At 61.5% G+C, this 44,161-nt stretch carries 37 protein-coding genes, 3 tRNA genes and 2 pseudogenes; 10 read left to right on the top strand and 32 right to left on the bottom strand.

Annotated elements, in window-relative coordinates; genetic code table 11:
• The 3 genes and pseudogenes from I8N66_RS13130 to rpmG all read left to right on the top strand — a co-directional run.
• Window positions 1–407, top strand: a pseudogene (locus tag I8N66_RS13130) (hydrolase); the annotation flags it as partial.
• Between the two features lie 13 nt (window positions 408–420).
• The gene (locus I8N66_RS13125; protein ID WP_223726985.1) at window positions 421–1,605 is read left to right on the top strand and encodes an MFS transporter; all 1,185 of its coding nucleotides are present in this window, start codon (window positions 421–423) and stop codon (window positions 1,603–1,605) included.
• Between the two features lie 93 nt (window positions 1,606–1,698).
• Window positions 1,699–1,866 carry a 50S ribosomal protein L33 gene (rpmG, locus tag I8N66_RS13120; RefSeq protein ID WP_034795357.1) on the top strand — a complete coding sequence of 56 codons (168 nt, stop codon included), beginning with the start codon at window positions 1,699–1,701 and terminating at the stop codon, window positions 1,864–1,866.
• A 580-nt stretch (window positions 1,867–2,446) separates the two neighbouring features.
• On the opposite strand, the gene I8N66_RS13115 is transcribed toward rpmG, so the two are convergent.
• Both I8N66_RS13115 and I8N66_RS13110 read right to left on the bottom strand, forming a co-directional pair.
• Complete coding sequence (locus I8N66_RS13115) at window positions 2,447–3,814, bottom strand: PleD family two-component system response regulator (RefSeq protein ID WP_113537779.1); 1,368 nt, start codon at window positions 3,812–3,814, stop codon at window positions 2,447–2,449.
• A gap of 17 nt (window positions 3,815–3,831) precedes the next feature.
• Window positions 3,832–4,203: a response regulator gene (locus I8N66_RS13110; protein WP_003537642.1), complete on the bottom strand. Its 372-nt coding sequence runs from the start codon at window positions 4,201–4,203 to the stop codon at window positions 3,832–3,834.
• Window positions 4,204–4,359: 156 nt separating this feature from the next.
• On the opposite strand from I8N66_RS13110, the gene I8N66_RS13105 reads away from it, so the two are divergent.
• The 4 genes from I8N66_RS13105 (at window position 4,360) to I8N66_RS13090 (ending at window position 8,080) form a co-directional block, all read left to right on the top strand.
• Window positions 4,360–4,629, top strand: a complete 270-nt coding sequence (locus I8N66_RS13105; RefSeq protein WP_093232266.1) for a DUF3572 domain-containing protein — start codon at window positions 4,360–4,362, stop codon at window positions 4,627–4,629.
• 2 nt (window positions 4,630–4,631) lie between these two features.
• Window positions 4,632–5,273 carry a hypothetical protein gene (locus I8N66_RS13100; protein ID WP_113537778.1) on the top strand — a complete coding sequence of 214 codons (642 nt, stop codon included), beginning with the start codon at window positions 4,632–4,634 and terminating at the stop codon, window positions 5,271–5,273.
• Between the two features lie 168 nt (window positions 5,274–5,441).
• Window positions 5,442–6,740: a DNA polymerase IV gene (locus tag I8N66_RS13095; protein WP_113537777.1), complete on the top strand. Its 1,299-nt coding sequence runs from the start codon at window positions 5,442–5,444 to the stop codon at window positions 6,738–6,740.
• 107 nt (window positions 6,741–6,847) lie between these two features.
• A complete protein-coding gene (locus tag I8N66_RS13090) occupies window positions 6,848–8,080 on the top strand; it encodes a L,D-transpeptidase family protein (protein WP_113537776.1) in 1,233 nt (410 codons plus the stop codon).
• A gap of 107 nt (window positions 8,081–8,187) precedes the next feature.
• Here the strand turns inward: I8N66_RS13090 and dnaE are convergent, their stop codons facing one another.
• Entirely contained in the window at window positions 8,188–11,685 is a 3,498-nt protein-coding gene (gene dnaE / locus I8N66_RS13085; protein WP_113537775.1) for a DNA polymerase III subunit alpha, read from the bottom strand.
• 414 nt (window positions 11,686–12,099) lie between these two features.
• Here dnaE and I8N66_RS13080 point away from each other — a divergent pair, with 414 nt between their 5' ends.
• Together I8N66_RS13080 and I8N66_RS13075 are read left to right on the top strand one after the other, a co-directional pair.
• On the top strand, window positions 12,100–12,672 hold the full coding sequence (locus I8N66_RS13080) for a hypothetical protein (RefSeq protein ID WP_291154247.1): 573 nt from the start codon (window positions 12,100–12,102) through the stop codon (window positions 12,670–12,672).
• Between the two features lie 80 nt (window positions 12,673–12,752).
• Window positions 12,753–13,220 (top strand): DUF5680 domain-containing protein, encoded by a 468-nt coding sequence (locus tag I8N66_RS13075; RefSeq protein ID WP_113537774.1) that lies wholly within the window; start codon window positions 12,753–12,755, stop codon window positions 13,218–13,220.
• A gap of 192 nt (window positions 13,221–13,412) precedes the next feature.
• On the opposite strand, the gene I8N66_RS13070 is transcribed toward I8N66_RS13075, so the two are convergent.
• From I8N66_RS13070 to I8N66_RS12945, 26 genes are all read right to left on the bottom strand, one after another.
• Complete coding sequence (locus I8N66_RS13070; RefSeq protein WP_291154245.1) at window positions 13,413–14,723, bottom strand: lipoprotein-releasing ABC transporter permease subunit; 1,311 nt, start codon at window positions 14,721–14,723, stop codon at window positions 13,413–13,415.
• Window positions 14,724–14,873: 150 nt separating this feature from the next.
• Window positions 14,874–15,560, bottom strand: coding sequence for an ABC transporter ATP-binding protein (locus tag I8N66_RS13065; RefSeq protein ID WP_113541559.1), 687 nt, complete (start codon window positions 15,558–15,560; stop codon window positions 14,874–14,876).
• 16 nt (window positions 15,561–15,576) lie between these two features.
• On the bottom strand, window positions 15,577–16,887 hold the full coding sequence (locus tag I8N66_RS13060) for a lipoprotein-releasing ABC transporter permease subunit (protein WP_291154243.1): 1,311 nt from the start codon (window positions 16,885–16,887) through the stop codon (window positions 15,577–15,579).
• A gap of 19 nt (window positions 16,888–16,906) precedes the next feature.
• On the bottom strand, window positions 16,907–18,235 hold the full coding sequence (gene proS, locus I8N66_RS13055; RefSeq protein WP_113536958.1) for a proline--tRNA ligase: 1,329 nt from the start codon (window positions 18,233–18,235) through the stop codon (window positions 16,907–16,909).
• A 751-nt stretch (window positions 18,236–18,986) separates the two neighbouring features.
• Window positions 18,987–19,256: a DUF1467 family protein gene (locus I8N66_RS13050; RefSeq protein ID WP_057252306.1), complete on the bottom strand. Its 270-nt coding sequence runs from the start codon at window positions 19,254–19,256 to the stop codon at window positions 18,987–18,989.
• Between the two features lie 127 nt (window positions 19,257–19,383).
• Window positions 19,384–19,788 carry a methylmalonyl-CoA epimerase gene (gene mce, locus I8N66_RS13045; protein WP_113536957.1) on the bottom strand — a complete coding sequence of 135 codons (405 nt, stop codon included), beginning with the start codon at window positions 19,786–19,788 and terminating at the stop codon, window positions 19,384–19,386.
• 60 nt (window positions 19,789–19,848) lie between these two features.
• Window positions 19,849–21,516 carry a ribonuclease J gene (locus I8N66_RS13040; RefSeq protein WP_291154241.1) on the bottom strand — a complete coding sequence of 556 codons (1,668 nt, stop codon included), beginning with the start codon at window positions 21,514–21,516 and terminating at the stop codon, window positions 19,849–19,851.
• Window positions 21,517–21,542: 26 nt separating this feature from the next.
• A complete protein-coding gene (locus I8N66_RS13035) occupies window positions 21,543–22,310 on the bottom strand; it encodes a biotin--[acetyl-CoA-carboxylase] ligase (protein ID WP_291154240.1) in 768 nt (255 codons plus the stop codon).
• A complete protein-coding gene (gene nuoN, locus I8N66_RS13030) occupies window positions 22,307–23,749 on the bottom strand; it encodes an NADH-quinone oxidoreductase subunit NuoN (RefSeq protein WP_113536954.1) in 1,443 nt (480 codons plus the stop codon). The genes I8N66_RS13035 and nuoN overlap by 4 nt, the downstream gene beginning before the upstream one ends.
• Window positions 23,750–23,768: 19 nt before the next feature.
• Entirely contained in the window at window positions 23,769–25,280 is a 1,512-nt protein-coding gene (locus I8N66_RS13025) for an NADH-quinone oxidoreductase subunit M (protein WP_113536953.1), read from the bottom strand.
• The gene (gene nuoL / locus I8N66_RS13020; RefSeq protein ID WP_113536952.1) at window positions 25,280–27,271 is read right to left on the bottom strand and encodes an NADH-quinone oxidoreductase subunit L; all 1,992 of its coding nucleotides are present in this window, start codon (window positions 27,269–27,271) and stop codon (window positions 25,280–25,282) included. The genes I8N66_RS13025 and nuoL overlap by 1 nt, the downstream gene beginning before the upstream one ends.
• A gap of 7 nt (window positions 27,272–27,278) precedes the next feature.
• Window positions 27,279–27,587: an NADH-quinone oxidoreductase subunit NuoK gene (gene nuoK, locus I8N66_RS13015; protein WP_034803568.1), complete on the bottom strand. Its 309-nt coding sequence runs from the start codon at window positions 27,585–27,587 to the stop codon at window positions 27,279–27,281.
• Between the two features lie 27 nt (window positions 27,588–27,614).
• On the bottom strand, window positions 27,615–28,229 hold the full coding sequence (locus I8N66_RS13010; protein WP_113536951.1) for an NADH-quinone oxidoreductase subunit J: 615 nt from the start codon (window positions 28,227–28,229) through the stop codon (window positions 27,615–27,617).
• A gap of 138 nt (window positions 28,230–28,367) precedes the next feature.
• Window positions 28,368–28,859, bottom strand: a complete 492-nt coding sequence (gene nuoI / locus I8N66_RS13005) for an NADH-quinone oxidoreductase subunit NuoI (RefSeq protein ID WP_025426590.1) — start codon at window positions 28,857–28,859, stop codon at window positions 28,368–28,370.
• 64 nt (window positions 28,860–28,923) lie between these two features.
• Complete coding sequence (gene nuoH / locus I8N66_RS13000) at window positions 28,924–29,967, bottom strand: NADH-quinone oxidoreductase subunit NuoH (RefSeq protein WP_104665712.1); 1,044 nt, start codon at window positions 29,965–29,967, stop codon at window positions 28,924–28,926.
• 20 nt (window positions 29,968–29,987) lie between these two features.
• A complete protein-coding gene (gene nuoG / locus I8N66_RS12995; protein ID WP_291154230.1) occupies window positions 29,988–32,069 on the bottom strand; it encodes an NADH-quinone oxidoreductase subunit NuoG in 2,082 nt (693 codons plus the stop codon).
• 111 nt (window positions 32,070–32,180) lie between these two features.
• Window positions 32,181–32,816 (bottom strand): NADH:ubiquinone oxidoreductase, encoded by a 636-nt coding sequence (locus tag I8N66_RS12990; protein WP_291154228.1) that lies wholly within the window; start codon window positions 32,814–32,816, stop codon window positions 32,181–32,183.
• A 5-nt stretch (window positions 32,817–32,821) separates the two neighbouring features.
• A complete protein-coding gene (gene nuoF, locus I8N66_RS12985; RefSeq protein WP_291154226.1) occupies window positions 32,822–34,126 on the bottom strand; it encodes an NADH-quinone oxidoreductase subunit NuoF in 1,305 nt (434 codons plus the stop codon).
• Window positions 34,127–34,137: 11 nt separating this feature from the next.
• Window positions 34,138–35,262, bottom strand: coding sequence for an NADH-quinone oxidoreductase subunit E (locus I8N66_RS12980; protein ID WP_113536947.1), 1,125 nt, complete (start codon window positions 35,260–35,262; stop codon window positions 34,138–34,140).
• Window positions 35,263–35,278: 16 nt separating this feature from the next.
• Window positions 35,279–35,536, bottom strand: coding sequence for a hypothetical protein (locus I8N66_RS12975; protein WP_113536946.1), 258 nt, complete (start codon window positions 35,534–35,536; stop codon window positions 35,279–35,281).
• A complete protein-coding gene (locus I8N66_RS12970; RefSeq protein ID WP_291154223.1) occupies window positions 35,536–36,726 on the bottom strand; it encodes an NADH-quinone oxidoreductase subunit D in 1,191 nt (396 codons plus the stop codon). Before I8N66_RS12970 ends, I8N66_RS12975 begins: the two co-directional genes overlap by 1 nt.
• A gap of 57 nt (window positions 36,727–36,783) precedes the next feature.
• A complete protein-coding gene (locus I8N66_RS12965; protein WP_113536944.1) occupies window positions 36,784–37,389 on the bottom strand; it encodes an NADH-quinone oxidoreductase subunit C in 606 nt (201 codons plus the stop codon).
• A gap of 18 nt (window positions 37,390–37,407) precedes the next feature.
• Window positions 37,408–37,986 carry an NADH-quinone oxidoreductase subunit B gene (locus I8N66_RS12960; RefSeq protein ID WP_025426581.1) on the bottom strand — a complete coding sequence of 193 codons (579 nt, stop codon included), beginning with the start codon at window positions 37,984–37,986 and terminating at the stop codon, window positions 37,408–37,410.
• Window positions 37,977–38,342 carry an NADH-quinone oxidoreductase subunit A gene (locus I8N66_RS12955; protein ID WP_034803593.1) on the bottom strand — a complete coding sequence of 122 codons (366 nt, stop codon included), beginning with the start codon at window positions 38,340–38,342 and terminating at the stop codon, window positions 37,977–37,979. The genes I8N66_RS12960 and I8N66_RS12955 overlap by 10 nt, the downstream gene beginning before the upstream one ends.
• Window positions 38,343–38,641: 299 nt before the next feature.
• Window positions 38,642–38,718: transfer RNA gene (locus I8N66_RS12950), tRNA-Asp, on the bottom strand.
• Between the two features lie 76 nt (window positions 38,719–38,794).
• Window positions 38,795–38,871 (bottom strand) — tRNA-Asp (locus I8N66_RS12945).
• 470 nt (window positions 38,872–39,341) lie between these two features.
• On the opposite strand from I8N66_RS12945, the gene I8N66_RS12940 reads away from it, so the two are divergent.
• Window positions 39,342–39,417, top strand: a tRNA-Val gene (locus tag I8N66_RS12940).
• A gap of 252 nt (window positions 39,418–39,669) precedes the next feature.
• Here I8N66_RS12940 and I8N66_RS12935 read toward each other — a convergent pair.
• The 3 genes and pseudogenes from I8N66_RS12935 to I8N66_RS12925 all read right to left on the bottom strand — a co-directional run.
• The gene (locus I8N66_RS12935; protein ID WP_113536943.1) at window positions 39,670–40,068 is read right to left on the bottom strand and encodes a cupin domain-containing protein; all 399 of its coding nucleotides are present in this window, start codon (window positions 40,066–40,068) and stop codon (window positions 39,670–39,672) included.
• Between the two features lie 84 nt (window positions 40,069–40,152).
• A complete protein-coding gene (locus I8N66_RS12930) occupies window positions 40,153–43,611 on the bottom strand; it encodes an AAA family ATPase (protein WP_291154211.1) in 3,459 nt (1,152 codons plus the stop codon).
• Window positions 43,611–44,161: pseudogene (locus I8N66_RS12925) on the bottom strand (DNA repair exonuclease); the annotation flags it as partial. The pseudogene I8N66_RS12925 and the gene I8N66_RS12930, both read right to left, overlap by 1 nt.

Below are 44,161 nucleotides of genomic sequence, written 5' to 3'. Positions count from 1 at the left end.
CCCTTGCCGGACTGCGCGAGCTTTACGAAGAGGCCGGCATCGCCGTCGGTCAACCAGCGCCGTCGGCCACCGCATCGGTGCCGTTCCTTCCCGACCTGGCAAAGTTGCGCTATATGGCTCGGGCCATCACCCCTCCGGGCCACGCAAGGCGGTTCGATACACGCTTCTTCGCTCTATTTGCGGACGAGGCCCAAATCGATCCGACGCGCTTCCTGGACAGTCGGGAGCTTCAGGATTTGCAGTGGATCGATGTGAACGATTCTCCGTCCCTACGGATACCTGACATCACCGCCATCATTCTCGCGGACCTCAGAAGCAGTCTCGACACCGATCCGTCGCTCTCCTGTGAACGAACGGTGCCATTTTATGCCGCGCGCCGTGGGCGCCTCGTCCGCACGTTGCTCTAAGGATCCTCGTCGCATGTCACAGCCGTCGCCCGGTACAGCCGCACCGGTTGAGGAAATTCACTGGCGGTCCCTGATCGCCGCCGTTGCCGCGATCAGCGCGGTTGGCATCGCCATCGGCCTCGGCCTGCCGCTGCTCTCGATCATCATGGAGAAGCGTGGGATATCCTCGACGCTCATCGGGCTCAATTCGGCCATGGCCGGGCTCGCCTCGATGGCCGCTGCGCCGCTCACGACCAAATTCGCCCATCGCCACGGCGTCGCGCCGACGATGCTGTGGGCCGTTCTGGTCGCCGCCATCAGCTCCTTCGGCTTCTATTACATTACCAACTTCTGGCTCTGGTTTCCGCTGCGCGTGGTCTTCCACGGCGCGATCACCGTGCTCTTCATCCTCTCGGAGTTCTGGATCAACGCGACAGCACCACCGAGCAAGCGCGGGTTCGTGCTTGGCATCTACGGCACGGTGCTCTCGCTCGGCTTCGCAACAGGCCCCCTGCTCTTCTCCATCCTCGGCAGCGAAGGCATCCTGCCCTTCGTCGTCGGCGCAGGCGTGATCCTGCTTGCGGCCGTGCCGATCTTCCTGGCGCGCGACGAGAGCCCTGTCATCGACGAGAAGCCCGAGCGGCATTTCCTGCGCTACGTCTACCTCGTGCCGACAGCGACGGCCGCAGTCTTCATCTTCGGCGCCGTCGAATCGGGCGGTCTTTCCCTGTTCCCCGTGTTTGGTACCCGGTCCGGCTTCACCGAATCACAGGCAGCGCTGTTGCTGACAGTGATGGGAATCGGCAACTTCATCTTCCAGATTCCGCTCGGCATGCTGTCCGACCGGGTAAAGGACCGGCGCGCGCTGCTTTCAGCGATGACGGTGGTCGGCCTCATCGGCGCGCTCTGCCTGCCGATGCTGGCCGAAAGCTGGTTCCTGATGGCGGTCGTGCTCCTCTTCTGGGGCGGTTGCGTTTCCGGGCTCTACACCGTGGGCCTCAGTCACCTGGGTTCCCGCCTGCAGGGCGCGGATCTTGCGGCCGCGAACGCCGCCTTCGTGTTCTCCTACGCAGTTGGTACGGTCGCCGGGCCGCAGGTCATCGGGGCAGCGATGGACGTCACCGGCAACAACGGATTCGCTTGGGCAATCGCCGGCTTTTTCGGGCTCTATGTCGCGCTTTCGGTGGTCAGGATCGTTTTGAATCCAAAACGGTCTTGACTTTTCGGCCGCGATTTGTAGTTTCGCGCCAACCTTGCCCGTGGCCCGCAACCGGTTGTCCACGGCTTTCATTGTTACAAAGGCAGGACGACCATGGCAAAAGCCACCACCATCAAGATCAAGCTGCTTTCGACAGCCGACACGGGTTTCTTCTACGTCACGACCAAGAACAGCCGTACGATGACGGAAAAGATGACCAAGACCAAGTACGACCCGGTCGTCAAGAAGCACGTCGAATTCAAGGAAACCAAGATCAAGTAAGATCGACCGTTTCTCGGGGATTGAAGGGCGCCGACCGCAAGGTCCGGCGCCCTTTCCTTTTGGATGCTTGAGTTTCGCAACGGGGCCTTCGGTGGTCTCGGCGGCAGTGAAAGGGTGTCTGGACGGCGCGCCATCTGGCGCCCCCTCGCCCGATCGCCACAAAAGCAAAACGCCGCCCCAGGATGGGACGGCGCTTACAAAAAGGGGGTCGGCTGGCCTCTGACTGCGGCACGAGGATTCCGCAGAGGTCAAAAGCCAACCGACCGACCCCACGACCCAGGAGATGCGGCGGACCTGAGCATCATGGGGTAAGCAAATTGTTAGGAGGCGATGCCTACTTGTTCATCAGCATCACCTGAAAATGGAAAAAAATCAACGAATTCTTAATGCGCGAAGCGGTGCCGCTAAGCGCATGGTTAATTCTGTATCAGTCTGAGACAGGCACACACATGGGCGCCGAGGCCACCCAAACTCCCCGGTAGCATCGGCTGCGGCGAGAATACAACTTTAAATGCAACCCGCAAGAGGTGACCCACGAAAATCACGGGGCACGGAACGGCGGGATTGGACCGCCAAATGCTCAGGCGGCAGCCGCCACCACACGGTTGCGGCCTTCATGCTTAGCTTGGTAGAGCGCCGTGTCCGCGCGCTTCAACAAAGCCTCGGCGCTATCAGTATCCGGCCTCAGCGTCGCTATTCCCATCGACGCCGTAACCTTCAGAACGCCATCGGCCTGCGGGACCGGGAACGGCAGGCTTTCGATAATGATGCGCAAACGCTCGGCGACGCCCGCTGCCATTTCAGCCGACGTGTCCGGCATCACGACGACGAATTCCTCGCCGCCGAAGCGGCAGGCAAGGTCAGCCCCGCGCACTGTCGTGCGAATGCGGTTGGCGAACTCACGCAGCACTTCGTCGCCGGCATCATGGCCGTAGGTATCGTTGACCTGCTTGAAGCGATCGATATCCGTCATGCAGATGGACAGCGGCCGTCCGCGCGCCGCGGCCCGGTCCATCAGCAGTTTCAGGTGCGTGTCGAAGTAGCGGCGGTTGTGGAGGCCGGTCAGGCCATCTGTCACGGCAAGCTCGATGGTCTGCTGCACGCTCGCGCGCAGCCTGTCATTGCAATGCTTGCGGCGGATCTGGGTCATCGAGCGGGCTATCAGCTCGTTCGGATCAACCGGACGCATCAGATAATCGGTCACGCCGAGATCAAGCGCACGCACCACCATCTCGTCGCTGCCCTGCTCCGCAATCAGCAGGATCGGGATAAAGCGTGTCCGCTCCAGCGAGCGCAGCTGCGAGCACAGCCGCAATGGATCGTAGTCGTCGAAATTCGCGTTGACGATGACCAGGTCGAAGTTGTTTTCAGCCGCTTCGAAGAGCGCCGCCTGCGGATCGGAAATTACAGAGACATCGGCGATCGGCTTGAGCGCACGCTGCAACCGTTCCTGCGACGAGCCACGGCCGTCGACCAGCAGGACATTGCCCGGCTCGTCCGGACGGTCCGCGCGACCGGCATCTTCCAGGCCGATGGTCTGTGCCGTCTGGGCACGCAGGCGCAATTCATCGCTGACATTCTTCAACCGAACCAGGCTCTTCACGCGCGACATCAATTGCAGATCGTTGACGGGCTTGGTCAGAAAGTCGTCGGCGCCCGCCTTCAGCCCGCGCACGCGATCCGACGGCTGGTCGAGCGCCGTCACCATGACAACAGGAATATGCGCCGTGCGCGGATTCGCCTTCAGCCGTTCGCAGACCTCGAAGCCATCGAGACCCGGCATCATGATGTCGAGAAGAACGAGATCGATGGGCGTCTTCTCGCAAAGCGCCAGCGCCGAGTAGCCGTCATTGGCTGTCAGCACATCGAAATACTCGGCGAGCAACCGGGCTTCGAGCAACTTCACATTGGCAGGAACATCATCAACGATAAGAATACGCGCAGTCATATCAATTTTCCCGCCGCTCAGGCATCGCCCAGGTAGGTTTTGATCGTTTCAATGAACTTCGGTACAGAAATCGGTTTGGAAACATAGGCTTCGCATCCGCCTTGGCGAATCCGCTCCTCATCTCCCTTCATTGCAAATGCCGTGACGGCGATGACCGGGATGACGTGCAATTCATCGTCTTCCTTCAGCCATTTCGTCACTTCAAGGCCGGATACTTCCGGTAGCTGAATATCCATCAGGATGAGATCCGGCCGATGCTTGCGCGCGAGCTCAAGCGCCTCCATGCCGTTGCGCGTCTGGATCGTCGCATAGCCGGAAGCCTCAATCAGGTCGCGGAACAGCTTCATGTTCAGCTCGTTGTCCTCAACAATCATTACCTGTTTGGGCATGTCGATCCCTTGCTGTCCATCGTCACCTTGCAAGTCGCCTCAGGACATTTAACTTGCAGAGTCGACGACTCGACCCATTTCCTCAACTTCAGAGATAGGCCGATTTGGTTGAAAAATAGGTAACTTCGGACGTAAAAACCATACGGGAACGAAGCATTGAAGAGCGCTGACGAAATCGCCATCGACATCCTTGCCTGGCTCGCCGGCGAGCCGGAGCTTCTGTCTCGTTTCCTGGCGCTGACAGGCACCGACCCTACCGCCTTGCGCAATGCCATCGCCGAACCCGGCTTCATGGGTGGCCTCATCGCTTTTCTCATGGACCACGAGCCGACGCTGATGGCATTCTGCCAGGCGACCGGCACGGCGCCGGAGGATGTCGTGCGCGCCCATGCGGCGCTGTCGGGCCATTCGGGTTTTGAGGATTGAGCGTGCCAGGCGCCGCCACAGACGAGCGCATCCGGCTTCAAGAGCGCCCGCTGATCGTCAGCGACGTCGATGAAGTCGTGCTCGAATTCATCAATCCGTTCAAAGCTTTCCTCCAAAGCTGCGGCCACGCTTTGCTGCCCCGGTCCTTTCGCCTGACCGGAAACATCGTCGATCTTGCAAACGAACAACCGTTGGCCGAGGCCGAGGTCAAGGCGCTGCTCGATTCGTTCTACGGGTCGCAGGATCGCTGGCAGACACCAGCTGAACGGGTCGCCGACACGTTGGCCGCTCTGTCGCAGGACGCGGATATCGTTTTCCTGACCGCCATGCCACCGCACCATGCCGCGGTCCGCCGTGCCCTGCTCGACCGACTTGGCCTTCCCTACCCGCTGCTTGCGTCGGAGGAACCCAAGGGACCGATCGTCCAAAAGTTGCACGGTGGTCGCACGGTTCCGCTGGTCTTCATAGATGACATTCTTCGCAACCTGCAGTCGGTCCAGCACCACGCGCCATCCTGCCTGCTGATCAACCTGATGGTTAACGCGGAGTTTCGCGCGCTCGCCCCAAAGCCGGACGCCAGCATCCGCGCCGTGGCCGACTGGCCAGAAGCGGCGGCCGCCATTCGCGCACATCTTGGAGGCTAGCCGGCGGCGATCGATCGTCGCGCAAAAGCCAGTCGCGCCGGCACGGCTCGAAGCCCACCCGGCGATTTCTGCCAACGCCAATAATTGCGGTGTGTTTTCCAACCGGGCCTCCCTTGAGACTCGCTAGCGTAGAGCGTAAGGTCGCGATGTTCAATATTTGTTCCCGATATGCCCGACAGCGCTGCTCAATCTCCAGGCTTCTGCCGCGACTGCCTCAAGGAACAGGCTGCTAGCGTACGGCGCTGCACGGCCTGCGGCAGCCCGCGCCTGCTGCGCCACAGCGAACTTTACGATCTGACCTTGGCGCATATCGATTGTGACGCCTTCTATGCTTCGATCGAGAAACGCGACGATCCGGAACTGGCCGACAAGCCGGTGATCATCGGCGGCGGCAAACGCGGCGTGGTGTCCACCGCCTGCTACATTGCCCGCATTCACGGCGTGCGCTCGGCAATGCCGATGTTCAAGGCGCTGGAAGCCTGCCCGCAAGCCGTGGTCATCAAGCCGAACATGGAGAAATATGCACGCGTCGGCCGCGAAGTGCGGACGCTGATGCAGGAGTTGACGCCGCTGGTGCAGCCGCTGTCGATCGACGAGGCCTTTCTTGAGCTCAAGGGCACCGAGCGCCTGCATCACGATCCTCCGGCACGCACGCTCGCGCGCTTCGCCCGACGCGTCGAGCAGGAGATCGGCATCACCGTGTCCGTTGGCCTCTCCTATTGCAAGTTCCTCGCCAAGGTCGCCTCCGACCTACAGAAGCCACGCGGCTTTTCCGTCATCGGTCAGGCCGAGGCACTCGAGTTCCTGAAGGAGAAACCGGTCACCATGATCTGGGGCGTCGGCAAAGCCTTTGCCGCCACGCTGGAGCGCGACGGCGTGCGCACGATCGGGCAATTGCAAACCATGGAGGAAGCCGACCTCATGCGGCGCTACGGCACCATGGGGCAGCGGCTCTTTCGCCTGTCGCGCGGGCTCGACGAGCGGGCTGTGGAAATCGACGGCGAGGCCAAGAGCGTTTCAGCAGAGACGACCTTCAACGACGACATTGCGCGCTATGACGACCTTGTCGTGCATCTCAGGCGTCTCAGCGAGCAAGTGGCCCATCGGCTGCGAAAGTCGGATCTTGCCGGCCAGACCGTCGTCTTGAAACTGAAGACGGCCGACTTCAAGATCCGTACCCGCAACCGGCGCCTGGACAGCCCCACCCGGCTCGCCGACCGCATTTTCCGCACGGGACTGCAGCTCCTGGAGAAAGAGGCTGACGGCACGAAGTATCGGCTGATCGGCATCGGCGTCAGCGATCTCTCGGCCCCCGACCTTGCAGACCCGCCCGATCTCGTCGATCCGGCCGCAACCCGCCGGGCGGCGGCCGAAGACGCCATGAACAGGCTGCGCGACAAGTTCGGAAAGGCCACAGTCGAGACCGGCTATACCTTCGGCAACCGGAAACGTGACCCCTCGACATAGACACACCGCGATCACGCAACCTTGATCTGGCCCACACGCGGTCTGGATGAATTCCTTAAAGATTGCCCGATAGGCTCGTTCGCCAAGTCACGTGTCGGGTTGAGTGTATGGTATCGCGTTTCGCTCTCACCGCCAGCGTCGTTGCTCTGCTTTTGTCACCGGCCACCGGGTTTGCAGGCAGTCGCGGGCCGCTACAGATCATCGTCTCGAAAGACCAGCAATCGCTCGTCGTCTATGACGGCGACGCCGTGATTGCGACATCACCCGTGTCGACCGGGAAGGCCGGCCACGCGACCCCGACCGGTATCTTCTCGATCCTGGAGAAGCGGCGTCACCATAAATCGAACATCTATTCGAATGCGCCGATGCCCTTCATGCAGCGTCTCACCTGGTCGGGTATCGCGCTGCACGGCTCCAACCACGTACCCGATTACCCCGCGTCGCACGGCTGCGTGCGTCTGCCGAGCGCCTTTGCCGCCTCTCTCTACAAGATGACCGAGCGCGGCGTGCATGTGTTGATCTCGGATCGGCAGATCACGCCCACGGAGGTCAAAAGCGCGCTCCTCTTTCGACCGGCCCCGATCGATCTCCAGCCGCCGCTCTCCGATGTGCCGCTCAGACCGGCGATCAGCCAGGCCGGCGATGCGCCGGTCGAAGTTGCCATGACCGAGCCGACGGGCGGAGCGGCCGCGACTACCAAATCCATGGCGGAACCGATCCGTATCCTGATCACGCGCAGCGACACGCGAGATACGATGCGCGAGATCCAGATGTCGCTGGAGTTCCTCGGATACGCGCCGGGCACGATCGACGGTCATGCAGGTCCGGCAACGATCGCAGCGCTCCGCGCCTTCCAGACGAGCGAAGGTCTCGAGAGCGACGGCAAACTGACGCCAGAGTTGACCGACAAGCTCCTGCATAAGGCCGGGCGCACGCCCCCGCAAAACGGCAAGATCCTCGTGCGGCAAGGGTTCAAGCCGCTCTTCGAAGCAGGTCTTACGATCGACAAGCCGGAAGAGGCTCTTGGGACACATTTCCTGCAGTTTCGCCACAACGAAGAACAGGGCGCCGAAGGCAAATGGTTCGGCGTTTCGCTTGAAAACCATCTGCCCAACTCGATGAAGAAGCGCCTCGGCATTTCCATGGAGGCCGATCCGTTCGCCTATAACGGCATACAGCGCACGCTCGCGCGGATGACGATATCCAACGATGTTCGCAATCGGGTGGAGGAACTGTTGGCCGAGGGATCGTCGCTTTCGATCGCCGACACGGAAAGCGGGCTGGAAACCGGACAGGGCACCGATTTCATCACCGTCACGCGATCGCGCCCCGGCGACTGAACAGGAGCGACAGCAGGAAAGCGCGGCGCGGTTTCAGCTCCCCGGCCGGCTTCCAGGGAACGCAGGCATCGTTTCTGCGCTTCGATCGAGCGGAGATTAACGCCGGATCAAACCAGTTCGACGTCGACCACACCCGGGGCCGAGCGCAGCGCTGCGGCGATCTCTGGCGAGATCCGGAACTTCTCGCTCAGTTCCACCTCGATCTCGCGCTGACCATTATCCTTGATGACGACGAAGGAGACGAGACCATCGCCCCTGGTGTTAAGGTGCGATGCGATCGATTTCAGCGGGCCGGAATCGCGCACATAGACGCGCAGCGCCTTCTGCAGTTGCAGCGATTCTTCCTCCAGCGAGCGCAGCGTCTGGATGCGCAGACCGATACCCTCCGGCCGCTCCTCTGCGGCAACGGTCATCACAAGCGATTTGCCCGGCTCCAGGAGGTCACGATACTGGTGCAGCATTTCGGAGAACAGCACCGCCTCGAACTGACCGGAGGAATCCGAGAAGGCGATGATGCCCATCTTGTTGCCGGTACGCGTCTTGCGCTCCTGCTTCGAGGTCACGGTGCCGGCGAGCCTACCGGCAGTCGCGCCCTTCTTCACCGCACCGGCGAAATCGCCGAAGGTCTGCACCCGCATCTTGGCAAGCAGCGCATTGTAGGTGTCGAGCGGATGGGCGGAGAGATAAAAGCCCAGCACCTGGAATTCACGATGCAGCTTTTCCGAAGCAAGCCAAGGCGTATAGGTCGGGAGTGCGATGCGTTCCGGACCCGTTGCGGCACCCGCGCCGAACATGTCGCTCTGCCCGCTCGTCTTGTTCTCTTGCGCACGCTGGGCGAAGCCGAGGATGCGGTCAAGCCCGCCGACCAACTCGGCCCGGTCATAGCCGAAGCAGTCGAACGCGCCGGCCGCGATCAGACTTTCGAAGACGCGGCGGTTGAGAAGTTTCGGGTCGATCCTCAGGCAGAAATCTTCGAGGCTTGCAAAAGTCCTGTCGCCGCGGACGTCGACGATGTGCTCAACCGCCGATTCGCCCACACCCTTGATCGCAGCCAGCGAGTAATAGATGCGGCTTTCACCCGTTTGGAAATGCCGGAATGAGGTCTGCACCGACGGCGCAATCACCTCAATGCCCAGGCGCTTCGCATCCTGACGGAAGTCGTTGACCTTCTCCGTGTTGGACATGTCGAGCGTCATCGACGCGGCCAGGAACTCTACCGGGTAGTGCGCCTTCATATAGGCGGTCTGGTAGGAGACGATCGCGTAAGCCGCCGCGTGCGACTTGTTGAAGCCGTAGTTGGCGAATTTGGCGAGAAGGTCGAAAATCAGGTCAGCCTGCGGCTTCGACACCTCGTTCTTGACAGCACCGTCGACGAAGCGGGCGCGCTGCTTGTCCATCTCCTCCTTGATCTTTTTGCCCATGGCGCGGCGCAGAAGATCGGCCTCGCCGAGCGAATAGCCTGAGAGCACCTGGGCGATCTGCATCACCTGCTCCTGGTAGACGATAACGCCCTGCGTTTCCTTGAGCAGATGGTCGATCTTCGGATGAATCGATTCGACTTCTTCCTCGCCATGCTTGCGGGCATTGTAGACGGGAATGTTCTCCATCGGGCCTGGGCGGTAGAGCGCCACCAGCGCGATGATGTCCTCGATGCAGTCTGGCCGCATGCCGATCAGCGCCTTGCGCATGCCGGCACTTTCCACCTGGAACACGCCGACGGTCTCGCCGCGCGACAGCATTTCGTAGGTCTTCAGATCGTCGAGTGGAATGCTCGCGAGGTCGACCTCGATGCCGCGTTGCTTCACGAAATCGACGGCGACCTTCAACACGGTCAGCGTCTTCAGGCCGAGGAAGTCGAACTTGACGAGACCCGCCTGCTCCACCCACTTCATGTTGAACTGGGTGACCGGCATGTCGGAGCGCGGGTCTCGATACATCGGCACGAGCTGCGACAGCGGACGGTCGCCGATCACGATGCCGGCGGCGTGGGTCGAGGCGTGACGGTACAGACCCTCGATCTTCTGGGCGATATCGAGAAGCCGGGCGACGACCGGTTCCTTCTCGGCTTCCTCCTGCAGGCGCGGCTCTTCCTCGATCGCCTTGGAGAGCGGTGTCGGGTTGGCGGGATTGTTCGGCACCAGCTTGCAGATCTTGTCGACCTGACCGTAAGGCATCTCGAGCACGCGGCCAACGTCGCGCAGTGCGGCGCGCGCCTGCAGCGAACCGAAGGTGATGATCTGCGCTACCTGCTCGCGGCCATATTTGCGCTGCACATAGCGGATCACTTCTTCGCGCCGGTCCTGGCAGAAGTCGATGTCGAAGTCGGGCATCGAGACGCGCTCAGGATTGAGGAAGCGTTCGAACAGCAGCGAGAAGCGCATAGGATCGACGTCGGTGATCGTCAGCGCATAGGCGACCAGCGATCCTGCACCCGAACCGCGGCCCGGTCCGACGGGGATATCGTGCTGCTTCGCCCATTTGATGAAGTCGGCCACGATCAGGAAGTAGCCGGGGAACTTCATGCGCTCGATAACGCTGAGCTCGAAGGCCAGACGTTCGCGATACTCCTCTTCGCTGTAGCCGGGCGCCATGCCGAGCCTGGCCAGACGTTCTTCGAGCCCCTCCTCCGCCTGGCGACGCAGTTCGTCCGCCTCGGCGCGCTCGGCCTCCTGCGGATCGGCCGTGGCGCCGGTAAAGCGCGGCAGGATCGGCCCACGGGTCTTCAACATGAAGGAGCAGCGCCGTGCGATTTCGACGGTGTTTTCCAGCGCCTCGGGCAGATCGGCAAACAGCGCCGCCATTTCCTTGCGGCTCTTGAGATAGTGATCCGGTGTCAGGCGGAAACGGCTGTCATCCGAAACCATCGCATTGTGCGCGACCGCCATCAGGGCATCATGCGCATCGTAGTCGGACGGCGACGGGAAGAAGGCCTCGTTGGTGGCAACCAGCGGAATGTCGAACTTGTAGGCAAGGTCGATCATCCGGCTCTCATGGCGCCTGTCGTAGCCTCCGTGCCGCTGCAGCTCGATATAGAGGCGATCGCCAAAGAGATCGTGCAGGGCTTCAAGACGCGCTTCCGCCAGTGCCGTCGCGCCTGCCTTCAGGGCCAGATCCACCGGACCGCCTGATGCACCCGTCAGCGCAATCAGCCCCTCCGTACCACATTCGGCAAGCCACGAGCGCGTGATACGGGTCGCCTGGCTGCCCTCGCCGCTGAGATAGGCTCGGCTCACCAAGTCAACGAGCCGCGTGTAGCCGTCATCGGTTGCGGCGATCAGGACGATTGCTGGGAGCTTTGCGAGCTGGTGCGCGTGGCCACGCCGTTCACCATCCAGCTCTTCTTCCATGTCGATGGAAAGCTGACAGCCGGTGATCGGCTGCAGTCCGTCGTCGGCTGCCTTCTGGGAAAACTCGAGCGCGGCAAAGAGATTGTTGGTATCGGCGATCCCGATCGCCGGCTGATTATCGGCAACCGCCTTGCCGATGACCTTCTTCAGCGGCAGCGCACCTTCGAGCAGGGAGAAAGCCGAGTGGACACGCAGATGCACAAACTGCGGGTCCGTACCAAGCGCTTCGCTCGATGCTGCTTTGCCGTCATCTGCCATTATTCGCACCCTGATTCCTGTCTGGACGGCAGGATATCCCGTTTATCATCCGACATGTCCAGTTTCACCTGACACGTCGTCCCCCTTATTCAATCCAGGGGGCGAAATTCGGGAGGCGCGTGAGAGATAGTATCGGCGCTCCTCAGAGGCCGAGTGCGATGAAAGAGATGCTTGCGATGAACAGGCTCATCGAAGCGAAGGCGGAGAGGTCACGAACAAAATCAGTCATAACATGGCTCCTTTTCCGTTATGTTTTTACTTTGTTCCATTTTTGTTCACTCGTCAAGCGATACACAGGCGTTCTGTTCACGATGGTTAACACGGCCGGCGAATGCCGGTTAATAGCCGGGTAGCCGCTTGAGGAAAGGGCCATGCGCGCATATTGAGAGGAACAACCAAGCGGAGCGCTCCAACATGTCTGCACGCCTGATTCTGCCGTTACTTATGCTGCTTCCCAGTGTCGCCTCGGCGACGGAAACGATCGATCCCGCACGCATTGTCTCCGCCGCAACCGGCGACTGGGACAAGGACGGGGATACGGACCTCGCGCTGATCGTACGGTCCGCCGAGGGCAGCGACGACGACAACGGCATCTATATCTACTTCGCAGGCGACAATCGCGCGCTGGCGCTGAAGTCAGCGATCCCGAACAAGGTCTGGGGGCAGTTCGATCTTTCGGGACAGGCGCCTTCGATCGAGGCACTGCCGAATGGCTCGCTGGTTGTCACCAGCCACAACGACGCCATCGGGCGCGACCGCTGGGAACAGAAACTGACGGTCGCCTACCGCAATTTCGAGTTCGTGGTCGCCGGCTACACCTACTCATCCTATGATACCCTCGATCCCGACAACACTTCGCAATGCGACCTCAATGTCCTGACCGGCAAAGGCAAAGCGAAGGACAAGGCCGTTTCCGTCAAAGGCGAACTCGTCCTTCTCAAGGACTGGAACGACGACCGCGGCCAGAAGGCTTGCGGCATTCAATAGTCGGGAGATTGTTCCCTATTTGTTCTTTACAACTTTCGCGGATCCGGGCATCTTCACCAAAGAACATACGAGGAACAATCATGACGGCGCTCGAACAACTCACGGACTTCATCGTCGAGGCAAAATCACGGGCCTATGTGGGTGGCGGCACGCCGCGACCGTCGTCGCGCCCGGGCTCCCAAGACATCGGTTATGAGCGGGATCGCTGGCGCTATCTCGACAGCTACTTCGGTGGGACCGACTTTGCCGGACAGGAAACCGTATGGCGGGGGGAGGAGCCTTACTGGGCAATGAACTATTTCGGTCGCATCATCCGCCCTGAGCTCATCGACGGGGCAAAGGCGGGACAGGTGATCAAGGCTGCCCTGCAGGCGATGTATCGGGAGAAGCGGCACTTTCTCGGCGGCATGCAGTTTCGCCATGCCCACGGCTACTACATCGACAGCAGTTGCGGTGACACGGAACATTTTTCCGGTCACGAGGTCATCTTCGTCGACGGCGAGGAAGCCTACGAACTCGACTATCGCGGCGGCCTGATCAAGTGTTGAGGGCAACACCTAAAGCATGTGGCGCAAAAGTGCGCAGCGGTTTTGCGATAAAGACATGCGAGATAGCGAAAACCTGGAGCGTGACCAGCAAATCTGAAAGGTCGCGACGCGCTTTAGGCGCCAAGCGGCGAGGATGGCCCGCGACAACGTAATCGCTAAGGCCCTACGCGCTTTCTTTAAGAGACATCCTCGTCAATCGTAACGCAGAGCTTGCACCGGATCGAGGCGCGAGGCGCGCCAGGCCGGAAAGATCGTGGCGAGGAAGGAAAGGGTGAGCGCCATGACGATGACGAGAGCAGTCTCATCCGCATTCATGTCGGCCGGGAGTTGGCTCAGGAAGTAAAGCTCGGGGCTGAAAAGAGTCGTTCCGGAGATCCAGGAAAAGAACTGGCGGATGGATTCGATGTTGAGGCAGACGACGACGCCGAGCGCCACGCCTGCCACCGTTCCGGCGACACCGATCGCAGCACCCGTCATGAAAAAGATGCGCATCACCGAGCCTGAGGTTGCGCCCATCGTCCTCAGGATGGCGATGTCGCTGCCCTTGTCCTTCACCAGCATGATCAGGCCGGAAATGATGTTCAGCGCCGCGACCAGTACGATCAGCGTCAGGATCATGAACATCACATTGCGCTGGACCTCGAGCGTCGAGAAGAAGGTCTTGTTGCGGTCGCGCCAGTCGGTGATGAAGATCTGCCGCCCTGCCGCATCCTCGATCGGCTGGCGCAGTTCGTCGACGACGTCAGGGTGCTCGACGAAGATCTCGATCGACTGCGCGAGCCCCTCGGCATTGAAGAAGAGCTGCGCTTCCTCGAGCGGCATGAAGATGATCGTCGAATCGTATTCCGACATGCCGATCTCGTAGATCGCCGAGACGGTGTAGGCCTTGACGCGCGGGTTCATGCCGAGCGGCGTCACGTCGCCATTGGGGGACGTCAGCGTGATCGTGCCGCCAACGCGGATGCCGAGTTGCTCGGCCATGCGCGATCCGATCGCGACGCCGGAACCGGAGGCAAAGCCGACCATGTCACCGGACTGGATATGATCGGAGACCGACTTCATCTCGCCGAGATCGTCGGCACGGATGCCGCGCACCAGCGCGCCGGTCGAGCTGTCGCCAACGCCCTGGGCCAGAACCTGGCCCTCGACCAACGGGATCGCCATGGTGACGCCCTTGACGCCCGAGAACTTGGTCGCGAGCTCCGCGTAGTTGTTGAGCGGGCCGTCGATCGGCTGGACGATCATGTGCCCGTTGATGCCGAGAATGCAGGAAATCAGCTCGGTACGGAAGCCGTTCATCACGGCCATGACGATGATCAGCGTCGCGACGCCGAGCATGATGCCGATGAAGGAGAAGCCGGCGATCACCGAGATGAAAGCTTCCTTGCGCCTGGAGCGCAGGTAGCGCCAGGCGACCATGCGCTCAAAGGCGGAAAAGGGACGGCTGGAGGACCTTTCAGGCCGCGCTGCGGCCTGCACCTGAACTTGCACCACGGCGGTCATCCTGCCTTCCCTCGCCTCATCACTTCCTTGCGGTCAGCTTGTTGATCGCAGCTTCGACGGTCATCAAGGACGGCTAGGGTTCAGGGCGAGAGACCGAAAGGCAGGCTGACATAGCGGCGCCGAGTGGTCATCACGCCCGCGGCCGCATCATCACTTCATCTCTACGACCTTGCCGTCCTCGATCGTCACACGCCGATCCATCAGCCCGGCGAGTTCATGATTGTGCGTGGCGATCAACGCCGCGAGGCCCGACTGGCGCGCCAGTGCTTCCAGCGCTTCGAAGACGTAGCCGGCGGTTTCCGGATCGAGATTGCCCGTCGGCTCGTCGGCAAGAAGCACAAGCGGCGCATTGGCGACGGCACGCGCGATCGCAACGCGCTGCTGCTCGCCGCCAGAGAGTTCCGCCGGGCGGTGATCGGCACGGTGGCCGATGCGCATGTAGTCGAGCAGCGCCCTTGCGCGATCGGCGGCCTCGGCCTTGGCCAAGCCGGCAATCAGCTGCGGCATCATGATGTTCTCAAGCGCCGTGAATTCGGGAAGCAAGTGGTGGAACTGATAAACGAAGCCGATCTCGTTGCGGCGGATGGCCGTGCGCCGATCGTCGTTGAGGCCGCCACAGGAGACGCCATTGACCAGCACCTCGCCACCGTCCGGGCGCTCCAGCAACCCGGCGACATGAAGAAGCGTCGACTTGCCGGTTCCCGAGGGTGCTACCAGCGCAACCGTCTCGCCGCTTCTCAACGTGAAATCCGCACCCTTGAGGATGGATAGAAAGGTCTCGCCCTCTCCGTAGTGTCGCTCAACGCCGGTAAGCTGCAGTGCCACGCGCGCATTCATTCAGTTGATGTCCTTGTCATTCGTAACGCAGGGCCTGCACCGGATCGAGGCGCGAGGCGCGCCAGGCCGGAAAGATCGTGGCGAGGAAGGAAAGGGTGAGCGCCATGACGATGACGAGAGCAGTCTCATCCGCATTCATGTCGGCCGGGAGTTGGCTCAGGAAGTAAAGCTCGGGGCTGAAAAGAGTCGTTCCGGAGATCCAGGAAAAGAACTGGCGGATGGATTCGATGTTGAGGCAGACGACGACGCCGAGCGCCACGCCTGCCACCGTTCCGGCGACACCGATCGCAGCACCCGTCATGAAAAAGATGCGCATCACCGAGCCTGAGGTTGCGCCCATCGTCCTCAGGATGGCGATGTCGCTGCCCTTGTCCTTCACCAGCATGATCAGGCCGGAAATGATGTTCAGCGCCGCGACCAGTACGATCAGCGTCAGGATCATGAACATCACATTGCGCTGGACCTCGAGCGTCGAGAAGAAGGTCTTGTTGCGGTCGCGCCAGTCGGTGATGAAGATCTGCCGCCCTGCCGCATCCTCGATCGGCTGGCGCAGTTCGTCGACGACGTCAGGGTGCTCGACGAAGATCTCGATCGACTGCGCGAGCCCCTCGGCATTGAAGAAGAGCTGCGCTTCCTCGAGCGGCATGAAGATGATCGTCGAATCGTATTCCGACATGCCGATCTCGTAGATCGCCGAGACGGTGTAGGCCTTGACGCGCGGGTTCATGCCGAGCGGCGTCACGTCGCCATTGGGGGACGTCAGCGTGATCGTGCCGCCAACGCGGATGCCGAGTTGCTCGGCCATGCGCGATCCGATCGCGACGCCGGAACCGGAGGCAAAGCCGACCATGTCACCGGACTGGATATGATCGGAGACCGACTTCATCTCGCCGAGATCGTCGGCACGGATGCCGCGCACCAGCGCGCCGGTCGAGCTGTCGCCAACGCCCTGGGCCAGAACCTGGCCCTCGACCAACGGGATCGCCATGGTGACGCCCTTGACGCCCGAGAACTTGGTCGCGAGCTCCGCGTAGTTGTTGAGCGGGCCGTCGATCGGCTGGACGATCATGTGCCCGTTGATGCCGAGAATGCAGGAAATCAGCTCGGTACGGAAGCCGTTCATCACGGCCATGACGATGATCAGCGTCGCGACGCCGAGCATGATGCCGATGAAGGAGAAGCCGGCGATCACCGAGATGAAAGCTTCCTTGCGCCTGGAGCGCAGGTAGCGCCAGGCGACCATGCGCTCAAAGGCGGAAAAGGGACGGCTGGAGGACCTTTCAGGCCGCGCTGCGGCCTGCACCTGAACTTGCACCACGGCGGTCATCCTGCCTTCCCTCGCCTCATCACTTCTTTGCGGTCAGCTTGTTGATCGCAGCTTCGACGGTCATCGTTTCGCGCTCGCCGGTCTTGCGATCCTTGACCTCGATCTCGCCGTTGGCGATCGAACGCGGACCGACGATGATCTGAACCGGAACCCCAATCAGGTCCGCCGTCGCGAATTTCGCACCGGCGCGGTCGTCCGTGTCGTCGAGCAACGCATCGAATCCAGCCTTGCCGAGTTCGGAGTAGAGCGTCTCGCAGGCGCCGTCGCAAGCGACATCGCCGGCCTTCATGTTGATGATGACGCCATCGAACGGCGAGATCGACTTCGGCCAGATGATGCCGTTGTCGTCATGCGAGGCTTCGATGATCGCAGGCACGAGGCGGGTCGGGCCGATGCCGTAGGAACCCATGTGCACGGCATGCTCCTTGCCGTCGGGGCCGAGCACCTTGGCGCCCATGGCTTCGGAATACTTGGTGCCGAAGTAGAAGATGTGGCCAACCTCGATCCCGCGCGCCGACAGACGGTCGCCCTCGGCAACCGCATTGAAGGCTGCCTCGTCGTGCATTTCCGATGTCGCAGCGTAACGCGAGGTCCACTTGTCGAAGATCGCCTTGAGACCGGCGACGTCATCGAAATTGGTTTCTTCGCCGGGAATGTCGAAGCCGAGGAAGTCCTTGTGGCAGAACACTTCGGATTCGCCGGTGTCGGCGAGGATGATGAATTCGTGGCTCAGATTGCCGCCGATCGGGCCGGTGTCGGCGCGCATCGGAATAGCGCGGAGACCCATGCGCGCGAAGGTACGCAGATATGCGGCGAACATGCGGTTGTAGGCGTGCTCAGCCCCTTCCCGGTCGAGATCGAAGGAATAGGCGTCCTTCATCAGGAATTCGCGCGAGCGCATGGTGCCGAAGCGCGGACGGATCTCATCGCGGAACTTCAGCTGGATGTGGTACAGGTTGAGCGGCAGGTCACGATAGGACTTCACGTAGGACCGGAAGACGTCCGTGATCATCTCCTCGTTGGTCGGGCCGTAAAGCATCGGCCGATCCTGACGATCCTTGATGCGCAGCATCTCCTTGCCGTAGGCGTCGTAGCGGCCGCTTTCCTGCCAGAGCTCCGCGGACTGCAGCGTCGGCATCAACAGTTCGACTGCGCCCGAGCGATTCTGCTCCTCGCGGATGATCGCATTGACCTTGTCGAGGACCCGCTTGCCCAGTGGCAGCCAGGTATAGATGCCCGAGGACTGCTGCCGGATCATGCCCGTGCGGAGCATGAGGCGGTGGGAAACGATTTCCGCTTCCTTCGGATTTTCCTTCAGGATGGGCATGAAAAAGCGGGACAGGCGCATGACGGGTTCCAGAACTTGATGAACGTCGCACTATCGGCGGATTCGGGCGAAATGACGTTGAGCTCAGGTGCCTTCTTCGCCGGTGGACTGGCAAGGGCGACCGTTGCTTCGCGGGGTCGAGCTCTCCATTATCCATCGCCGGCAATGCCAGCGTGAAGCTTTACGAGCCTTGCGTTCATAGCTGCTTCGCAGGCGGAAGAAAACCCTACTCTCAGGCCATTGCCGGAAAGATCGGAGCCACTGTTTTTGAGGGGGTAAGACGAGCAAAGTCTGCGTCAAAAGAGCACGCTAGTAACAAGATTACGACAGGTATTGTCAACGGGAATATTTTACCCGAGTGTAGCAAAAATGCAAAAAAACAGGATGACATCGCTTAATGTTTGGGCTAATTTCGGCTCACAAAACAGGCATGAAGACTAAATTCTTGCCGACTTTCGCGGTCAAGTCTTGGGAGGATAAGATCTTAGGCGCGCTTAGTCGCTGCCGCCGGCAACGGATGAAAGATCACGCGAAACTTGAAAAACAAGGCTTTTAGCCTTGTTTTTTTTTGCTTTTCTCACACCTTCTCAAGCACGAAGCAGCAGCGAAAATTGAACTATGTCAATTTGGCGGCGGTCAACCCTGCCATTGCCCTGGTTCCGCCCGCGGCAATGCCCGGCGGTCATCGCGACGCCGAAAATCCGCCTCGATATCCTCAGATTTCTGCAGCCCGCTTTGCGGCCCGGTCAGCCTGTCCGCTCCGGTGAAATTCTCAGTAGAACTTCGGGTAAAACCGCGGGATGGAGTCGATGCCGTAGCCCAGCTTGACGGAGACGATGTACCAGGCGAGCTGAATGACAGCTGCGATGGCCGTGGTCAGAAGCACGACCCGTTTGGCATTGAACTTGGCTGGCGCGCTTTCAACGCTTCCCGGGACGACGCTATTCTCCTCAGCCTGCGTGCGTACTCCCAGCGGGAGGACGGCAAACAGCGTGATCCACCAGATGATGAAGTAAATGGCAAAAGTTGAAAACAGTGGCATATCCGGCTCCCGGCAAAGGCAATCGACGCAACGACCGAAGGCCATTTCGTCGCGACTTCCGCGACATTCTGTCCGCCTTATAACGCCGCCTGCCCGATCAGACAAACAGCGATCGCGCGGTCAACTGTCACACCTCTTCGAGTTCGATCAGCGTACCCTGGAAATCCTTGGGGTGCAGGAAAAGCACCGGCTTGCCATGCGCACCGATCTTCGGCTCGCCGTCTCCAAGAACGCGAGCTCCGGCCGCCCGCAGCGCGTTGCGGGCGACGAGGATGTTTTCCACTTCGTAGCAGATGTGGTGCATGCCGCCCGAAGGGTTCTTCGCCAGGAAGGCGGCGATCGGCGAGTTCTCGCCGAGCGGCTCCAATAGCTCAACCTTGGTGTTGGCCAGCGTGACGAACACGACTGTTACACCGTGTTCCGGCAACGCTTGCGGCTCGGTCACGGACGCCCCCAGCGTCGAGCGATAGCTTTCGGTGGCGGAAGCAAGATCCGGCACGGCGATGGCGATATGGTTCACTCTTCCGAGCATTGCGATCCTCCCGCTATTCCTCAACCGGTCCCGCATACATCGCCACGAGACGATCGCCAATCAGACTTTGGTGACGAACACCGTTACGATCGGCTTCTTGCCCCAGGTCTGGTTGGCTGTGCTGCGAACAGCACGACGGACCGCTTCCTGCAGCATGGCGAGATCCTTGCGCTTTGCCCGCGGAATGCTTTCCACCGCACCGAGGATCGCGTCATAGAGCGTATCCTCCATGTCCTCGCCCTCGTCGTCGAACTCCGGCAGACCGATCGCCACGATATCCGGGTCGCCGAGGAAATCGTAACGGCTGTCGAGAACGACGTTGACGGCGACGTGCCCTGCGAAAGAGAGCTTGCGGCGCTCGCCGATGCCCATCTCCTCGAAATCGCCGATGAGGTTGCCGTCCTTGTAGATGCGGCCGTGCGGCGCTTCGTCAATGACCTCGGCCGGGCCCGGTGCGAGGCGCAACATTTCACCGTTGCGCATGCGCGGGACGCTGGCGATGCCCGATTGCTGGCCGAGCTCGGCATGGGCCGTCAGATGGGCGGCTTCGCCGTGAACCGGAACGAGGATCTGCGGGCGCAGCCACTGATACATCTGCTGCAGTTCGGTGCGGCGGGGGTGACCGGACACATGCACCAGTGCTTCACTGTCGGTGACAATGTGGATGCCCTGCTCAACCAGGCCATTCTTGATGTCGTTGATCGCCTTCTCGTTGCCCGGGATCGTGCGTGAGGAGAAGACGACCGTATCGCCGGCGGAGAATGCGACGTTGCGCATCTCGTCGCGTGCGATCTTGGCAAGGGCGGCCCGCGGCTCGCCCTGACTGCCGGTCAGGATGACGACAACCTTGTCGCGCGGCACGTAGCCGAACTCGTCTTCAGCCAGGAACGGCTTGATGCCTTCCATCAGCCCGAGGTCCCGAGCGACGGCGACGACGCGTCGCATCGAACTGCCAAGCAGCAGGACGTCGCGCCCCGCCTCCTCAGCGGCCTCAGCGATCGAGCGGATGCGCCCGACATTTGATGAGAAGGTCGTGATCGCAACCCGGCCTTCCGCATTGCCGATGATCTTCGCCAGGCTTTCCGACACTTCCTGTTCCGACGGCGAAACGCCGTCGCGCATCGCATTGGTGGAATCGCAGACAAGCGCCAAAACGCCTTCGTCACCGATCTGGCGGAAGCGCGTTTCGTCCGTCAACGGACCGAGCGACGGATGAAGGTCGATCTTCCAGTCGCCGGTGTGGACGACGGTGCCGACCGGCGTGCGGATGATCAGCGACATCGGCTCGGGGATCGAATGGTTGACACCGACCGCCTCGATCTCAAAGGGCCCGACATTGATGCGGTCGCCCTGCTTGAAGATCGTCACCGGGATCTCGCCGCGGCTCTTTTCGAAATCGCGCTTGGCCTCCAGCATGCCCGCTGTGAACGGCGAAGCATAGACCGGAACGTTGAGACCCGGCCAGAGATCGTTCAGACCGCCATAGTGATCCTCATGGGCATGGGTGATGATGATGCCCTTTAGATTGCGCCGCTCCTCCGCCAGGAAGCTGATATCGGCCAGCACCAGATCCACCCCCGGAAGATCCGGTCCCGGAAACGTCACGCCGCAATCGACCATGATCCACTGGCGGTTACCGGGTTTTCCGTAGCCGTAAAGGCCGAGGTTCATGCCGATTTCACCGACGCCGCCAAGCGGCAAGAACACCAGTTCTTCGTCCTGCGCCATATTGTAATGCGCCCTTGTTCTAAGAATTATCCGAAAAATACGTCGCCGGCGGCAATCGCCTGCATCGTGCCTGACCCGGTATCGAGCATCAACCGCCCGGTCTCATCAATACCGGCAAAGCGGCCCGAAAGCGACCGGTCCGGCAGGTTCACTGTAATCGTTTCACCGATGCCGCGGGCCGCCGCCCGCCATTGCTCGATGGTCTTTGCAATGCCTGCGCCGCGCTCCCACAATGACAACGTCTCCGCCATTGTGATGAACAGCCGCGCGAAAAGTTCGTCCGGCGAAACCGAGGCGCCCTCCCTTCTCAACGAGGTGACGGGATAGAGGGCCTCGTGCGGCTGGACGGCGATGTTGATGCCACAGCCAATGACCAAAGCCTGCCGTCCATCGGCCAGCGCCTCACCTTCGAGCAGAATGCCGCAGGTCTTCTTGCCATCGATCAAGATGTCGTTTGGCCACTTGATCTCCACCGGAGCCGCACCCGACGGCATTACCTGGCGGATTGCCCGGTGCACGGCGACGGCAACGGCGAGCGGCAAGGAATGCAGATGCTCGATCGGCGCCGGATCGATCAGGAGAAGCGATGCATAGAGATTGCCGGGTTCCGAGACCCAGGCACGGCCCCGGCGGCCGCGACCGCCTGTCTGCGTGGCGGCCGTGACCCAGAGATTGCCTGGGTCACCCTGGCGCCCGCGCGCCAGGCATTCGCTGTTTGTCGAGCCGACCGCATCGAGAGCGACGTGCCGGAAATCGTCTGGCGATATCCGGCCGCCGCTTTCAAGGCCGATCAAAAGAACGTCCGCGCCGCAACCTCGGCAGCGCTTCCAAGCGGGCCGCCGATCAGGACGTATCCGAGGACGAACAGACCCGAGAGACCGAAGACCAGCTTCAGTTCACCGGCCGTACGGGCAAACTCGCCCTTGGCTTCATCGAACCACATCACCTTGATGACGCGCAGATAGTAGTAGGCGCCAACGACGGATGCGAGAACACCGATGATGGCGAGCGCGTAGAGCTGGGCTTCGATCGCCGCCATGAAGACGAAGTACTTCCCGAAGAAGCCAGCCATCGGCGGGATGCCGGCGAGCGAGAACATAAGAACGGTCAACACGCACGCCATGAAGGGGTTCGTCTGCGACAGGCCAGCAAGATCGTCGACGTTCTCGACGTTTTCGCCTTCCTTGCGCCGCATCGCGAGGATGCAGGCAAAGGTGCCGAGCGTCATGACCATGTAGATGAGCATGTAGAGTAGAACGCCGCGAACGCCTGCCATCGAGCCGGCAGCAAGGCCGACCAGCGCGTAACCCATGTGGCCGATCGAGGAATAGGCCATCAGGCGCTTGATGTTGCGCTGGCCGATCGCTGCGAAGGAGCCGAGCAGCATCGATGCAATCGAGATGAAGACGATGATCTGCTGCCAGTCGGCAACGACGGGCTCGAACGCATTGATGACGATACGCACCAGGATCGCCATGGCCGCGACCTTCGGTGCCGCCGCGAAGAAGGCGGTGACCGGCGTCGGCGCACCTTCGTAAACGTCAGGCGTCCACATGTGGAACGGCACGGCCGAAATCTTGAAGGCGAGACCGGCAAGCACGAAGACGAGACCGAAGATCAGGCCGAGCGAGCGGCCTTCCGCCGTCAGCGCAGCAGCGATCTGGGTAAAGCCGGTGTGGCCCGTGAAACCGTAGATCAGCGACATGCCATAGAGCAGCATGCCCGAGGAAAGCGCGCCGAGCACGAAGTACTTGAGGCCGGCTTCAGTCGACCGCACGCTGTCGCGGTTGATGGCGGCGACGACGTAAAGGGCCAGCGACTGCAATTCCAGCGACAGGTAGAGCGAGATCAGGTCGTTGGCCGAGATCATCAACAGCATGCCGAGCGTTGCCAGCACCAGAAGCACCGGGAACTCGAAACGGTCGATCTGGGCGGATCGCGCGTGGCCGACCGTCATCACCAGGGCGGTGATCGAGCCGATCAATGCCAACACCTTCATGAACTTGGCGAAGGGGTCGGAGAGGAAGGCGCCGCCATAGGCAGAGCCTTCACCGGTCTTAAGCACGAGCCAGAGGCCCGCGATGATCAGAAGCGCAACCGCAAGGCCGGTGACGGTCGAAGCCGACTTTTCGCCGGCGAACACGCCGATCATCAGCAATGCCATCGCGCCGACCGCGAGGATCAACTCGGGGATCGAGAGTTGCAGGCTTGCAAGGAGGGTTTCAGCAGTCATGTCCAATCACGTCCTGTGGTCATTGCACCGAAAGCGCAACGTTTTGCGCTGCCTGCAGGGCTGCGGAGTAGTTGTTGACGAGCAGATCCACGGAAGCCGCGGTCGCATCGAAGATCGGTGCCGGATAGACGCCGAAGAAGATCGTCAGGATCACCAGCGGATAAAGGATGGCCTTTTCGCGTGACGACAGATCGAGCAGCGCCTTCAGGCTTTCCTTCTCCAGTGCACCGAAGATCACCCGGCGGTAGAGCCAGAGCGCATAGGCTGCCGACAGGATGACGCCCGAGGTGGCGAAGAGCGCAACCCAGGTGTTGGCGCGGAACGCACCGACGAGGGTCAGGACTTCGCCGACGAAGCCGGAGGTGCCCGGAAGGCCGACGTTCGCCATGGTGAAGACCATGAAGGCGACGGCGTATTTCGGCATGTTGTTGACCAGACCGCCATAGGCCGCGATCTCGCGGGTGTGCAGACGGTCATAGACGACGCCGACGCAGAGGAAGAGCGCGCCCGAGACGATACCGTGCGACAGCATCTGGAAGATCGCACCCTGCACGCCCTGGGTGTTGGCGGCAAAGATCCCCATCGTCACATAGCCCATGTGAGCAACCGACGAGTAGGCGATCAGCTTCTTGATGTCGGTCTGCATCATCGCGACCAGCGAGGTGTAGATGATGGCGACGACCGAAAGCGTGAAGACGAACGGCGCGAAGTAATCGGATGCCAGCGGGAACATCGGCAGCGAGAAGCGCAGGAAGCCGTAACCGCCGAGCTTCAGAAGGATGCCGGCCAGGATGACCGAGCCCGCGGTCGGCGCCTGAACGTGCGCGTCCGGGAGCCAGGTGTGGACCGGCCACATCGGCATCTTCACGGCGAAGGAGGCGAAGAAGGCAAGCCACAGCCACGTCTGCATCTGACGCGGGAAGCTATAGGCGAGCAGCTGCGGGATATCGGTCGTACCGGCTTGCCAGTACATCGCCATGATCGCAAGCAGCATCAGCACCGAGCCGAGCAGCGTATAGAGGAAGAACTTGTAGCTGGCGTAGACGCGATCCTTGCCACCCCAGACACCGATGATGATGAACATCGGAATCAGGCCGGCCTCGAAGAACACGTAGAAGAGCACGATATCGAGCGACACGAAGACGCCGATCATGAACGTTTCCAAGACGAGGAACGCGATCATGTAGGCCTTCAGGCGCTTCTCGATCGACAGCCAGCTTGCGAGCACGCAGAACGGCATGAGGAAGGCCGAGAGCACGACGAACAGCACCGAGATGCCGTCGACACCCAGGTGGTAGGAAATGCCGGTGCCGAGCCACTCATGCTTTTCGATCATCTGGAAACCGGGGTTCGAGGCATCGAACTGGTACCAGATGTAAACCGACACCGCGAAGGTGAAGATCGTCGTCAGCAACGAAACGTTCAGGATGTTCCGGCGTCCGTAGGCGCTGTCTTCCCTTACGAGCAAGAGAAGCAGGACGCCGACGAGCGGCATGAAGGTGACCGCGGAAAGTACGGGCCAATCGGTCATCAGAAGGAACTCCTGAACATCATCCAAGTAACAAGCGCGGCAATGCCGATCAGCATCGCGAACGCGTAGTGATAGAGGTAACCAGTCTGCAGGCGGACAACGCGGTCAGTGACGTTCATCACGCGTGCGGCAATGCCGTTCGGGCCGTAGCCATCGATGACGCGACCGTCGCCTTCCTTCCATAGGAAGGTGCCGAGCCACTTGGCCGAACGTACGAACAGGAAGTCATAGAGCTCGTCGAAGTACCACTTGTTGAGCAGGAACTGGTAGAGGCCACGATGCTGCTCCGCCAGATACTTCGGCAGTTCCGGCCGGCGGATATACATGTACCAGGCAGTGAAGAGGCCGAGCGCCATGGCGCAGAACGGGCTCCACTTCACCCACAGCGGTACGTGGTGGTATTCATGGAGGATTTCGTTCTCTGCCGACGTGAACAGCGCGCCCTTCCAGAATTCGGCATAACCTTCGCCGAAGAAGTGGTCGTGGAAGAAATAGCCAGCGGCAAGTGCACCAACGCCCAAGATATAGAGCGGAACCAGCATTACCTGCGGCGACTCGTGGACGTGATGCATGACATCCGACGATGCACGCGGCTTGCCGTGGAAAGTCAGGAAGGTTAGACGCCAGGAGTAGAAGCTGGTGAAGAGAGCGGCAATGACCAGCAGCGCGAAGGCGAAGCCGGAAACGGCACTATGCGACGCGAAGGTCGACTCGATGATCGCATCCTTCGAGTAGAAGCCCGCTGTGCCGATAACGCCGGGGATGCCAACACCGGTCAGTGCAATCGTACCGATGAACATCATCCAGTAGGTCACCCGGATGTGCGGCCGGAGGCCGCCCATGTAGCGCATGTCCTGTTCGCCATCGACAGCGTGGATGACCGAGCCGGCACCCAAGAACAGGAGCGCCTTGAAGAAGGCGTGCGTGAACAGGTGGAAGATGGCCGCGCCATAGGCGCCGACGCCGAGCGCCACGAACATGTAGCCGAGCTGCGAGCAGGTCGAATAGGCGATGACGCGCTTGATATCGTTCTGGACGAGACCGACGGTCGCGGCGAAGAAGGCGGTGATCGCGCCGATGATCGTCACGACGGTCAGTGCATCCGGCGACAGTTCAAACAGCGGCGACATGCGGGCGACGAGGAAGACGCCGGCGGTGACCATGGTTGCGGCATGGATCAGGGCCGAAACGGGGGTCGGTCCTTCCATCGCGTCCGGAAGCCAGGTGTGCAGCAGGAACTGCGCCGACTTGCCCATCGCGCCCATGAAGAGCAGCAAGCAGGCAGCCGTGATGGCGTCAGCCTTGTCGAGGTGCATGCCGAACAGGGTGACAACCGCCTCCCCTGCTGCAGCGCCTTCGGCCGGCAGGTAGGTCTGGGCGGCAGCGAAGATCGTCTCGAAGTTGACCGAGCCGAACAGCACGAAGACGAGGAAGATGCCGAGCGAGAAACCGAAGTCGCCGACGCGGTTGACGATGAAGGCCTTCATCGCAGCAGCGTTCGCCGACGGCTTCTTGTACCAGAAGCCGATGAGCAGGTAGGACGCCAGACCCACGCCTTCCCAGCCGAAGAACATCTGCACCAGGTTGTCCGACGTGATGAGCATGAGCATCGCGAAGGTAAACAGCGACAGATAGGCAAAGAAGCGCGGACGATGCGGGTCGTGGTGCATGTAGCCGATCGAATAGACATGCACGAGCGTCGACACCGTGTTGACGACGACGAACATGACCGACGTCAACGTGTCGACGCGGAATGCCCATTCGACATCGAAGCTGCCGGACTGGATCCAGCGCAGCACCGAAACCTTGATCATCTCCTGGTGGCCCAAGGCAACGTCGAAGAAGACGTACCAGGAGAGCGCAGCGGCGATGATCATCAGACCGCTGGTGACATATTCCGATGCCTTGGCGCCGATCGAAGTACCGAAGAGGCCGGCGATCAGAAAGCCGATCAAAGGCAGGAAGACGATAGCCTTGATGATGGTATCCATAGCCCAATCAGCCCTTCATCATGTTGACGTCTTCAACAGCGATCGAGCCGCGGTTGCGGTAGAAGACGACGAGAATTGCAAGTCCGATGGCCGCTTCCGCAGCCGCGACGGTCAGGATGAACAGGGCGAAGACCTGGCCCGTGATATCATTCAGGAACGCCGAGAAGGCGACCATGTTGATATTGACCGCGAGAAGAATGAGTTCGACCGACATCAGGATGACGATGACGTTCTTCCGGTTCAGGAAGATGCCGAAGACGCCCAGCGTGAACAGGATGGCGCTGACGGTGAGATAGTGGGAAATTCCGATTTCCATTTTTTGTTCCTCGATCTCGCGTCCGACTTAGATGCCCTGGCCCGGCTTGACCGTGACCACCTCGACGGCGGTTTCGGGCGAGCGGGCAACCTGCTGCGGGATGTTCTGGCGCTTGATGTTTTCGCGGTGGCGCAGCGTCAGCACGATCGCGCCGATCATGGCGACGAGCAGCACGAGGCCGGCGATCTGGAAGAAGTAGACATAGTGGGTATAGAGCACGTCACCGAGGGCGGCCGTGTTCGTGCGGTCCGCCACCGCCGGGATCGGCATCGAAATCGACTTGGCGATTTCAGGCGAGAACGTCGCGCCGCCAACCACGATGATGAGTTCGGCTGCGAGGATAAGGCCGATCAGCGCACCGATCGGCGCATATTCGAGCACGCCCGCGCGCAGTTCTGCGAAGTCGATGTCGAGCATCATGACCACGAAGAGGAAGAGTACCGCGACCGCGCCGACGTAGACGACCAACAGGATCATCGCGAGGAATTCGGCGCCGGTCAGCAGGAACAGGCCCGCCGAGTTGAAGAAGGTCAGGATCAGGAACAGAACCGAATAAACCGGGTTCCTGGCCGCAATGACCATAAATGCCGACGCCACCGCGATGAAGGCAAAGAGATAGAAAAAAAGAACCTGCAGACCCATGATCGGTGCCTTCTTCGTCTTGCACGGCGTGAAGCACTTCTGGCTCCACTCCACAGGCAAAGCCGGACACGCGTCCGGCCGTTGCCCAAACCTATGTCACATGCACCGCCCTCCCCGGGGCGGCGCTACGCTTTGTCCTCAGCGATAGGGCGAGTCCATTGCGATGTTGCGTGCGATTTCCCGTTCCCAACGGTCGCCGTTGGCGAGGAGCTTGTCCTTGTCGTAGTAAAGCTCTTCGCGCGTCTCGGTGGCGAACTCGAAGTTCGGGCCCTCGACGATGGCATCAACCGGACAGGCTTCCTGGCAGAAACCGCAATAGATGCACTTCACCATGTCGATATCGTAGCGCACCGTACGGCGGGTGCCGTCGTTGCGGCGCGGGCCGGCTTCGATGGTGATGGCCTGTGCAGGACAGATCGCCTCGCACAGCTTGCAGGCGATGCAGCGCTCTTCACCGTTCGGATAGCGGCGAAGCGCATGCTCGCCACGGAAGCGCGGGCTGACCGGCCCCTTTTCGAAGGGGTAGTTCAACGTCGCCTTCGGCTTGAAGAAGTAGCGCATCGACAAAAAGAACGCGCCGACGAATTCCTTCAGGAACAGCGAGCTGACGGCTTGCGAAAGACCGGCCATCATTTACCTCCAGAGTTGCCGGCCTGGGAGCGACCGGCGGTATGCTGCCAAACGTGAGCCATCGTCATGCGGCTCCCGTCAGCTTGAGAACGAATGCAGTGATCACGACCATTGCGAGAGAGATCGGCAGGAAGACCTTCCAGCCGAGACGCATCAGCTGGTCGTAGCGGTATCGCGGAACGAAAGCCTTCACCATCGCGAACATGAAGAACACGAAGGATGCCTTGAGAACGAACCAGATGATGCCGGGAACCCAGTTCAGGAACCAGACGTCGACCGGAGGCAACCAGCCGCCAAGGAACAGGATCGTCGTCAATGCGCACATCAGGCAGATGGCAGCATATTCGCCGAGCATGAACATCATGTAAGGCGTGGAGCCGTACTCGACCATGAAGCCGGCGACGAGTTCGGATTCGGCTTCCGGAAGGTCGAAGGGCGGACGGTTCGTTTCGGCAAGCGCCGAAATGAAGAACACGATGAACATCGGGAACAGCGCCAGCCAATGCCAGTCGAGGAACGACGCCGGCAGACCGAGGTTCGTGCCGATGCCCGTCGACTGGGCGTTGACGATGTCCGTCAGGTTCAGCGAGCCGACGCAGAGAAGGACGGTGACGATGACGAAGCCGATCGAGACTTCGTAGGAGACCATCTGTGCTGCGGAGCGAAGCGCGCCGAGGAAGGGATATTTGGAGTTCGACGCCCAGCCGCCCATGATGATGCCATAAACTTCAAGCGAAGATATGGCGAACACGAAGAGGATGCCGACGTTGATGTTCGCGATCACCCAACCGGCGTTGAGCGGGATCACCGCCCAGGCGGCGAGCGCCAGTGTCACGGAAACGAGCGGTGCGAGCAGAAAGATCGCCTTGTTGGCACCGGCGGGAATCACCGGTTCCTTGAAGACGAACTTCAAAAGGTCAGCGAAGGACTGGAAAAGCCCCCATGGGCCTACCACATTCGGACCACGGCGGAGCTGAACGGCAGCCCAGATCTTACGGTCTGCGAGCAGGATGTAGGCGATGAAAAGCAGCAGCGCGACCAGGAGCAGCAGCGACTGGGCGACCATGATGATCGCGGGCCAGACATAGGTCGAAACGAAAGCGTCCATGATACTCTATTCCCTCGCGCTCATTCCGCCGCAGCTTTGAAATTGTTGCGTGCCAAAGCCGAGCATTCGGCCATGACGGCGGATGCGCGCGCTATCGGGTTCGTCAAATAGAAGTCTTTGACCGGAGACGCAAACACGGATTTGCCCATCTCACCGGCTTTTTGGCCGAGTGCGGCAATTTCGTCGCCGTTGCCGGTCGCGATCGCGTCAATATCGGCGAAATGCGGGTGGTCCGCATAGAGCTTCGAGCGCAATTCGCCAAGCGAATCAAAGGGCAGCTTCTTGCCGAGCACGTCGGAGAGTGCGCGAATGATCGCCCAGTCCTCGCGTGCGTCGCCCGGTGCGAAGCCGGCGCGGTTGCCGACCTGAACGCGGCCTTCGGTGTTGACCCAGGTGCCGGACTTTTCGGTGTAGGTCGCGCCCGGCAGAATGACGTCGGCGGCATGTGCGCCGTTGTCGCCGTGCGAGCCGATATAGACCGTGAAGGCGGACTTACGATCAGCAAGGTCGATCTCGTCAGCGCCGAGCAGGAAGAGAACGTCGGATGCGGTGACCATTTCGGCCGCCGTCTTGCCGTTTGCGCCCGGAACGAAGCCGAGGTCGAGACCACCGACGCGGGAAGCAGCCGTGTGAAGCACGGCAAAACCGTTCCACTCGGCGGTGACCGCACCGACAGCACCTGCGAGCTTGGCGGCGGCAGAAAGAACGGCAGCACCGCCCTCCCCTGCGATCGCGCCCTGGCCGATGAGGATCATCGGGCGCTGGGCCTTCTTCAAGGTCGCTGCAAACTTGCCCTTGCCGGAGACGAGCTCGGCGAGCGTTTCGGTACCGGCGCCGAGATATTCGTATTCGTAGCGCAGTTCGCCGGGCTCACCGATCACGGCGATTGGGAAATTGCCCATGCGGTAACGCTTGCGGATGCGGGCGTTGAGAACCGAAGCCTCGAAGCGCGGGTTGGAGCCGATGATCAGCAGCGCATCAGCGCTTTCGATACCAGCGATCGTCGGGTTGAAGAGGTAGCTGGCGCGGCCGAGCGACGGGTCGAGTGCGGCGCCATCCTGGCGGCAGTCGACGCTCTCGGAGCCAAGAGCCGAGATCAGTTGCTTCAGCGCGTACATTTCTTCGACCGAAGCGAGGTCACCGGCAATGGCGCCGATCTTGTCGCCGGAGGTCTGGCCAACGGCAGCCTTGACCGCCTGGAAGGCTTCGCCCCAGGTCGCCGGCTGCAGGCGGCCGTCCTTCTTGACGTAGGGACGATCGAGGCGCTGCGTCTTCAGGCCATCCCAGATGAAGCGGCTCTTGTCGGAGATCCACTCTTCGTTAATCTCTTCGTTGACGCGCGGCATGATGCGCATGACTTCGCGGCCGCGGGTGTCGACGCGGATCGCCGAACCGAGCGCATCCATCACGTCGATGGATTCGGTCTTGTTCAGTTCCCACGGACGGGCGGTGAAGGCGAAGGGCTTCGAGGTCAGAGCGCCGACCGGGCAGAGGTCGACGACGTTGCCCTGCAGTTCCGACGTCATTGCCTGCTCGAGATAGGTGGTGATCTCGGCGTCTTCGCCGCGGCCGATCAAGCCAAGCTCGGCAATGCCCGCGACTTCGGTCGTGAAACGAACGCAGCGCGTGCAGTGGATGCAGCGGTTCATCACGGTCTTGACGAGCGGGCCGATATACTTGTCTTCGACGGCGCGCTTGTTTTCCTGGTAGCGCGAGCTGTCGATACCGAAAGCCATCGCCTGGTCCTGCAGGTCGCATTCGCCGCCCTGGTCACAGATCGGGCAATCGAGCGGATGGTTGATCAGCAGGAATTCCATCACGCCTTCGCGCGCCTTCTTGACCATCGGTGTGGTCGTGAAGACTTCGGGCGCTTCGCCGTTCGGGCCCGGACGAAGATCGCGCACGCCCATGGCGCAAGATGCGGCGGGCTTCGGTGGCCCTCCCTTCACCTCGATCAGACACATGCGGCAGTTGCCGGCGACCGACAGCCGCTCGTGGAAACAGAAGCGCGGAACTTCGGCCCCGGCCTCTTCGCACGCCTGAAGCAGCGTGAAATGATCCGGTACCTCGATCTCTTTTCCGTCGACTTTCAGCTTTGCCATCTTCGTACTCAATCCTGTCTTCCGTCCGTCGGCCTAAAGGCGACGGACAATTCCAACACAGCCTTGCTGCTTGCGGGCGATGGCCGTCTCCGGTCCCCCGCCCCTATTCTCTCACGCGCTTTTCAGCGCCTTGGCCTGCCCAACCCAATCGTCCCGCTTGATCCGCCCGCCGAAGCCGAGCTCGTCGTCGAAGCGAGCGACGTCCGAGTCGCTCCAGCCGGCAATGTCGGCAAAGCCGCTGATGCCCTTCGCATTCAGCACCTGCTCGAGCTTCGGGCCGATACCGGAGATCCGTTTGAGGTCGTCGGCGGCTTTCGCCTTGGCGCGCGCCGCGCGAACCTTGACCACCTTTTCAGCTGCAACCTTCTCGACCACCGGCTTGGCAGGCGCGGACGGCTTGCTCACGGGTTCCGGCTTTGCTTCGGCCTGCGCCGTCTTTGCGACGACGGCGGGCGTCGCGTCAGACGCTGCGGGCTCTGCCCGCTTCTGCGCCGCCTCGACGGCCCCTTGCATCGCGCCGATCATGGCTCCGGCAAAATGGCTGGTGAGGCCGAAGCCAATCGCGGTTGCGGCCGCAACCGCGGCAGCCGGGTGAACCATCAGCGGGTGCAGCGGCACCTGCTGCAGGTTCTTCATCCATTCGCCCATGCCGAACGGATCGGCCGGGTCGCCGCCGAGCAGACGCGCGAACGGAATGCCTGCTTCGGCCTGTCCCTTCATCTGTCCCTCTCCGCGTGCACCGGCCATAACCCTTACTCCGCCGCTTCCAGAACCGCGCCATGCGACGAGGCATTGCGCGTGTATTGGTCGATGCGCGCTTCCATTTCCGGACGGAAATGCTTGATCAGGCCTTGAATCGGCCAGGCGGCTGCGTCGCCGAGCGCGCAAATCGTGTGGCCTTCCACCTGCTTGGTGACGTCGAACAGCATGTCGATTTCGCGCTTCTGGGCGCGACCCTGAACCATGCGTTCCATGACGCGCATCATCCAGCCGGTGCCTTCGCGGCACGGCGTGCACTGGCCGCAGCTCTCGTGCTTGTAGAAGGCCGAGAGACGCCAGATCGCCTTGATGATGTCGGTCGACCTGTCCATGACGATGACGGCGGCTGTTCCGAGGCTGGAGCCGACTTCGCGCAGACCGTCGAAATCCATGATCGCGTCCTTCATCTGCGCGCCGGGCACGCAAGGAACGGACGAACCGCCGGGGATGACGGCGAGCAGGTTGTCCCAGCCGCCGCGAATGCCGCCACTGTGCTTTTCGATCAGTTCGTGGAACGGGATCGACATCGCGTCTTCGACCGTGCACGGGCGATTGACGTGGCCGGAAACCGAATAGAGCTTGGTGCCGTGGTTGTTCGGACGGCCAAAGCTCGTGTACCAGCCGGCGCCGCGGCGCAGGATGGTCGGGGTGACGGCGATCGATTCAACGTTGTTGACGGTCGTCGGGCAGCCGTAGAGGCCCATATTGGCCGGGAACGGCGGCTTCAGGCGCGGCTGGCCCTTCTTGCCTTCAAGGCTTTCGAGCAGCGCGGTTTCTTCGCCACAGATGTAGGCGCCGGCACCATGGTGCACGTAGATGTCGATGTCGTAGCCGAGCTTGTTGTTCTTGCCGAGCAGGCCGTAGGCGTAGCACTCGTCGATTGCCGCCTGCAGCGCCTCGCGCTCGCGGACGAATTCGCCGCGAACGTAGATGTAGGCGACATGGGCCCCCATGGCGAAGCTGGCGATGACGCAGCCTTCGATCAGCGTATGCGGATCGTGACGCATGATGTCACGGTCCTTGCAGGTGCCGGGCTCGGACTCGTCGGCGTTGACGACGAGGTAATGCGGACGGCCGTCGCTTTCCTTCGGCATGAAGGACCACTTGAGGCCCGTGGGGAAGCCGGCGCCGCCACGACCGCGAAGGCCGGAAGCCTTTACTTCGTTGACGATCCAGTCACGGCCCTTTTCGAGCAGCTGCTTGGTGCCGTCCCAGTGGCCACGCGCCATGGCGCCCTTCAGCGACTTGTCCTTGAGGCCGTAGATATTGGTAAAGATGCGGTCTTCATCTCTGAGCATAATTCACCTCTTTACCGCGGCTTCTTGCCGAAGACCTTGATGTATTCGGCTTCGCCGCCCTTGGCGAGCGCCTTGGCCTGCTTGGCCCAGTCGTCGCGTTCGATGCGGCCCTTGAAATTCAGGTATCCGTCGACCCACTCGCGCTCCGCCTTCTTCCACGAAGCAACTTGCGTGTAGGTGTAGATGCCCAGTTCGTTCAGCGTGCCCTCGATCTTCGGACCGACGCCCGAGATCAGCTTGAGGTCGTCAGTCGCTGCCGGCTTCTCAATACCAGCCGGACGGTTCTTGTCCTCGAGCGACGGCTTACCGGCAACAGCGGCGGCCTTGGCCGGCTTCGACTTATCGACGGTGTCGCCTTCGACCTTTGCGTTAGCAGCGGCTTCCGCCTTTGCCGTCGCCGGGGTCTTCAGCGATGCGTCGGTCACGGCCGATGCGGTCTTGGCGCGGCCGGCATTCGACGGCGGCACCGAGACGGCCGGAGCATCGCTTACCTTCTTGGCAGCGCTGGTCGCAGCCTTCGCCGGAGCCGCAAGCGTCAGGGTCGTTGGGCCGCCTTCCGGCGCCGAGTAAATGCGATCGATCTGCGGACCGGGGGTAACTTCAGCACCCTTGCCTGCTTCGAAACGGTCGATGATCTGCTCGAGTTGCTCGGGCGTCAGGTCTTCGAAAGTATCCTTGAAGATCATGACCATCGGCGCGTTGACGCAGGCGCCTTGACATTCGACTTCTTCCCAGGAGAGCGTGCCGCTCTCGTTCAGGGTGAAGGGATCATGGGCGATCTTGCTCTTGCAGACCTTGATCAGGTCTTCGGCGCCACGCAGCATGCAGGGCGTTGTGCCGCAAACCTGAATGTGGGCGCGCGTGCCGACCGGCTTCAACTGGAACTGGGTGTAGAAGGTCGCAACTTCGAGCGCGCGAATGTACGGCATGCCCAGCATGTCCGCGATCGACTCGATGGCCGCCTTCGTGACCCAGCCGTCCTGATCCTGAGCGCGCATCAACAACGGGATGACGGCGGACTGCTCACGACCCTTGGGGTATTTGTTGATCGTTTCCTTCGCCCAGGCGGCGTTCTCCTTGCTGAAGGCAAAGCTCGCTGGCTGGACGGTGTCTTCGGCTAGTCGACGAACGGACATTCTAGTGGACACCTTATCAGTTAATCGAACCGCACCGCGATTTCGTCACCGAGACGAATTCGCAGGCATAGGCTGACTGGTCTTTCTGCAAAAATACGATGTAGCGCGTGCCATTGGCGACCGCGGCCTTGATCTCGTAGCCCTTGGCCACGAGCTCGGCCATCGAGCCCCCGCGCATGCCGCCCGAGGTCGCGCCGCTATCGACCGATTCCTGTGCGGAAGCGGTCGACATAAGCGCGAGAAGAGCGAGCGTGGCCAGGGGCGCGAGACGCATCAGCGATCCACCTCACCGAACACGATATCGAGGGAGCCCAGCACGGCCGAAACGTCGGCAAGCTGGTGTCCCCGACAGAGGAAGTCCATCGCCTGCAGATGCGCATAACCTGGAGCACGGATCTTGCAGCGATAGGGCTTGTTGGTGCCGTCGGAGACGAGATAGACGCCGAATTCGCCCTTCGGCGCTTCGACGGCGGCGTAAACTTCGCCGGCCGGCACGTGATAGCCTTCGGTGTAGAGCTTGAAGTGGTGGATGAGCGCTTCCATCGAACGCTTCATCTCACCACGCTTCGGCGGAACGATCTTGCCGTCGAGCGACGAAACCGGACCGACCTTGGCGTCGCCGAGCAGGCGATCGACGCACTGGCGCATGATGCGCGCCGACTGGCGCATCTCGATCATGCGGATCAGGTAGCGGTCGAAGCAGTCACCGTTCTTGCCGATCGGGATATCGAATTCCATATCCGAGTAGCATTCATACGGCTGCGAACGACGCAGGTCCCAGGCCGCACCCGAACCACGCACCATGACACCCGAGAAGCCCCAGGCCCAGGCGTCGTCGAGCTTGACGACGCCGATGTCGACGTTGCGCTGCTTGAAGATGCGGTTGCCGGTGAGCAACTCGTCAATATCGTCGACGGTCTTCAGGAACGGATCGATCCACTTGCCGATGTCTTCGACGAGCTCGTGCGGCAGATCCTGATGGACGCCGCCCGGACGGAAATAGGCAGAGTGCATGCGCGCGCCGCAGGCGCGCTCATAGAACACCATCAGCTTTTCGCGCTCTTCGAAGCCCCAGAGCGGCGGCGTCAGCGCGCCGACGTCCATGGCCTGCGTCGTGACGTTCAGAAGATGCGAGAGGATGCGGCCGATTTCCGAATAAAGAACGCGGATGAGCTGGCCGCGGATCGGAACTTCCGTGCCCGTCAGCTTCTCAACCGCGAGTGCGAAAGCGTGCTCCTGGTTCATCGGCGCCACGTAGTCGAGGCGGTCGAAATAGGGCACGGCCTGCAGATAGGTCTTGGTCTCGATCAGCTTCTCGGTGCCGCGATGCAGAAGGCCGATATGCGGATCGACGCGCTCGACGATTTCGCCATCAAGCTCGAGCACCAGGCGAAGAACGCCGTGCGCCGCCGGATGCTGCGGACCAAAGTTGAGGTTGAAATTGCGGACGTTATGTTCGGTCATACCGATTGCTCCAGGCCGGACGGCAGCCGCTTGGCGGCTACCGCGGGCCATTTAGTCTCACCGTGCTTTCGCCTTCTCGTCGCCGGGCAGCACGTAGTCCGTGCCTTCCCAGGGAGAGAGGAAGTCGAAGTTGCGGAATTCCTGCTTCAGCTCGACGGGTTCGTAGACGACGCGCTTGGCCTGGTCGTCATAGCGGACCTCGACGAAACCGGTGACCGGGAAGTCCTTGCGCAGCGGATGTCCTTCAAAACCGTAGTCTGTCAGGATGCGTCGCAGGTCCGGATGGCCGGTGAACAGGATGCCGTACATGTCGTAGGCTTCACGCTCGAACCAGTCGGCGCCGGGATAGACCGGAGTTGCCGAGGGAACCGGCTCGTTCTCGCCGGTCGAGACCTTGACGCGCACGCGCAGATTCTGGCGCGGCGACAAGAGGTGGTAGACCACATCGAAGCGATCCGGCCGCTGCGGCCAGTCGACGCCGCAGACATCGACGAAGTTGACAAAGGCGCATTGCACGTCATCGCGCAGGAAAGTGAGCAGCGCGATGAGGTTCGCCGACGTCGTCGTCAGCGTCAGTTCGCCATAGTTCAGCGATGCATCGGAGATCAGCGCACCGCGCGTTTCGCGCAAGTAGGACGCAAGCTCGTTCAGGGCTTCACTCATATCAAAGACCCCCTGCCCTTAGCGCTCGATCGTGCCGGTTCGGCGGATCTTCTTCTGCAGCAGGAGCACGCCGTAAAGCAGCGCTTCTGCCGTGGGAGGACAGCCTGGCACGTAGATGTCGACGGGAACGACGCGGTCACAGCCGCGAACGACGGAATAGGAATAGTGGTAGTAGCCGCCGCCGTTGGCGCAGGAGCCCATCGAGATGACGTAACGCGGCTCCGGCATCTGGTCATAGACCTTGCGGAGCGCAGGCGCCATCTTGTTGGTCAGCGTGCCGGCGACGATCATGACGTCGGACTGGCGCGGCGAGGCGCGCGGCGCAAAGCCGAAACGCTCGGCGTCATAACGCGGCATCGACATCTGCATCATCTCGACCGCGCAGCAGGCGAGACCGAAGGTCATCCACATCAGCGAGCCGGTACGGGCCCAGTTGATGAGCTCGTCCGTCGAGGTGACGAGAAAACCCTTGTCGGCGAGCTCATTGTTGATCTCGCCGAAGAATGCATCATTGCTGCCAATCGGCTTGCCGGTAGAGGGATCAATGATCCCCTTCGGCTTGGGCGCAACGAGCGTGGTGCCGGATGCTAGTTCCATTCCAGCGCTCCCTTCTTCCATTCATAGATAAAGCCGATCGTCAGCACACCGAGGAAGACCATCATCGACCAGAAGCCGAACCAGCCCAACTCATGGAACGAAACCGCCCAGGGGAAGAGGAAGGCGACTTCAAGGTCGAAGATGATGAAGAGGATCGACACGAGATAGAAGCGGATGTCGAACTTCATGCGGGCGTCGTCGAACGCATTGAAGCCGCACTCGTAGGCCGACAGCTTTTCCGAATCAGGAGCCTTGAAAGCGACGGCGAAGGGAGCAATCAGAAGCGCCACACCGATCACCAATGCGATTCCAATGAAAATCGCGATCGGAACGTAGGAACCGAGAAGTTCAGTCATTGTTATCCGTCCCTGCCTGCGGAAGGGCGCATGGGAGAGCGCCAGAACAACAAATCTCGCAGGCCGAAAAATATGTTGCAACGCCGGAGTGGTTAGCGCAGCCCGCGCCGTCGCGCAAGCCTTGAGGGGCCATTTAAACCGCTTCGCAACACAGGATCCGACGGGTGGTACCGACAAAGCGCGGATTTGCGGGCCGACGCGAACTTTACGGTAAAACAAAGCGAGACGAGACAGATTGCCGCAGCGCACAATCCGGCCCCAAGGAGGGCGGAATTCACATGTAGGCGGAGAGAAGAAAATGGCGCGAGTGACGGGGCTCGAACCCGCGACCTCCGGCGTGACAGGCCGGCACTCTAACCGACTGAGCTACACCCGCGCATGATGACCGCGAACGATCATTATTACCACCATCGGCCTTCTATGAGAATGCCTAGGCAATTCAAGATCAAGAGTGGCGCGAGTGACGGGGCTCGAACCCGCGACCTCCGGCGTGACAGGCCGGCACTCTAACCGACTGAGCTACACCCGCATCCTCTTGACTTGGTTGAGGCGTTTCCGCCCCGGCACCGAGCGGGCTTGCCCGTTCGATGAGCGGCTAACTAAGCGGTTCGCATTTGGGTGTCAAGCGTGTTTGAAGACAAATCCGTGACGGAATGAAAATTGATCCACAGAGCGAAAAATCATCCACAGGGTATCGTGACGACGAACATCGGGAGACAGGGACGCACGCGTGACGCAGCCACATGCCCCCTTCGATCGCCTGTTCTCTCCCGTGCGGAGATACCGAACTGCGAAACTTTATCTATCGCCCTCCCCTGCCGAGGGGACGGCGGAAAAAGCGCTTTCTTGTCCACAACCAGGAATCCCGGCAATTCAGGGCATCGCGCGACCGCCAACAAAAAAAATCATAAAAACGATACAAATGCTCTTGCGGTTTTTTTCGGTTACGCCTAGATCACGCCCACCGACGCGGCGGACTGATCCGGTCCAAACGCGGAAGGGCGATTAGCTCAGTTGGTAGAGCGCCTCGTTTACACCGAGGATGTCGGCGGTTCGAGTCCGTCATCGCCCACCATTTTCTCCAAAAAGATAAATACCATTTACCTCCGCTGAATTTGCTGTACGCGAATTATTGCGACATTCGTGTTTGCGATGCGACTTCGGATCTCGTCGAGTGAAGCACCAGCTTTGAGACGCACTGGCGTTGAGCGGCGGGGAATCAGGGCTTCGGCAGTCCCGAGCGCAGCGGCCCGTCACAATTCAGTGCTTCGGCGCGCCACTGGCGGCAGAAACGCCAGCTTGCGACGCGCCCGTATGCGCGGCGCAGTTACGCGCCGCGATACTGCTCGTCGCTCACATGCTCCAGCCAATCCACAGCCTTGCCATCGAGCGCTTCCTGAATCGCAAGGTGCACCATTGCCGTATCCGGCGCTGCACCATGCCAGTGCTTTTCGCCCGGCGGGAACCAGACGACATCGCCGACGCGAATCTCCCGCACCGGGCCGCCCCAGGTCTGCGCCAGTCCGCGGCCGGCGGTCACGACCAGCGTCTGGCCGAGTGGATGCGTATGCCAGGCCGTGCGCGCGCCGGGCTCGAAGGTAACGCTGACGGCGCGAATTCTCGCAGGGTCAGCGGCTTCGATCACCGGATCCTGGCGCACGGTGCCGGTGAAGTATTCCGCCGGAGCGCGCATCGAGGGTCTCGATCCACCGGGTATGATGTCCATCTCTTGTTCCTCCGATTTGCGTGTTCGGCGCCTCGTCAGCGAAATACGCCACGGCCAACAACTACGATCTCGCCCGCGAGCCTATCATAACCTGTGGATTGTCACAGTCGGGCAGGTATCACGAGCGATCTCGCAAAGATGTTCGTGGTGGGTCAGATAGATCACCTGGCCCACGCGCGCCATTTCCGCCATCTGCTCGAAGGCGCGGCCAGCGCGCCCGTCATCGAAGGTCTCCATGATGTCGTCGGCGATGAAGGGTAGCGATTCGCGGGCAGCCGCGATTTCGTGATAGCCGGCGATTCTGAGTGCCAGATAGAGTTGGAACCGAGTGCCCTTGGAGAGATCCTTGGCGAGTTTCGATCCGCCGCCGGCGGCATTGGCGATCAGGAATTCCTGTCCCTTGTCGGATTGCGCCGACAGGCCAGAATATTCACCACCACTGATCCGGCTGAAGGTTTCGGAAGCACGGCGCATCATCGCGCTGCGGTGGCGCTCGCGGAAAAGCCGAAGCGCGGTCTCGGCCGCGATAACGCCGGCCCGGAGCCGAAGATAGGCGAGCGCCTTGCTCTCGATGTCGAGCAGCAGCGTTCGCCGCTTCTGATCGAGTTCGGCAACCGTATCGCCGCCTTCGACATCGGCGAGCGCCTTTTCCCTGCCCCGCATGTCCGTATGCAGCTCGCTGACGTCGCGGTCGCTTTCTTCAAGCGCCGCATCGAGCCGCGCCAGTTCCAACCTAACGGCGGCGTCATCGAGCTCGGCGAGCAACGCCTCGGCCTGCGCGCAAGTGGCTACGCCCAATCGGGAAGCGATATCCGCTTCCAGTTCGGCTATGCGCTGGCGCAGGCGCTCCTGTTCGCGAGCGGCTTCGAACTGCTGCATGGCGTCGTCGAGCGTTTCACACTCGAAAAACTCCGTCACGAGGCGCCGGCGCGCCCAATGAATCTCGCGCGCGCCACAGATGGCGCGCCAATCCTCCTCGAGGCGAGCCAATTCCGCCAGGGAAGTTGCCCGGCGGTCGGCAAGCCGCTGGGCGTCGGCAGCGCGCGTCTTGAGCGCGGTAAACGTCGCCACCGTATCGTCTGTCGGCGATCCGCCCGCGAGGTCAGCTATATCGCGTTCGAAAGCCACCTGGTCCTTGCGCATCCCGGCGACACGGTACTCCAGATCGGCCTTGCGCTGTGTGAGCTTGTCCAGGTCCTGCAGGACCGCAAGCATCGCACCGATCTGCTCCGGCAAGAGCTCTCCGCTGCGTTCGGCAAGCCAGCTCTTGGCAAGCAGTGTCCTCCACTGCTCCTGCCAGGCGGCCATTTCGGTTTCAGCAAGGTCCAAGGTCGAGCGTCGGCCTTCGAGAACCGCAGCGCTACGCTTTGCCGCCTCGCGGGCCGCATTGCGAGCGGCAGCTACGGTCTGCGCCTGCGATACGACTCGCTCCGCGATCAAAAGGAGATCGTCGAGCCGCTCCGATAGCCCTTCTTCGATGCCGATGCGTGCGAGTTCTTGGCTGAGCCCGCAGACCGCCTCGGCCTCCTCCGCATGAGCGCGCTCGAATTCCAGACGGACAGCGCGTAGCTGCGCGCGCAGTTCGAGCGCCGAACCTCTAACGGCGAGCCAGGCTTCCAGCTGCGGCAAGCCCGTGACGCAGGGTAAACCACACGACGTCGCGAAGGTTTCCAGAGACTTTGCCTGAGCCGCCATCTCCTCGCGGCATCGCTGCTGGTGCTCACGCAGTGCCGCAAGGCGGGCGCGTCGCTCGGTTATCGCAAGCGACAGGCCGCGCAGATCCGCAAGCCGCGCCGTCTCCGTGAGACGCAGCGCCATGACCTCGTCATCTCTGCCCATAGCCTCTTCGAAATCGACCGCCGTTTCCAGGAGGAGCTGGCCCTTGTGCCGTTCCCAGGCCTCGTCACGACGGCGGCGCAGTACCGCGGCAGAACCGTCGTCCAGCGCGGCGCCAGCGGTAGACAGCGCGGCCAGCCGCGCCTCTTCTCCCGCAAGCAGTTCCTGCTCGCCCGCGACGCGATCGGAAAGGCGCGCTTGCCGCTCTTCCAATGAGGCCACGACCTTGCGCAACGCCTCGAGTGCTCCGGGTGCGGGAACGCCGAGTGCCAACAGATCGTCGGCGCTGCCAGCGAAAGGCCTCAGCTGCAGCAGTTTGTCGGCAAGTTCCACCTCCAGGCGATCCAGAGATTGCACGGCTGCCTGTTTCCGCAGCAGGCAGTCGCTGCGGCGCAGCAGCGCCAGCCGGCCGGAAAGGCAGGAGGTATCCGCGGCTCCCCCCTCTTCCTCGACCCGGGCCAGCTCGCGTTCAGCGGCGCGACTTTCTTCGGCTGCAGCTTGCACTTCGTGGCGAGCCGAAGAGCATCGCTCGGCCAAGGCAGAATGCCGGCGCGCGAGATCTTGAAGCCGCGCGCCGATCCCAGCCGGCAACAGCAGGTCGGCGGGGTCCCGGTCAGCCTGTTCTCCGAGCCGCAGCAGGCAGCCGACGATCTCCGTCGACGTCCGCGCCAATTCTTCCAATCGAGAGGGCATATCGCGCGCGGCAGTGATATAGCGCGCATCGAGCGCGGTCTCCTGCAGCGCCGTCAGCCGCTCAGCCAGGCACAGCCCTTCCTTGTCGAGCGGGAATTCTTCCAGCGCATCTCGGCGATGCTGCATCTCGCTTTCGTTCTGGCGGAGCCGGACGTCGATCTCCGCCTCCTGGCGGCGAAGCGCCGGCAGCTCGGTAGCCCACTCGGCCGGCGGGACCGGCAGCACCGGAATGCTTGCCAGCTCATGGCGAAGCGCGTGCAGCCGACCAAAGTGCGGCAGCGCTTCGATCTCGGCATTCAGGCGAGCGCGCGCGACCCGCAGTTCGGCACGGCGTGTGATCGCCTCCTCGTGGCGGTCGCGGGCTTGCGCCAGGGTCTTGCGCAGGGTCGCGTATTCGCGGGCATTGATATCGAGGGTGTTTCGCTCCGTTCTCAGGGCATCAAGCTGCGCCTTCATCTCCGCAAGCTGATGCTTGCGCGCCTGCGGCCGATAGAAGGCGTCGGCCTGGCCGCGCAGGGCCGCAAGGATCGCCGTACTGTCCGGCAGGCCGGAGCTTGCGGAAAACAACAGCGAACCGAGTTCTCCCTCGCTCTTCAGGATCGCTTCCCCGCCCTTCTCAATACTCTCATCGTCGAGCGAAAACATCGTCTGGTAGGTGTCGCGGTCAATGGCGCCCAATGCTCCGGAGAAGAGATTGTCGGGCAGCGGCTGATCATCTGCGCTGACCAGCGAGTTCGTCTTGCGTTTGAGCCGGAACACACGATGCGTCCGACCTGCCGCCTCGATGGTGCCGCCGACCCGCATTGTCGGATAGGGATGCAGGAAGCCGTAAGGGCTCGAATGCTCGATCCCGAAAAGCAGATCGAGGAAGCCCGAGAACATAGTTGATTTTCCGGCCTCGTTCGGTCCGTAGACGATGTGCAGGTCGGGCACACCGGCGACGCTCTCACCGAAGTCGAGCCGGCGATCGGTGAATTTGCCGTAGCGAACGAGATCGAGCGCGGTGAGCCGCATCAGTGCTGCCCCTCGCCTGCACCGCCGCCGTGAAGATGGGCAAGCACCTCCGTGCCTCCCGAAGCGCTGGCCTCGAAAGCGAGCCGCTCGATGGCGTCTTCATCCGGCGCCAACACTTGGCGCAACTCAGGGGGCAGTTGTTGCAACAGATCTTCCACCGCTGCCCGGACCTCCTGGCGAAATCCGTGGGCGGGCATCACATCGGCCTCGACGAGGGCGACCAGTTCATCGACGGGATCGAGCATCGCCCCCGTCTTTTCCAGCAAGGGGTTGCCGCAGGCAATATCCAGCTTCTCGATCCAGCAACCGACGATGCCGGCTGCAATGTTGTCGATCTCGGCGCGCAGCAAATCCGCGTCGCGGCGAAGGCGCCAGGCAAGCGACGTAGCCCCGGTAAGCATTACACGCAGGATGACATTTTCCGCCAGCGTATCTGCCGAGACCCGCACAAGCGCCAGCCTGACCGCATCGAGCACATCGCGCCACTCGGAGAGGCCGGAGATATCGACAGACAGGCGCTCGAAACTGGCGATGCCGATCGGCTGTTCGG

It is taken from the genome of Ensifer sp. SSB1 (assembly GCF_016652895.1).
GTDB lineage: Bacteria > Pseudomonadota > Alphaproteobacteria > Rhizobiales > Rhizobiaceae > Ensifer.
This window is presented reverse-complemented; position numbering and strand designations above follow the sequence as displayed.

What these genes read in the sequence shown, in the direction of transcription:
- I8N66_RS13125 (WP_223726985.1), top strand. Translation starts at nt 421, where the DNA reads ATGTCACAGCCGTCGCCCGGTACAGCCGCACCGGTTGAGGAAATTCAC.
- rpmG (WP_034795357.1), top strand. Translation starts at nt 1,699, where the DNA reads ATGGCAAAAGCCACCACCATCAAGATCAAGCTGCTTTCGACAGCCGAC.
- I8N66_RS13115 (WP_113537779.1), bottom strand. Translation starts at nt 3,814, where the DNA reads ATGACTGCGCGTATTCTTATCGTTGATGATGTTCCTGCCAATGTGAAG.
- I8N66_RS13110 (WP_003537642.1), bottom strand. Translation starts at nt 4,203, where the DNA reads ATGCCCAAACAGGTAATGATTGTTGAGGACAACGAGCTGAACATGAAG.
- I8N66_RS13095 (WP_113537777.1), top strand. Translation starts at nt 5,442, where the DNA reads ATGCCCGACAGCGCTGCTCAATCTCCAGGCTTCTGCCGCGACTGCCTC.
- I8N66_RS13090 (WP_113537776.1), top strand. Translation starts at nt 6,848, where the DNA reads ATGGTATCGCGTTTCGCTCTCACCGCCAGCGTCGTTGCTCTGCTTTTG.
- dnaE (WP_113537775.1), bottom strand. Translation starts at nt 11,685, where the DNA reads ATGGCAGATGACGGCAAAGCAGCATCGAGCGAAGCGCTTGGTACGGAC.
- I8N66_RS13080 (WP_291154247.1), top strand. Translation starts at nt 12,100, where the DNA reads ATGTCTGCACGCCTGATTCTGCCGTTACTTATGCTGCTTCCCAGTGTC.
- I8N66_RS13075 (WP_113537774.1), top strand. Translation starts at nt 12,753, where the DNA reads ATGACGGCGCTCGAACAACTCACGGACTTCATCGTCGAGGCAAAATCA.
- I8N66_RS13070 (WP_291154245.1), bottom strand. Translation starts at nt 14,723, where the DNA reads ATGACCGCCGTGGTGCAAGTTCAGGTGCAGGCCGCAGCGCGGCCTGAA.
- I8N66_RS13065 (WP_113541559.1), bottom strand. Translation starts at nt 15,560, where the DNA reads ATGAATGCGCGCGTGGCACTGCAGCTTACCGGCGTTGAGCGACACTAC.
- I8N66_RS13060 (WP_291154243.1), bottom strand. Translation starts at nt 16,887, where the DNA reads ATGACCGCCGTGGTGCAAGTTCAGGTGCAGGCCGCAGCGCGGCCTGAA.
- proS (WP_113536958.1), bottom strand. Translation starts at nt 18,235, where the DNA reads ATGCGCCTGTCCCGCTTTTTCATGCCCATCCTGAAGGAAAATCCGAAG.
- I8N66_RS13050 (WP_057252306.1), bottom strand. Translation starts at nt 19,256, where the DNA reads ATGCCACTGTTTTCAACTTTTGCCATTTACTTCATCATCTGGTGGATC.
- mce (WP_113536957.1), bottom strand. Translation starts at nt 19,788, where the DNA reads ATGCTCGGAAGAGTGAACCATATCGCCATCGCCGTGCCGGATCTTGCT.
- I8N66_RS13040 (WP_291154241.1), bottom strand. Translation starts at nt 21,516, where the DNA reads ATGGCGCAGGACGAAGAACTGGTGTTCTTGCCGCTTGGCGGCGTCGGT.
- nuoN (WP_113536954.1), bottom strand. Translation starts at nt 23,749, where the DNA reads ATGACTGCTGAAACCCTCCTTGCAAGCCTGCAACTCTCGATCCCCGAG.
- I8N66_RS13025 (WP_113536953.1), bottom strand. Translation starts at nt 25,280, where the DNA reads ATGACCGATTGGCCCGTACTTTCCGCGGTCACCTTCATGCCGCTCGTC.
- nuoL (WP_113536952.1), bottom strand. Translation starts at nt 27,271, where the DNA reads ATGGATACCATCATCAAGGCTATCGTCTTCCTGCCTTTGATCGGCTTT.
- nuoK (WP_034803568.1), bottom strand. Translation starts at nt 27,587, where the DNA reads ATGGAAATCGGAATTTCCCACTATCTCACCGTCAGCGCCATCCTGTTC.
- I8N66_RS13010 (WP_113536951.1), bottom strand. Translation starts at nt 28,229, where the DNA reads ATGGGTCTGCAGGTTCTTTTTTTCTATCTCTTTGCCTTCATCGCGGTG.
- nuoI (WP_025426590.1), bottom strand. Translation starts at nt 28,859, where the DNA reads ATGGCCGGTCTTTCGCAAGCCGTCAGCTCGCTGTTCCTGAAGGAATTC.
- nuoH (WP_104665712.1), bottom strand. Translation starts at nt 29,967, where the DNA reads ATGGACGCTTTCGTTTCGACCTATGTCTGGCCCGCGATCATCATGGTC.
- nuoG (WP_291154230.1), bottom strand. Translation starts at nt 32,069, where the DNA reads ATGGCAAAGCTGAAAGTCGACGGAAAAGAGATCGAGGTACCGGATCAT.
- I8N66_RS12990 (WP_291154228.1), bottom strand. Translation starts at nt 32,816, where the DNA reads ATGGCCGGTGCACGCGGAGAGGGACAGATGAAGGGACAGGCCGAAGCA.
- nuoF (WP_291154226.1), bottom strand. Translation starts at nt 34,126, where the DNA reads ATGCTCAGAGATGAAGACCGCATCTTTACCAATATCTACGGCCTCAAG.
- I8N66_RS12980 (WP_113536947.1), bottom strand. Translation starts at nt 35,262, where the DNA reads ATGTCCGTTCGTCGACTAGCCGAAGACACCGTCCAGCCAGCGAGCTTT.
- I8N66_RS12975 (WP_113536946.1), bottom strand. Translation starts at nt 35,536, where the DNA reads ATGCGTCTCGCGCCCCTGGCCACGCTCGCTCTTCTCGCGCTTATGTCG.
- I8N66_RS12970 (WP_291154223.1), bottom strand. Translation starts at nt 36,726, where the DNA reads ATGACCGAACATAACGTCCGCAATTTCAACCTCAACTTTGGTCCGCAG.
- I8N66_RS12965 (WP_113536944.1), bottom strand. Translation starts at nt 37,389, where the DNA reads ATGAGTGAAGCCCTGAACGAGCTTGCGTCCTACTTGCGCGAAACGCGC.
- I8N66_RS12960 (WP_025426581.1), bottom strand. Translation starts at nt 37,986, where the DNA reads ATGGAACTAGCATCCGGCACCACGCTCGTTGCGCCCAAGCCGAAGGGG.
- I8N66_RS12955 (WP_034803593.1), bottom strand. Translation starts at nt 38,342, where the DNA reads ATGACTGAACTTCTCGGTTCCTACGTTCCGATCGCGATTTTCATTGGA.
- I8N66_RS12935 (WP_113536943.1), bottom strand. Translation starts at nt 40,068, where the DNA reads ATGGACATCATACCCGGTGGATCGAGACCCTCGATGCGCGCTCCGGCG.
- I8N66_RS12930 (WP_291154211.1), bottom strand. Translation starts at nt 43,611, where the DNA reads ATGCGGCTCACCGCGCTCGATCTCGTTCGCTACGGCAAATTCACCGAT.